The 57,671-nt window shown below is 66.7% G+C and carries 28 protein-coding genes and 3 pseudogenes (1 of these 31 running past the window's edge); 21 read left to right on the top strand and 10 right to left on the bottom strand.

From position 1 onward, the window contains the following. The 5 genes from AC07FN_RS33495 to AC07FN_RS33475 form a co-directional block, all read left to right on the top strand. A protein-coding gene (locus AC07FN_RS33495; protein WP_478399218.1) for a scabin-related ADP-ribosyltransferase crosses the window boundary here: on the top strand, positions 1–33,860 show its 3' portion. The gene continues 9,466 nt to the left of window position 1, outside the view; the window shows 33,860 of its 43,326 coding nt (coding positions 9,467–43,326); its start codon lies off the left edge, out of view; the stop codon is at positions 33,858–33,860. Between the two features lie 78 nt (positions 33,861–33,938). Then, the gene (locus AC07FN_RS33490; RefSeq protein ID WP_478399217.1) at positions 33,939–34,631 is read left to right on the top strand and encodes a type VII secretion system-associated protein; all 693 of its coding nucleotides are present in this window, start codon (positions 33,939–33,941) and stop codon (positions 34,629–34,631) included. 291 nt (positions 34,632–34,922) lie between these two features. Then, complete coding sequence (locus AC07FN_RS33485; RefSeq protein WP_478399216.1) at positions 34,923–35,420, top strand: DUF2975 domain-containing protein; 498 nt, start codon at positions 34,923–34,925, stop codon at positions 35,418–35,420. After that, positions 35,420–35,638, top strand: a complete 219-nt coding sequence (locus tag AC07FN_RS33480; protein ID WP_478399215.1) for a helix-turn-helix domain-containing protein — start codon at positions 35,420–35,422, stop codon at positions 35,636–35,638. Before AC07FN_RS33485 ends, AC07FN_RS33480 begins: the two co-directional genes overlap by 1 nt. A gap of 111 nt (positions 35,639–35,749) precedes the next feature. Further along, on the top strand, positions 35,750–35,992 hold the full coding sequence (locus tag AC07FN_RS33475) for a PLD nuclease N-terminal domain-containing protein (RefSeq protein WP_478399214.1): 243 nt from the start codon (positions 35,750–35,752) through the stop codon (positions 35,990–35,992). Positions 35,993–36,010: 18 nt separating this feature from the next. Here the strand turns inward: AC07FN_RS33475 and AC07FN_RS33470 are convergent. The 3 genes and pseudogenes from AC07FN_RS33470 to AC07FN_RS33460 all read right to left on the bottom strand — a co-directional run. Next, positions 36,011–36,139, bottom strand: a pseudogene (locus AC07FN_RS33470) (IS110 family transposase); the annotation flags it as partial. A 393-nt stretch (positions 36,140–36,532) separates the two neighbouring features. Continuing rightward, positions 36,533–37,093, bottom strand: coding sequence for a hypothetical protein (locus AC07FN_RS33465; RefSeq protein ID WP_478399213.1), 561 nt, complete (start codon positions 37,091–37,093; stop codon positions 36,533–36,535). Between the two features lie 303 nt (positions 37,094–37,396). Beyond that, positions 37,397–38,197: an aldo/keto reductase gene (locus AC07FN_RS33460; protein ID WP_478399220.1), complete on the bottom strand. Its 801-nt coding sequence runs from the start codon at positions 38,195–38,197 to the stop codon at positions 37,397–37,399. A 119-nt stretch (positions 38,198–38,316) separates the two neighbouring features. Between AC07FN_RS33460 and uppS the strand changes: the two genes are divergently transcribed. From uppS to AC07FN_RS33440, 4 genes are all read left to right on the top strand, one after another. After that, positions 38,317–39,255: a polyprenyl diphosphate synthase gene (gene uppS, locus AC07FN_RS33455; RefSeq protein WP_478399212.1), complete on the top strand. Its 939-nt coding sequence runs from the start codon at positions 38,317–38,319 to the stop codon at positions 39,253–39,255. A gap of 361 nt (positions 39,256–39,616) precedes the next feature. Beyond that, on the top strand, positions 39,617–40,294 hold the full coding sequence (locus tag AC07FN_RS33450; protein WP_478399211.1) for a terpene synthase family protein: 678 nt from the start codon (positions 39,617–39,619) through the stop codon (positions 40,292–40,294). Positions 40,295–40,439: 145 nt separating this feature from the next. After that, entirely contained in the window at positions 40,440–41,354 is a 915-nt protein-coding gene (locus tag AC07FN_RS33445; protein WP_478399210.1) for a terpene synthase family protein, read from the top strand. Between the two features lie 6 nt (positions 41,355–41,360). Then, positions 41,361–42,596: a cytochrome P450 gene (locus tag AC07FN_RS33440; protein WP_478399209.1), complete on the top strand. Its 1,236-nt coding sequence runs from the start codon at positions 41,361–41,363 to the stop codon at positions 42,594–42,596. Positions 42,597–43,134: 538 nt separating this feature from the next. On the opposite strand, the gene AC07FN_RS33435 is transcribed toward AC07FN_RS33440, so the two are convergent. The 3 genes from AC07FN_RS33435 to AC07FN_RS33425 form a co-directional block, all read right to left on the bottom strand. Further along, positions 43,135–43,380: a hypothetical protein gene (locus AC07FN_RS33435; RefSeq protein ID WP_478399208.1), complete on the bottom strand. Its 246-nt coding sequence runs from the start codon at positions 43,378–43,380 to the stop codon at positions 43,135–43,137. 141 nt (positions 43,381–43,521) lie between these two features. Beyond that, positions 43,522–43,767 carry a tyrosine-type recombinase/integrase gene (locus AC07FN_RS33430; RefSeq protein WP_478399207.1) on the bottom strand — a complete coding sequence of 82 codons (246 nt, stop codon included), beginning with the start codon at positions 43,765–43,767 and terminating at the stop codon, positions 43,522–43,524. A gap of 170 nt (positions 43,768–43,937) precedes the next feature. Then, positions 43,938–44,078: a hypothetical protein gene (locus AC07FN_RS33425; protein ID WP_358502822.1), complete on the bottom strand. Its 141-nt coding sequence runs from the start codon at positions 44,076–44,078 to the stop codon at positions 43,938–43,940. A gap of 326 nt (positions 44,079–44,404) precedes the next feature. On the opposite strand from AC07FN_RS33425, the gene AC07FN_RS33420 reads away from it, so the two are divergent. Continuing rightward, positions 44,405–45,301, top strand: a complete 897-nt coding sequence (locus tag AC07FN_RS33420; RefSeq protein WP_478399206.1) for a DUF6924 domain-containing protein — start codon at positions 44,405–44,407, stop codon at positions 45,299–45,301. An 819-nt stretch (positions 45,302–46,120) separates the two neighbouring features. Here AC07FN_RS33420 and AC07FN_RS33415 read toward each other — a convergent pair. Beyond that, a complete protein-coding gene (locus AC07FN_RS33415) occupies positions 46,121–46,261 on the bottom strand; it encodes a hypothetical protein (RefSeq protein WP_478399205.1) in 141 nt (46 codons plus the stop codon). A gap of 118 nt (positions 46,262–46,379) precedes the next feature. Between AC07FN_RS33415 and AC07FN_RS33410 the strand changes: the two are divergent. From AC07FN_RS33410 to AC07FN_RS33390, 5 genes and pseudogenes are all read left to right on the top strand, one after another. After that, positions 46,380–46,808: pseudogene (locus AC07FN_RS33410) on the top strand (carbohydrate ABC transporter permease); the annotation flags it as partial. Next, positions 46,730–47,692 carry a carbohydrate ABC transporter permease gene (locus AC07FN_RS33405; protein ID WP_478399204.1) on the top strand — a complete coding sequence of 321 codons (963 nt, stop codon included), beginning with the start codon at positions 46,730–46,732 and terminating at the stop codon, positions 47,690–47,692. The pseudogene AC07FN_RS33410 and the gene AC07FN_RS33405, both read left to right, overlap by 79 nt. A 7-nt stretch (positions 47,693–47,699) precedes the next feature. After that, positions 47,700–48,282 (top strand): annotated as a pseudogene (locus AC07FN_RS33400) (glycoside hydrolase family 1 protein); the annotation flags it as partial. Positions 48,283–49,174: 892 nt separating this feature from the next. After that, the gene (locus tag AC07FN_RS33395; protein WP_478399203.1) at positions 49,175–49,975 is read left to right on the top strand and encodes an SDR family NAD(P)-dependent oxidoreductase; all 801 of its coding nucleotides are present in this window, start codon (positions 49,175–49,177) and stop codon (positions 49,973–49,975) included. Between the two features lie 629 nt (positions 49,976–50,604). Further along, entirely contained in the window at positions 50,605–50,862 is a 258-nt protein-coding gene (locus AC07FN_RS33390; RefSeq protein WP_478399202.1) for a carbonic anhydrase, read from the top strand. Between the two features lie 1,322 nt (positions 50,863–52,184). Here the strand turns inward: AC07FN_RS33390 and AC07FN_RS33385 are convergent. Together AC07FN_RS33385 and AC07FN_RS33380 are read right to left on the bottom strand one after the other, a co-directional pair. Continuing rightward, the gene (locus tag AC07FN_RS33385; RefSeq protein WP_478399201.1) at positions 52,185–52,910 is read right to left on the bottom strand and encodes an alpha/beta hydrolase; all 726 of its coding nucleotides are present in this window, start codon (positions 52,908–52,910) and stop codon (positions 52,185–52,187) included. A 109-nt stretch (positions 52,911–53,019) separates the two neighbouring features. Continuing rightward, complete coding sequence (locus AC07FN_RS33380; RefSeq protein WP_478399200.1) at positions 53,020–53,217, bottom strand: hypothetical protein; 198 nt, start codon at positions 53,215–53,217, stop codon at positions 53,020–53,022. Positions 53,218–53,356: 139 nt separating this feature from the next. Between AC07FN_RS33380 and AC07FN_RS33375 the strand changes: the two genes are divergently transcribed. From AC07FN_RS33375 to AC07FN_RS33365, 3 genes are all read left to right on the top strand, one after another. Beyond that, positions 53,357–53,557 carry a helix-turn-helix domain-containing protein gene (locus AC07FN_RS33375; RefSeq protein ID WP_478399199.1) on the top strand — a complete coding sequence of 67 codons (201 nt, stop codon included), beginning with the start codon at positions 53,357–53,359 and terminating at the stop codon, positions 53,555–53,557. Positions 53,558–53,605: 48 nt separating this feature from the next. Then, the gene (locus tag AC07FN_RS33370; protein WP_478399198.1) at positions 53,606–53,875 is read left to right on the top strand and encodes a helix-turn-helix domain-containing protein; all 270 of its coding nucleotides are present in this window, start codon (positions 53,606–53,608) and stop codon (positions 53,873–53,875) included. 134 nt (positions 53,876–54,009) lie between these two features. Beyond that, entirely contained in the window at positions 54,010–54,435 is a 426-nt protein-coding gene (locus tag AC07FN_RS33365; RefSeq protein ID WP_478399197.1) for a transposase, read from the top strand. A gap of 174 nt (positions 54,436–54,609) precedes the next feature. On the opposite strand, the gene AC07FN_RS33360 is transcribed toward AC07FN_RS33365, so the two are convergent. Continuing rightward, positions 54,610–54,807 (bottom strand): hypothetical protein, encoded by a 198-nt coding sequence (locus tag AC07FN_RS33360; protein WP_478399196.1) that lies wholly within the window; start codon positions 54,805–54,807, stop codon positions 54,610–54,612. Positions 54,808–56,163: 1,356 nt separating this feature from the next. Here AC07FN_RS33360 and AC07FN_RS33355 point away from each other — a divergent pair. The 3 genes from AC07FN_RS33355 to AC07FN_RS33345 form a co-directional block, all read left to right on the top strand. Beyond that, positions 56,164–56,271 (top strand): carbonic anhydrase, encoded by a 108-nt coding sequence (locus AC07FN_RS33355; RefSeq protein WP_478399195.1) that lies wholly within the window; start codon positions 56,164–56,166, stop codon positions 56,269–56,271. A 358-nt stretch (positions 56,272–56,629) separates the two neighbouring features. Next, positions 56,630–57,085, top strand: a complete 456-nt coding sequence (locus AC07FN_RS33350; protein ID WP_478399194.1) for a hypothetical protein — start codon at positions 56,630–56,632, stop codon at positions 57,083–57,085. Between the two features lie 53 nt (positions 57,086–57,138). Further along, on the top strand, positions 57,139–57,671 hold a 533-nt coding region (locus AC07FN_RS33345; RefSeq protein WP_478399193.1), incomplete at its 3' end, for a WXG100-like domain-containing protein.

Genomic DNA, 57,671 nt, shown 5'->3' with positions numbered 1-57,671 from the left:
TGAACCTCAACGTCCAACGCGCGGACAAGTACAACACCGTGGAGTCCACACTGGACTCATCTGGTGGAGTTGGGCGCGGCCAGGGCTGGAAGTCCTCCGACGTCGGCGCGCACCCGAAGCAGGTCGACTACCTGATCACCGTGCTGGACAACGATGGCGTGCTCGAGCAGCGGACCGTCCGAGGCGGCCCGGCGACCACCTTCGTCGGTGGGGCACTCCCCATCGGCGACCGGCCCGCGGACGCGAACAGCGCAGGTGCCAACGCTACCGGCGAGGGCAACGCTTCCGCCTTCCACGAGGTCGAGCACGACACACCGCGTCGGCCGGAGGGCTGGAAGCCGGCCGCGCTGCCCGACTACTACGTGGTGCACGGCCTGGACCTGCCCGTCGTCAGCGGTCACGAGCTCACCAGCCGGCTGCTCGGCGACTTCGGCGACAACAACGTCATCGCCGCGCACCAGGTGCATTCCTTCGCTGGTCCGGAAGAGGTCGCCACCCACTTCGACAGCGTCACCACCGGCACCTACGAGGGCGTGGTGCACCGCTACGCAGAGGGCATGTTCCTGTCCGCTGAGGAGCGGCTCGGCGACATCAAGCAGCACACGGTGCTGAGCAACGCGCGCCTGAACGGGCCACCGCAGAATGTCGAGCTGAACTTCATCAGCAAGGTCAGCGGCGCCACCGGACACAGCACCACCAAATTCAGCGGCGGCGGCTGGACCCAGCGCGTCCGGTTCGGCGGGCAGAGCAACGGCGACGGCGCCAGGATCATGCCGATGGTCAGCCACTCGGCCCCGCAGTCGGCATCGAAGGGGCGGTCGGTCAGCCAGGAGTTCGAGCACACCACGACCACGACTTACAAGGGCCTCGCCTACCTGGTCACCTACGACAGCAGCACGCTGTACAGCGGCAGTGAGGCCGAACACGGCGCGAACCCGTTGGGCGACGCCGTCGGGAACACGCGGCACCTCGAAGCCCACAAGAAGGGCTCGGTCCAGCTCTGGGTGCCGGCTGGCGAGATCGGCCGGCTCGGGCTGGGGCCGGACGCGAAGACCACCCCGGCCACGGGCGACGGTTCGGGCTGGGAGCCGACCGCGTTCGTCGACGACGGGCACGCCTCGGCGACTGTCCGGCCCGAAGTCACCGGGCGCCTGGTCAGCGGCATCAAGGAGCTCCTCGGCAGCGTCCCGCAGCAGAACGTGCCGCGCACCGCCGGCCAGCAGTTCACCGACTACCTGACCAAGCTCGCGCTCGGAACGGCCGAGCCGCGCGCCAGCCGGGACCTGTGGAGGCAGAGCGTCCGTGACGTCGCCCCGCGCGGCTTGCAGGCGCTGTTGAAGGACTTGCGCGGACCAGGCAAGCGGTGGTCCACCACGATGTTGGGGCCGCTCGGCACGATCGATGTCACGCTGACTTTGAAGGGGCGGCAAGGCCCCGGCCGGTTCGACGGGGTCGAATCCGGGTGGAGCGAGAAGCACGAGATCAAGACGACCTCCGAGGACGCCGTCACCACGAAGAGCGGTCAACAGCGCCGGGTCCAGCCGATGCTCGGCGCACGACAGTCGGGGGATGGTTCGCGGCAACCGGTGGCGTTCATCGGGCAGGGCGCCGCCGCCCAGAAGTCGTCCGCCAAGCTCGTCGAGACCGCCAGTGAGGAAAGCACCCGGACGTACTCGTTCGAGAGCGACTTCGTGATTTTCGAACACGACCTGGACCTCGTACTTACGGTGGCCAAGACCGCGCACGCCAACCGCGCGCCGCGGACCCTGACCCTGGGCCTCGCCGACCTGGTGACCCCGGCGAGCACCAGTAGGACGCTCCCGCTGCCGGCGTTGCCCGGCGTGGTGCGTACCCGCGTACCCATCGGCGAGCTCGCTCCCACCGAGTACCAGCCGCAGCGGATCGACACGCTGCCCGAGATGAGCCACGCGAAGGCGAACTCGGACGAGATGCACAAGGTCCTCCAGCGGTTCCTCGCGCCCCCGGCCGAGCAGGCCGAAGACACCGCGCCGCCGGTGCCGCTGGGCGCGACCTGGACCCGGCACGCCATCCTGACCGGCACCACCACGAGCGCGCTCTCGGCACAGCTGCCGGACGCTATGCGTGAAGGCGGCTACCGACTCGACGGCCTCGACCACGACAGCCACGCCGCCGACCTCACGCGGAACCCGCTGGAGTCCCTGGTCTTTCATGCCTACCTGGACGATGCGCACGTCACACCGACCGCGGACTCGGCAGGACTGACGACCAAGGGCTCCACCACAACCAGCATCAAGGAGGAGCACAAGGAAGGGCCGGTCCTCAAGCCCAGCGCCCGCGTCCGGCAGGTCCCGCAGGCCACGATCGGCGGACCGGAGTACTCCTGGCAGCAGACTTCGGCTGCGAAGTCGAAGTTCAAGGACGCCAAACCGGAGCAGAAGTCCAGCGGCGAGACCTACCTGGTGAGCGCCATGGCGAATTGGACGATCGAGCCCAACTACCGGGAGGGTGCGCCTGAGGGTTGGAACAAGCCGCTCCACGTCAGGGACAAGGTCTTCGTGCATACCGACGAGGCCGGTCTGCGCAAGATGGGGCTGCGGCCGCCGCGTCCTGAGAATCTCGCCTGGCGACGTACCCCGGTACGGGAGGCGTCGTGGTTCACCCCGCTGCCGAACCCGCTGAAGCCCACCGACTGGGAGCACCTGCGGAACGCGCTCCCGGATGGCTCGGCGGACTTCGAGATCAGCGGTGCCAAGATGTCCAGCCGCCCCGACGATGTCGTGGACCGCGTCGTAATGGTCAATTACGACTGGCGGCGTTTCGAGGTCAACGGGCGCGGGGTTCAGGAGTTCACGTTCAAGGCGCACCTGAAGAAAGATGAATTCCTGGCGCCGGCGCGGAACAGCGCGGAGCGTGAGCTGCGGCTCGCTGAGGAAGCCGACGCCGATGCCGCCGTCGCCGATGCCACCGTCGCGGTCCGGCGTCTCCAACTGCAACTGGATTCGTCGCCAGACAACGCCGACGCGCTGGCCCGCGCGCAGGCCGACGTCGATGCTGCTCGGCGTCGGGCCGACGAGCAGCGGGAGAAGGCCTATGCGGCCGGCGTGGAGCTGGATCAGCGGCGGCAGCTGGTCGACGATGTCAAGCGGCGTGCCGCCGGTGCGGTGGACGAGGTGTTCAACCAGGGCTACCGGATGCCGCGTTCCGGCGACCAGTTCCACATTCGGCTCGAGTTCGTCGATGACCCGACGCAGGCGCATCAATCGATCCATCTCCACACAGATCCGGGTGCGCGTTCAGACCAGCTCAGCTGGAACCCGTACACCGCCGACGACTTCGAGTTTGCCCACGAGCTCGGACACTGGCTGGGCCTTCCCGACGAGTACCGCCAGTTGGGGGCCTACCAGCTGGGCCGGCGGCAGGCCGCAGACGGTGTGTGGCTGCCGGAGTACACAGTCCGGACGCACCTGAACACCGATTCGACCGTGGGCCAGCTGCGAGAAGAAGCACGCACCCACGAGCGGTGGGCCGCCGAAGCCGAGGCGGACGCGGCGCGCGAACCGCATGATGCGAGGCTGCAGGACGAGGCGCAGCAGTTGCGGGCGGAGGCGGATGAGTGGAAGCAGCGGCTCGCGGAGGCCGAGCGGGAGATTGATGAGCTGAAGGAACGCGCGACCGGCGCGGCCTCGGGGTTGTTCGATCCCGAGCGGATGCACCCGGATTCGGGGTTCTTCGTCAACCTGCAATTCACCGACATCTCGTCGGACTCGCATTTCCGCGTCGATCTCATGGAGAAGGCGCCCGGCAAGCCGAGAGCCTGGGATACCCGGACCGGCGCGTTCAACCTCGCCGACGCGGTTGGTCGCCACCTCGGGTTGGAACCCGAATTCCTCCAGGCGCTGCGCCAGGACCAGGCCCGCAACATCCAGGCGCGCCCGAAGGCCGACGACCGGCTGGTGTTCAACCGGGCCGACCCGCCGATGCCCACCGACACCACGACAGGCCGGCCGCATCGCCCGCAGAACTCCTACATCGACGATGACGGGCTGATGGGCACCCACCAGCGGACGTTCCTGCCACGCCACCTGTGGCGGATCGAGGAGATTGCGATCTCGCAGGGGCTGCGCCCGGACGTGGCGGTGCCGGGCCCGGAGCGCTGGGCGCGGACGCTGGATTACTTGTTGTCGCGGGATTCGGTCAACAAGGAGGCGGTGCTGAACGAGCTGGCGGCGCTGCGCGGGGACCCTGCGGCGGTCCAAGAGGTGCGGGCGGCGTTCCTGGCGAACGCCGGGGACACGCTGGACACGGTCCTGCGCATGGTGCTCGGCGAGGACGGTTATCAGGAGGCTGTGCAGCAGCTGGAGCCGCGAGACAACTCGGCTGCCGACGCGGACACCGAGAACCTCCGCGAAGTCGCGCAGGCGGATTCGCGTCCGTCCGAGCGGGTGGACGTGCCCGCGTCCGACCGGGCGGCGGCGGCCGATTCCGAGCCGAATCGGCCCGAAGAGCGGGCCGTTGCACCGCAGGACGCTTCGGCGCTCGCCTCCTCCGAGCCCCCACTCTCGCCGTCTTTAATCGCCGAGGTGGGGTTCGAACTGGAGCTGCCGGGTGTAAGGGTCCCGTTCTCCTCCCGGGGTGAGGTTCTGCTCGAGGGTGTCGGGTGGCGACTGGAAACCGACGATGTCGCGGGTTCCGATCGTTCCGATCTCGAGTTCGTGTTGTCCCCCATGTCGAGCATGCGCGAGATCGAGGATGCGATCCGGGATATCGTGGGCGTGATCGGCGCGATGCGAGAACTCGCGTTGGCCGGCCAGCCGTTCTCACTATCGCAGGTGGCGAGTGGATCTGCGCGAGAGGCGCATCTCCGCAGGGACACACCCGTCATCGTCGAGGACATCCGGTTCCAAGCCCGTATGCAGGCGACCTACGGCATCGGTCTGAAAGACCTCCACGAGGTCATCGACGAACTCTTGACGACCAGACAAGCGACGACGATTCATCAGTCTGCGGACCGGATCCGGCGGCTCTACGAGCAGAAATCCCCTGACTCACTGTCGGAGGATTCCCGTGGGTTCGTGGAGCTGCTTGCCATGTACCTCGAACGTGCCGGAGCGGAAACGTTCGGTAACGGCGATGTAAAATTCAGATTCCGGTTGAACAGCCGAAGCGACTTCGTGTCCGTCTACGAGAAGTTGCTCACCGACGCCGACCGGGAGCAGGTGCGCAGGCTGCTCCTTGCGGAGCCGGATCAGGATGTTCCGGATTTCATGGCGGCACTGGGCCGCCGGGCATCGGATCTGGTCTTCGCAAAGCCGTACGACACCGAGGAGGAGAATACGAAATCGGCCGGGCCGCGGATTGTCGACTGGCTGGGTTCGATCGTGAAAGGCCGGAACGAGGGAGCGTTCAAGAAGGACCTGCTGTCGCCTCCCTCGGGTTACCCGCTGCACAGCGGCAACCTGGACGTCGACTACGGCATGGGCGCGATGGGTGTGGACGAGGTGAACAGGTTGATCCTGTTCGAGGTCCGCGGCGCTCCTTACCGCCCGACTGACCTGCCGTTGAACGGGAGGGCGTTCCACGCCGTAGCCGAGGAGTACAGGAGGGCCGCGCAGCGCAACGGTTCCCTGGCGCCCGTTCGGACGACCAACTCGCCGGCGGCGCACGCTGTCCAAATCACTGACCGGCTCAACAACGTGTGGCAGGACCTTTCCAACGTTCACGGCAATGTCACCAGGCTGGGCGAAGGCCTGACGGACAGGGCCTGGCGGTTGTTCTCCAACTCCACCATGTCCTCGATGAAGGAGATCGACCAGATCGAGAAAGGGGCGTTGCCTGAGGGAACGGAAGGCCTCCGTCCCCGGCTCGGCGAGATGGGGAGCGTTCTTCGGGCGCTGCGGGACATTCACGACGCCGCTCAGGTCGCGTCGCACATGCCGGCCTTCGAAGTGGCCCTTCGGGAATTCGAAATGGCGCTGTGGGACGCCGAGAACCGCCTGGGACCGTACGTCGACCATGCCGACCGGCCCGACGCCGTGCAGCGGCTGGAGTGTCGCGGCAACTCGGCAAACTCGGCCGCCGACGCGGACACCGAGAACCTCCGCGAAGTTGCGCAGGCGGACTCGCACCCGACCGAGCGGGTGGACGTGCCCGCGTCCGACCGGGCAGCGGCGAACGATTCCGAGTCGGATTCGTCGGTCGGCGACAGGTCGGTTCCCGACGCGCCCGTGAACGACGGCACGCGCTGGCCGGACGGCGAGGAGCCCCTGGCGGAGAGCCGAGCCAGGCGGCGCACCGAGCTGCTAACGGCCGAACCGATGATGCGGAAGGACGAAATCGACGCGGCAGCGGACCGGGTGCTGCGGGACGTTGAGGAGTCCGTGCGCTCGGAGCGGTCCGAGCCGGCCCCGTTGCTCGGCGAGGATTACTTCGGTCTGCTGGACCCATTGGTCCGGTCGGATCTGCTGGCCGAAGTGGACCTCGCCCAGCTGGGAACCGACAAGTTGGACGCGCTGTTCGACGCGGTCGACCTCACGCACGACGCCCCTGCCGTGATCAAGCCCGAGGACCTCGCATCTGCCCCCGACAAGGTGATCACCGTCCACCGCCCCGAGGGGACGCGCTCGGAGTGGGCGCCGGGCGATGTCAAGCCGCTGGACGCCGACCTGGAAATGCCCTCGCTGCTGCACACGATCTGGTTCGGCAGCCCGGTTGTGTCCTCGGGGAAGTCAGCGGAAGTCTGGGAGAACTTCGGCGAGGCCGCGTCGAAGCACGCTGGCACTTCAGTGCTGTGGACCGACATCCCGCGCACGGAGTTCCACGCCGCCCGGGCCGCCGCTGCACCCACCGACGGTTCTCCGGATCCGCACGCCGGGGTGCGCGAGATGATCGAGTGGGCCCGCAAGAACCGAGTGCGCCTGGTCGATATCAACGAGATCTTCCACGCCGAGTTTCCCATGCGGCTGTCCCCGTATTTCCGAAGCCAGCTGCTGAAGTTGTCCGGGCCGGGATGGGCGGGTGCCAGCGACATCGCCCGGATTGAGATCCTTCGCGCGTTCGGCGGTACTTACACGGATGGGGACAATTTCGTCCGCAGCACGTCACTCGCGCAGGAGGTTGTCCGCAGGGCGGAAGCGTGGGCAATGTTGACAACGAGCGTGCGCAAGCTCGGCAATTCGGCGTACGCGATGCCGCGTAACCACCCCGTGGCGGACGTCATGCTGCAGCTCATGGGCAAGAAATTCGCCCTGCCCCAAGGGGAGCTGTTCACGCGGCTCAAAGACGTTCCCAAGGAACAGTTCGACTGGCCGATGATGCGGGCTCGCCGCAACTCGCTGATGTGGCGGACGGGACCGGACATGTTGTCCGAGGTGCTGACTGCTCTCGGATACCGAGCTTGGGGTGACCTGCCGATGGTGCCTGCGGTGGCCCCGATGTCCGCGGCCACGTGGCTGAGTGAACCGACCAGCGGTGCGGAGCTGATCAGTGATCCGGCTGCGACCGCCGAACTCACCCGGAAGGTCGTGCAGACGCTGGTGCGCGACCTCCATAACCGTGACGGGGACCTGCACCTCACGACAATTGCCCCGGCGCTCGCACGGCACGCTGACCCCGACGTCGTGCTGACGGCCGCGATTCGGTTCCTTGCCTCGCGTCCCGAGCTGGCCGGGCTGGTCCGCACGGTGACCGACACCGTCTGGCGGGACGGCGAGTACCACGAGGTGCACAAGCCCGAGCCCGTGCGCGAGCTGCTCACCGTGGCCTCCGACGGGCACCGGGAAGTGATCGCGGAGGTCGTGAAACCGGCGGAGCTGCGCACTGGGGGCGACCTCGCGACGCTTGGCGAGGGCGACCCGCCAGCCCCAGCGAAGTCCGAAGTCGACTGGTCAGCGGCGCTGACCGACTCGATGGAGATGGGTGGCGCCGCCACCCGGTCCGGCGAGCCGGTCACCGAAGCGTTCGGGCCCGCCGAGCAGACCCCCGATGAACGATTCAGCGCGTCGCGGACGGATACCACCCCCGGGGAAGCCGCCGAGCGGAGCGAGCCCGCGGCGGCGGTGCAGGACGGCGACGGAGCTGAAAGGGACGGGGACAGCGAGGAGAACAGCTCTGGCGCGGAGGTGACCGAGCACCCCGAAAACACCGACCCGGCCGGGAACGAGGCTCTCTCCCGGCGTGATCTGCCGCGCTACCTGCGCGGGAACCGCGGACTCGGTGCCGCGAGGCAGCTCACCGCCACCCAGGGCGCCGACCGGATCGTTTCCGCCGCCCAGAGCCTGCTGACCAAGACACCGTCCGCCGAGGACATTCACGACCTGCGGCACGCCGTGGCGAACGAGTTCGAGTCGTTCCTCGGCGGCGGCCGGGAGCTGAAAGTGGGGGGGAAACGCCTCCTGGTCAGGGCCGAGCTGGAGTGGGCGGAGGCCACTTCCATCGAGGCGGACCTCTCGACACCCTCCGGGGCGACCTCGCACGCGAGCGGCGACGGTGCCGCCACGTCCAGTGGTCGTACCCCGATGTCGCGGTGGTTCTTCTTCGTCCCGGCAGTTCCGGGTCTGTTCCTGTTGGGTGGAGTCAATGCGCCGACCGCCGCTGCGACGTCTCGCAGCAGCTCACGGAAGCACGTGCACAGCGAGCAGAACCGGGTCGCGCTTCCGGACAGCACCGATAGCGAGTCCGGCTACCGGGGGATGCGTGCGGTGCGCGCGCCGGCCACGTTTTTCATCTCGCGGCTTGACAGCGAGGGGAACCCGACCCTGCCGCAGGTGCAGGTCGGCCGGGCCTTGGGCGACCAGACTCCGGTCACGGTCGAACTCGGTGTGCCCGTCGGCATGGCAGGGGCGGGACGCCGGGTGCCAGTGCCCGCGCAGCTGCCCCACTGGGCACCGGAGCACGCCGAAGTCCGCACCGACGTGCAGGGCCGGTACAAGAACAAGCCGCTGCTCGTACCCAGCCGCCGCTCGCTGCCCTGGAGCAAGCGGCCGGGCGATATCCGGCGGAACACCATGTTCGACCAGGTCGCCACCTACGTCGGCAAGCTGGGCGAGGACGCCCTCGCCACCATCCGGAAGTTCGTCAGCCCCGGCAACATCAAGCAGCATCTGCCGGAGATGACGGTGACCCCGGACCAGGCCGATGCGGGCCTAGGCTGGGTGTCCGCGGACGCGTTGCTGCCGGGTGGCAACCCGATCAAGCGGATCGTGCGCAGCAGGGGCCAGCGGCTGCAGATGCGCGTCGTCATCCGACAGGTCGCCTACGACCAGACCATCGACGGCGCGAGGTTCGAGAAGACCACTTCGGACACGGCCACCGCCAGCGACGCCAACTCGACGAGCGTCAGCGGGGATGGTTCGCTCGCCGGCGGGCCCGGTTTCGATGTCGGAATGGTCTCGGCCGGTGGCGGCCCATCCGTGGGTGGTGGGTACGGGACCAGCCACGAACAGGGCTACGAGCGTGGCACCGGGACGGAGACGACCCGAACCCACACTGGCGCGGCGACGCGCTTCCACACCGTTGGTGACCTGGAGATCCGCAAGCCGGGGCATCCGCCGATCATTTTCCGCGCAGCGGTGCGCGGCTACCACCTGGCGGAGGCGGCAGAGGCTTCGCGGCACGGCATCGACGCTGCCACAGCGGCGGACGAGGCACCCACCCGAAGGGCAGTGGAGGACACTGCGGCCTGCGCGGCGATGCAGCTCAGCGAAGCGAACGGGCGGCTGGCAAGGATCATGGAAGACTCGGCGGCGAAGCTGCCCGGCCACAAGCGGTGGAAGTGGCGGGACGCCAGATTCGTCACAGAGTTCGACGATCCGCCCCTGGACAAGGGCATTTCCGCCAAGGACGAGCGGAAGCTGGCCCGGGGCGAGGAGATCCGCGGCGGGATTTCTCCCGCGGAGCTGGCCCGCCGCGCGCCGGACATGCTCACCGACCGGCCGCTGGTGCTGGACCTCGAACCGGAACCCGGGCGGGGCCACGACTACCATGCATCGTTCGAGGTGACGGCGAGCCTGGAGGGCGGCCTGGTCGACCTCGGGCCGACCGACAGCACCGTCACGGGTGAGAAGATCTCCGAGTCGGAAGGCGGCACGTTCGCCAAGAGGCGGAACTGGACGCTCAGCGGCGGCGGCGTCGCCCGCGTGTACGTGGCCCTGCGCGGCACGGGCTTGCTGACCGCATCCAGCAAGGTCACCTACAACCGGTCCGAGTCGTCCGGGATGGGGCAGGACACCAAGCTCTCCGGCGGCGGCGTGCGCGGATCGGAACTGGACGCCGATGGCAAGGTCCGGCCCGAGCCGATGCGGCGGTACCGGGCGACGATCAAGCTCACCGTGTCCGGGCACCACTGGAACCAGCACAACGAGCTGGTCCGCGGCATCAGCGTCGGTAAGCCCGGCAAGCACGCGCCAGAGCGGCCTTCGCTGGACATCGTGGACTCCGCGGCCGCCGCCGAAGGGCGCGAGCCGGGAACGGTCACCGTGGACGTGGTCCTCGAACTGCCCGCCTCGCACGGAGAGCTGCGCCCGGACGTGCAGCCGGTCAACCGCACAGAGCTGGCAGACGTCTCGATCAACCGCAGCGATGAGCTCCGCCGCGGCGCGTCCCGCGAGCTCGACTGGGCGCAAGTCGTGTCGTTCCACGGGCTGGAGCACGTGAGGGAGGCGGTGCGGCGGGTGCTGGTGCGGGCATCCGGCGATCCGATCTGGAAGTTCGAGGACGGGCAGAACTCCGGCCTGATCGACCGTGCGATCTCGCAGGAAGCGCTGACCGGTGACCCGCGTGCGTTCAACCGCCCGACCCGGATCAGCGGGCTCTTCTGGCATCGCAGGCGGGCCGACGCGCACGCCGAGGGCGCGGTGTCCTACATGCTGCGCAACCCGGAGATCCTCCAGACCGTCTGGCAGCAGCCGGAGCAGTCGATCACCGGCGGCAGCACTACCAGTACGGAGAAGGGCGGGGCCTGGACCTGGGCCAACGCCACCGAACCGGCGTACCTGCCGACCAGCACCAACGAGATCCACACTCCGGGCACGGTCACCCACGGGTTGGGGCTGCTCCTGCACGAGCTGAGCCTCTGGGTGAGCAGCTGGGGACACAAGAAGGGTCACAGCACCGCCGTTTCCAACACCGTCTCGGTGGCCCCGGAGCCCCGCAAGATGTATTTGATCTCCGCCTCGGTGGAGGCCACGGTGGCGGGGGAGACGTGGAGCCGGGGCAAGCTGGACCGCTGGAATGTGTTCAAGCCGGAGAAGGTAAACCGGGCTGCCGAGCGCTTCGAGCTGCCGCGCGCGGCGAAGGTCTTGGTCACTCCCGAGCAGCTGGACGAGATCCGGAACAGGCAGGCGGAGGAGGACGCGCGGCGCGCTGGCGAGGCCGGCAGGGAAGTACCGTCTGCCGTGCCTGAGGCGGAACTCGCGCACGATGGCGATGTGCTCAGCCCGGTGCCGGAGGGGCAGAACATCGGCGCCCCGAAGTGGGCCGACGGCGTCATCGAACCGATCGACCTCACCAACCGCCTCGCGCCGCTGCGGGAACAATTGGTGCAGCGCCTCGGCGAGGAGCAGGCCAACCGACTGCTGCCACCCTCGCCGTTGGGGACCGAGCACAGCACGCACGACAACTACCGCGAGGCGGAGCGCTACCTGTCGCAGTTCCAGGCATCGCTGGGCGACCTGGAAGGCGGCGGCACCAGCACCCCGCTGCGGTTGCAGGACCGGTTGATCGGCGAGACCTACGAACTGCGGGTCAGCGCGGAGAAGCTGGGCGAGGCGAAGCCGGAGGGCATCACGCACGCCGAGATGGCGAAGGTCTCCAGGACCACGCGGACCGCCAGCACCGCCAGCAAGTTCTCCAGGGTGGTGGCCGAGGCGTTTACCCTCCTCGCGCCGGCCGCCATGTTCCAGAACGACTCCGCCGCCGCGCACGCCGAGACGACGCCCGGCAAGCACGGCGCGCCCTACGGCAACTTCGGCTTCGGGTTGGGGCACATCTTCGAGTGGCTCAAGCAGACCCGGGAGACCACGGGCGAGCGGACGGCCGAGCACGTGCACACCGAGACGGTGAAGGGCGCGCTCGCCCAGCACCGCACCGAGATGCTCTTCGACGTGCGCATCGAGCGACACGGCGAGCGCATCGCGGCGGCGCCGGACACCCGCGAGGTCACCACGATCACCCCGATCGAGGACACCACGGCCGTCGGCACCCGGGGTGGAACCGGCGAGGGGCACACCACCAAGCGATCCGCAGAGGATGCGACTGAGCAGGTGCTTCTGAAGTGGCATGCCGCGGAGCCCACGGAGACGCTGCCGGACGACCCCGCCAAGTTCCGGGTGATCGACTTCAGGGGCGACGTCGATGCCCTGGTCGGCCAAGTGGAGCAAGGCATCAGGGACGCGGGCGGCACGGTCGACTCGCACACCAGCCGGATGCTGCGCGCCGAGCTCACTCGGAGCCGGGTGGCCGCGCTGCAGAACGCGCCCGGACCGGAGGGGGCGGCGCTGGAACTGCCGCCGGGCCTCGGGCTGAAGGTGACCGCGCACTCCAAGCTCACCGGCCACGGCGAACTCGAGGGCGTGAGCACGCGAATCGAGATGGACGGGTCGAAGACGACGACCGGCAGCAAGGCGACCGAGGTCACCTCGGGCAGCGGCAACACCCTCGCCGCGATGCCCTACATCGCCGGTGGTGTCCCGCAAAACCCCGAACACGGCCACTACCCGCAGCGGCAGCCCTTCGGCTCAGCGGGCGACTGGGCGCTACCGATGGAGCCGCTCGGTTCTCGGGAGGCCGAACACGAGCACCACGTCAGTAACGAGTTCGGTGGGCCCGAACTGCCGGGCACCACCCGGCCCGGACCCGTCGAGACGCACACGGCAGTGCCGACGCACCGGCTGCCCGCGATCACGGAGGGCGTGGACGTGGTGCCGTTGCCGGGCGGGCAGCCGGTGACGTCGGACATGGTGCGAAGCCTGGCCGATCCCGCTGCCGAGCGGATCGTGCTGCTTTCGCCGCAGGACCCGGAGACGCAGCCGGCGAGTTTCGCCGAAAGCGGCGCGAAATTGGCCTCCGACCTGGGCAAGGAAGTCGTTGCCCTGGTTGGCAACGGCCGTGGCCGCAACCAGTGGCGTGCCTTCCCGCCGGACGGGTTGCGGTCCCAGGTGGTTCCGGCGGACGGGATGGCCGACGTCCCGGCCACGTCCGTGGTGCCCGACCGCTCCGAGCGGCGCGGCGCGACCACGACGGAGAACGAGGGTTCGCCCGGACCGTCCTACGAGTCGTGGCGGCAGCAGTACGACCGGCTGTCAACGTGGGCGGAGAAGGGGAAGGTCGCTGATGTGCCCCTGCCGCTCGCCCGGGCGATCGCGCACCAGGCCGGCGTCAAGCACCTGAGCCTTGGGCCGGAGGATGCCGACGCCCGGGCGCAGTACGAGCGGGATCTCGCCATGATCGATCGGGTTCGCCGGGAGCAGGGCGATCGGGCGGCCCTGGAGTTCGCCCGCGGGTTGAAGGAGTTCACCGGTAGGTATCCGGAACCGGCGGGTGGCCTGCTGGGTGGTGTGAAGTACGACCTGCTCGTGCCCGAGGACCGGGACCGGGGAATCGTGGAGGTGCAGCCCGGTGAGGTGTTCCGCTTCCTCGACACCGAGCCGAACGTGGCGCTCGCGAACGGGCTCGTGCCCAAGGAACCCGACAAGGTCCGGCCCTTGGAGACGCACGTCGGGTCCACCGGACGCACCCAGTTCGTCTCCACGACCTACGATTCCGAACTCAACTACAAGCAACGGCCGTACCGCTACAAGATCGTGCCGTCGGAGACGGGCATCGACGTGGCCGAGACCTTCCAGCGATGGGGTGTCAACTACTCCTTCGGATGGGAGAAGGAGGTCGCCTTCACGGGAGCGATCCCGCCGGCGGACATCGTCGAGATCCGGAACAACAAGACCGGGGAAGTGGTCTGGCACCGTCCGCCCGGTCCGTCCTACGAGTCGTGGCGGCAGCAGTACGACCGGCTGTCAACGTGGGCGGAGAAGGGGAAGGTCGCTGATGTGCCCCTGCCGCTCGCCCGGGCGATCGCGCACCAGGCCGGCGTCAAGCACCTGAGCCTTGGGCCGGAGGATGCCGACGCCCGGGCGCAGTACGAGCGGGATCTCGCCATGATCGATCGGGTTCGCCGGGAGCAGGGCGATCGGGCGGCCCTGGAGTTCGCCCGCGGGTTGAAGGAGTTCACCGGTAGGTATCCGGAACCGGCGGGTGGCCTGCTGGGTGGTGTGAAGTACGACCTGCTCGTGCCCGAGGACCGGGACCGGGGAATCGTGGAGGTGCAGCCCGGTGAGGTGTTCCGCTTCCTCGACACCGAGCCGGACGTGGCGCTCGCGAACAGATACCACGTCGGCACCGACGATGCGCTGCCCCAGAACAGCGCCGCCGCACAAGAAGACGTGCAGGCGCCCACGAATCGCGGTAAGAAGTTCACGCCCCATTCCCTGGCCGTCAAGTACGACATGGGCACCGAGGAGGCAGGCCGCGTGGTCAGGGCTGCCGCACGAGCCGCTGTGGAAGCGGACAAGAAGCCCAACACGGACGGCGTCACCAGCACGTGGTCGCACGGCGCTGGGTTCCGGTTCGTCATCGAGCCGACCTCCCGAGTCGGCCTGAAGCGCACTGTCGTGACGGACGTGGACTTCAGGCCGGGAGACGGGTTCGTGGTCCGCCGTTCGGACCGGTCCGACCGGTTGCCCGAGCCGCTGATCGACGCGGCCCGTGACTTCGCCAAGCGGGATGCGGAGTGGTCGGCCGCCCGCGGCCGGCGCCGCGCCGCCGACCCGCACGGGCTGGGTGACCGCGCCGCCGACCTGGGTGGCTCGCGGATGGAGGAGGAATTCGCCTTCCGCAACGCCACCGAGGCCGAGCACGCCGCGGCATCGGCCTGGTGGCAGGCGAAGCGGGTCTACGAGCAGGAACTCGCGCACGCGCGGCAGGCCCCGGGCCTGTCAGGCGCCGAGCCCGCCGCGCGGGTGGTGTTCCCCACCGACGCCGACCGGCTCCCGTTGGCGGAGCGCAGCAAGCTGTACCCGTTCGTGCGGGAGACGCTGGCGGCGCTCGAGGCCGGTGAGTCGCCAAAGGTGCGGTACCGGGTGCACGGCGACGTTGACTCCCGTCGGGCGGGCAGCGATTTCGCTGCCACGGCCCGCGAACTCGATGTTGTGATCAGACTTCTCCAGTCGACGACGCCAGACCACCAGCGGTTCCGCAGAGACGCATTCGGCCTTGACCCCGAGAGGTCGCCCGCGCCGCACTACGTTCGCTCCGAAGGCCCGACTGAGGTGGAGATCTGGCTCGAGCCCGCCGAGCCCACCCAAGGCGACACAGCGCAGAACTCCCGAGGCCGGTCGGACAACGCAGCACCGCCGCAGCGGCGGGCACCCGAGGACCGTCGGCTCGGCGAGGACAACGAGCCGGTGGTGCGCTCCAGCACCGGAGACCGCGTGGCCGGTCGGGAACGGCAGGAAGCGCCGAGACACTCGACGGGATCCGAGGACCCCGCCCGGCAGCTGCGCAACACCACCGACGGGTCCCCGCGCTTGGACTCCGAAGCGGAGTCGACGAACACCGAGACTGGTGGGACACCGCGGTCCGAACGCCGTAACGACGATGGGGACCAACAGGATTCCACCCGGTTGTCCCCCCGCGAACCGGCCGACGCGGGCACCGTGCGGTCGGACTCGGCCGAAACGGTCCAGCCGATCCGCACCGACCAGTCCACATCGGATGCTTCGGACTCCGGCCCGCACCGGGACGGGGCCCAGCAACCTCGCGAAGACCAGGTTCTCAGCGAGCGGGAACAGTCCGAGCAGTCAAACTCCGCCGACGTGCAGCGCAACCCGGTGACGATTTCCGAGGACTTGGGCAAGTCCGACCACGTTCTGCTTCCGTCAGCGCCGTCCACATCGGGTCTTGACTCCACAGATCGGCAGAACCGGGTGCCGAAGACGACTCACGTAGGCTTGCCCGACAAGGATTTGCGGATTCCCGACGACGCGGACGAGGCGGCGGCCACCCGGCAGGAAGCCGCCCGAATCAAGGCCAACCTCAAGAGCGACTTCGGCATCGGCCTGGACTCCGCCTTCGGTGTCACCGCGATCCGCGGAAGCAACCCAGGAGTCGACCCCAAGATTTTGGACAAGGTCGGGAAGCGCCCGTGGAACATCCAAGAGCTGCAGGGCATCGAATCCGCGCTGGAGCACTATCGCCCAATCCTCGGGGAGAACCGGGTGAACTCCAGCCGCGCCCACGCGGCGCAGGAGGTCACGAGCATCGGCGCGGTGAAGTTCGGCCTGGAGAACAAGAGGTTCAACTACACCATGGGCGGCGAGTACATCGCCTCTCACCGGACGCTCATTGTCTACGGCCCGGCATTGCTGGCCAAGGATTTCGGTGGCTCGCGCGAGATTGAGGGCCTTGTGGTGCACGAAATCGCCCACGGCGTCCTCAAGTACGCGCTGCCCGAGTTCACGGAGAAGTTCGGCACCTGGAATGCCGACGGCAAGCCGAAGCTCGCCGACGGTGCTGAGCCGCCCAACGCCGGTGCCAAGACCGCGACGGAAGACTTCGAGTCCTCCATCAAGTCCTACCTGCTCAGCAAGGACGCCTTCGCGCAACGGTCGCCAAAACACGCCGCCGCCATCGACAATCTCGCCGAACAACACCCCGACCACTTCGTCAAGCGGGAAGGCGAACTGTCCGGCAAGGCGGCTAAACGCATCGCCAAGGAACTCAAGGACGAACTACCTGCTTTCAACGAAGCCACCAGTACGTGGACGGCGGACAACTTCCCCAACTTCGCCGGCGAGTGGCCCATCACCCGCTACGGCGCGACCAACCCCAGCGAGGACCTCGCCGAGACTGCCAAGTACTACTTCCTCGACAATGCCAAACTCCGTGAACGGGCACCGCAACGTGCAGCGTTCTTCGATGAGCTCATCAGTGCATGGACAGCGCACGAGAAGAAGGGGAAAACGGAACGTAAGGACGAGCTCACGGCCGGGCAGGTCGGAGACGACCTGCCCGCCTACCCGCGGGACCAGCTGGCGCTGGACCCGGAGCACCCCCGCGGACGAGGCGATCCAGCGGCAATCGTCGAGGATTCGACCGCAGCCGATACGGCGCCCCGCGTTCTGCTTCCATCGGAGTTGTTGCGGGGCGGGGTGATCTCGCAGGCGTCCCGGTTGTTGCCCAGTGAAGGTGTGTGGGCGGGCGCCGACATCGGCGTCGACGAGAGCCTGATCAGCAACATCGTCGACAAGATGCCGCTGAACGATGGGCAGCGCGACGAGCTGCGGCAGCAGCTGACCGACTATGCGAGCCTGCGTGGTGAGGCTGGCCTGCTGCAGACGCTTTCCGGTGGCAGGACGTTCCGGGTCACGATCGATGATGAACCCAAGGCCGTGTTCCTGCGGCTGGACCGGCACGTGATCCGGCCGGTGAACCTGACCGCGGAGGCGTTCCAGGCCCTGCCGGTGCAGCGAAGCAAGCAGGAGACGGCTCCGAAGCTGAGTGCCAGCAGCACGATTTCCCGTCGGCTCAAGACCACACCTGTGGTGGGGTTCTTCGACGCGGCGGTCGATGCGGTGTCGACGACGGTGAACCTGCGGGTCCTGCCGTTTGTCAGCTGGGGTGGGGATCGCTCGCGCACGACGTCGGGGAAGCAGTGGACGGTGCGGGAGCGCACGGCGAAGCTGGGGGCATTCCGCAGGATCTTCGACGTGAACTTCAACTTGCACTGGGAGATCGACGGACAGTCGCCGGGAGGCGACCGCTTCGACCCGACGGTTCGGCTGGTGTACCCGGACTCGATGCTGGAGAATTCACCGGCCACATTGGACCTGGTTTCGCTCTCCTCCCGGGACGCGGTGGAGTCGGCGGCGAATGCCGCGCCGCGGAATGCGGTCGCGATGCCGTTGGAAGTGCAGCAGTTGATCGCGCACATTGATACCTATGCCAACATCGGCGGTCTGCACCGCAACGTCATGGCCGGGCTGCCGGACTGGGTGCGCCGGGATGCCACGCTGAACAACAACGTTTCCGCGAGCCTCGATTCCGCGCTGCTGGTGGAGGAAACCGCCGAGGGCCTGGTGCATGGCGTGGACATCGCCCACCGCACGGTCTACCCGAAGGCGCTGTCGCGGCCATCCCGGGACTGGTCGAAGCATCCCGAGGTCACCGTGCAGATCGAGCCGAAGCTGGTGGGCTTCGAGCGGATCGGCGGGATCCGCAAGGACGTCGGCAGTGGCGAGACCTGGCGGCGCACGAAGGACGGCCAGCTGGCCAAGAGCGTGCGCTCCACCGGCGAGGGCGGGCTGCGGCTGCGTATTCTTCCGCAGCTGGGCAAGGTCGAGGTGGATGGGCACAAGAGCCCGTTGCGGATCGGACCGCTGGCGCAGATGTCGGTGTCGTCCACGCGCCAGGAGTCCTACACGGGTAGGTCGGGCGGCAAGTCCAAGGACAAGTCCATCGAGCGGGACGGCATGCAGCGGTACCGCATCGACCTGTCCCTCGGTGGGCAGTTCACGGCGCGCCCGGGTGGAAAGGGCACGCCTGCGCCGACGACGGTCGACGACAGCCCCGGTTCCGTGTACGTGTGGGTCCGCGCGGACGACGTGGCCGAGTTCGAGGATGTGCTCAACCACGCGCTGAACCCGCACGCCGAGGGACCGGTTCCGGGTGGGTCGAGGGACACCGGCCTATCCGACCTGGTGGAGCGTGAGCGGGTCCGCGCTGTTCTCGACGGCGACGGCATGTTCAAGGACCCGGTCACGTTGCGCGACGGCGGGCGGCTCCGTGAGGAGGCCATGCAGCACATACAGCAACGCTTGGCCGCTGACGGGGTCGAGCTGAGCGATGCGCAGTGGGCGGGCGTGTCTAAGCAGCTGAGCGGGCTCGGCCCGCACAAGCTGCTGGCCAAGTTCGACGGCATCACCGGTGAGGGCGCCCACCCGCACCGCAGCGAGGTCACCGCTGGCGACCGGAAGTTCACCTTCTACATCACGGGCGATCTCGGCGAGGTCACCGGCCGTCGTGGACTGGCAGAGGATGCGAACTTCAGCGCGACCCGTTCGCGGGGCTCGGGCTGGCAGACCAAGGTGAAGGGCTCATTCGGCTGGGGCGCGTCCGTCAGCTTCTGGGCTCGCGCGACGGCCCGGCCCGACGGCTACGGTGCTTCCACCTACCTGGGCGGGGTCATCGGCGCGGGGGGCAAGGGAGACCGGGGAGTCGGCGGCGGGCACGGCAGCAGCGCCGAATCGGAACTGCGGGTGAAGTACACCGGCAAGGCCGACCGGGTGTCCCGCGCGGTCGACCTCCGCATGAGTGTCCACGAAACCCGGCAGCGGGCCCGGGGACTGGGGAGCACGCTGGAGGGCAGCGCACAGACGCACTTCGTGGTTCCGGCGGAGGTGGACTACCGGGTCGCCCGGTTCCTGTTGGACGCCGACCGGAGCCGCACCGCTGCAGACCAGGTGGGTGAGCTCACGGAAGCCACCCGGGCTGACATGCGCGACGCGGCGGTCGTGTTGGTCGACGACCTCTACAACAGGGCCAACCAGGCGTTCCGGGACGTGCAGATCGCGGCGGCGCGGGCGGCGAAGGACGGCAAGTACGAGCGGGCGCGGTTGCGGCTGGCGGAATCGTGGGACACGGCTGGCGCGGTGGTCGCCGACTTCTACGACCGCGCCGGTGACAAGGTCCAGGAGAAGTGGCGGGAGGCCACGGGCCGGGAGAACGAGCCGGCATCGCCCCGGCAGCGGGAAACGCGCGACCACGGCCCGCAGTACGTGATGGACCTCGACCGGGACTGGTGGCAGACCCGGCTGGCGGGAATGTTCCACGGCACACAGGTGCGCGATGAGGGTGGCCGTCGGGGACTGTTGTTCGACCGGATGCAGCGCGGTGGCGTTGAGCTGCAGGTGCACAACGAGCGTTCGCTCGGGCCGGTGGAGGGCGGCGCGCAGTGGGAGAACGTCACCAGGTCCGAGCTGTCGGTCTCGCAAGAGCACAGCAAGGGCGTTGCCGCCGAGACATCGGCGCAGTTCATCTGGGGTGTCGGTGACGCGACGGCCGGCTTCGGGATGCGCGTCTCCGGGGGCCACGAGGACTCCCTGACCGGCACGGCGAAGACGAGTTCGGCCCGCAAGACACGGTTGGAGCTGTTCACCGGGGACCTGGTGCTGAAGGTCCAGGCGGATGCCTGGCAGGAGCTGTCGGGCCAGCCCAACCGGAAATGGGATCCAATCAGCCCTTTCCCCACCGGTGCGAGCACCGAGACCGTGGATGTGGTCATCCCGGGCGGGCTGCTGTACGTCAAGCCTGAATCCGTGAAGGGCGGCCCGGCCGGGGAAACGCCGGCGGGCGTGCCGTTGCCCGATGACCTGCCGTTGCTGCGCGACCTGGGCAAGGGCCTCGACAAGAGCGTCACGGTCACCAGATTCACCGTAGATCAGGACCGGACGCCGGGCCCGGAGAAGCTGTCGGAGCGGGCGATCCGGGCGTTCGCACACGCCGCCCCAGAGTTGTTCCCCAAGTGGGATCCCGATTCGGGCGCGCCGGCACCACTGTTCGATGCGACGCAGGCGCTGCGACAGCTCGACGAGGAGGCGGGCGTTCGCCAGCTGCTCAACGGCAAGTGGGAGCGGACCCTGTTCCGCTCCCAGTGGTTCGGCACGAACTACTACACGTTCACCGCACGTGCCAAGCAGGTGCGGGGCGGCGCCGAGCGTGTTTTCCAGGGCGACGGGGAGACTTCCGGTTACTCGGAGGTCAAGGGCACGCGGGGGCTCGGCGAGAACAGTTCCCGTGGTGCCAGCGGGGGAGTGGGCTTCGGTCTGAGCGTGGAGATACCGGGCGAGCTCACGGCTCTGCCGGACACCACCACGCTGCTGCCCAGCGCGCCGCTGGGCACGTCCACCGAGAGCGGCAGCGACCAGTCCACCGGCGTCGACGGCTTCCGGCAGGACCGCGTGGGGACCGGCGATCAGGCGGCAGTGCGGGCGCCAGTGGAGGTGGAGTTCACAGTCCACAAGTTCAAGGCACCGCCGCTGCTGCTATCGACCATCACCGAGGGCAAGGCGGGCCCGTCCAGCTACAAGCACGAGAAGCGGCGGGAAGTCTCCTTGCCGCGCGAGCTGAAGACGGTGCGGGGCACCGTGGACCTGGCCGCGCCGGAATTCCTCTTGCGCGAACGCCAAGGCGCCGGGACCGGCGGAGTACAGAGCGACATCACCGAAGAAGCGCGCCGCGCGTCGTCGTTCCAGCTCGCCAAGGCGATCGAGGATGACCAACTCGCGGAGAAGGTGGTGGAGCGCATGGCCAATTCCTCGGGCCATCCTGACCTCATCCGCCGCTGGTTCGGCCCCGGCACTCCACACCGGGCCAAGCTCGACGCGCTGTTCTCCCCGTCGATGGTGGTCCCGAACCTCGGCAACGAGAAACAGTTCCTTGCCGAGGATGGCTACAGCACCGAGTTCCGGATCCAGGACAAGGCCGTGGCGGAGTCCTGGCAGATCCAGTTGCGTCCGCGGCTTATCGACCCGGGCTTCAAGTACGAGTGGGTAGAGACGGAGCACAGGACCAAGCACGGCGAGGCCCATTCCGAAAGCAACGCCGACACTCATGACAGAAGCGGCAACGCCGGGATGGGCTTTGCGGTGTTTGGCAGCACCGCCGCCACGTACGGAGGCCTCGAACTCGGAAGCGGGCGCAGCCATTCCAGCTCCGAGGGCATGTCCAACGCCACCCAGCTGGAACACATCGCCAGGTCCAGGAACCTCACGTGGCGCCGCTACGACGCGGTTCCGATGTACGACGTCGTCATCCGTTCCAAGCGGCACTTCGCATCGAACTGGACCGAACGCGGCCACCTGAAGGGCGACGAAGCACTGGTCGGAGGGAAGGTCGACTTCGACGTCACGAAGTCCGAAGCCGCCCCCTTCGATCACGCCACTGTGCCGCAGGGCACCGACGGAACGCGGCAGACGCTGCCGACGACCCCGGGAGAACCGGAGAGTTCAGTCAGGCCGCGGGAGCCCGAGACTCAGATCACCCGTGAGGTCGCCGCGGTGTCGTTGGCGAACGACCGTGGCGAGCAGGTCGGTGCGGCCTGGCTGCTGGCCGCCGGCGAGCAGTCGGCCGAGCCCACCGCTGTCGAGCAGGCGCCGGATGTTCCTGGTCCGTTGGCGGATGCTGCCGACGCCGCGTCGGCAGCGCCGTCTGATGTGGATGTTCCGTTCGTGCGCGGTTCGGTTCGGGTGGGTGCAGGTTTTCCCGGCAGGGGTAGGGCCAGGACGACGGATCCGGTGTTGATGAATCGGCTCGGCGGTGCCGGTGAACTGATGCGAATCAGAGGTTTCTGGGACCGTGTGCGGGGTTCGGTTCAGCGGGCCGAGCCACGGGTGGATGACAATGCCCGGTTGCCGGATGATGGTTCGATCACGACGGCCGACCCCGGCTCGCGGTCTGGTTCCGCGGTGTCCGGTCCGGACAGTCCCACATCTCTCGCTGATGCGAACAGGTCCGGTACCTGGCCTGGGCGCGTCGACCCTCGTGATCTCAAATCGTCCACAGTGGATATCGATCGGAACGAGCCGGCAGGTGCTGGCGTGTTCGGGGCGCCGCAACCGTCTGTGGCGGATCGGTCGTTTGCGAGCTACGACCAGGTCGCGCACGGGCTGCCCGAGCTGGAGCTGTCTGAGGCGGCGGTGCGGGCGAAGGTGGCGCAGTATGCCGCGCTGGCCTCTGGTGGCACGCTTGAACACCGGGCACTCCCAGCGGCTACGCGCACGCAGTTCGAGGCGTTGAACGACGTGCTTGCCGAGCGCTATGACCAGGCCATCAAGCAGCGAGTGCGCGCGTTCGCCAACGAGGCGTTGCTGGCCGCGAGCCTGGTGCCGACGCGAGAGGAGTCCAGGCGCTCGAAGCGTTCCGGCCATGGCGTCGAGGTGGATCGCCGGGCGATCCAGCCGATCTCGCCGGCCCGGCTCACCCAATTGCTCGACGAGATACGCAGCATCGTCGCTGTTGGCGGTGATCCATTTACGCTGTCCTCTTCGCCGTTGCACGGTCTGGCGATCCCGGCGGGCGCGGCGTTGCCGGTGCGCTTGGCCATGCTCGGACTCGTGAATCTCGGCACCGAGAGCAGAGCGGCTGTGCTCGCCGGGCCGCTGTTCACCGCGCTGCTGGCGAACCCGGCGGTGCTCACCGAGTCACTCTTCGCGGCCACCGGCCATGAGGAGCAGTACTTCCTGAACACCTGCGTGGCCGCGGCCGTCGATGTGAGTGTTCGCAACCGAGTGCCGACCATCGCGGCGTTGCTTGACCTCGGCCGTTCGGTGGCGGACATGACCAACGACGAGTTGCTCAGTACGCCGCCGGACGTCCGGGCCCAGGCTGACCGGCTCTTCGGTCGATCGCTAGACGACATGGTCCGCACGCGGGTTGCGAACGCGAGAAGCGAGTTCGCCGCCATCGAACGACGCGCCATGGAACTAGTCGGCTCGGACCAGACCGCGCCGTCGGTGCGCACGGAATGGCGTGACCTCAGCGAGCGCTGGGGCCGGTCTATGCAGAAGCTCGCGGGTGCCAGCCGCGAGAGCGATACGGTGCCGGTACTCACCCGCAAGGTGCTCAAAGACCACTGGCGCGCGAGTGCGGTGCTGATGTCGCCACTCGCCCTGGACCGCGGCAGCCGCAGGCTCCTCGGCGTCGACGGGCCGGCCTATGTCGCCAAGTTCCAAGAGAGGCTGGCACCCGATCCAGACGGGAACCCGTTCGGAGGCAACGGCATTTTCGCTGAATGGGGCCGCTTCGGTGTCGCGCTGGCACCGAGACTGGCGTCATCTGTGCAGCGCGCGAACTTCTGGCAACGGCTCGCACATCGCGGCGGAGTCGCGGTCGCCACCCCGGGTCACATGGTCTACCTAAACGCGGCCACTGTGGACGAGCGTCCTGTGTTCGTGATGAACGATGCGATGAAGTCGTACCCGACGATGCTGACGCCCGAACAGTTCGCCGCCTGGGCGACGAAGATGGGCGCCAACCTGAGCTCGGCATCCTTGCCCGTGCTCGCTGACGACAAGCATGCCAATGCCGGGCAGCCGCGACTCAACGCGCAAGACCGGCTCGTGCGGATGCCCCTCCAGTACGGGTCCGGTCAGTACGCCGGGACGTCCTTCCCGACGGAGGCGAGTCGGCAGGAGCGGCGTCCGAGCGGCATGTCTTCAGACGGTGTGTCGTCGGTGTTCGATTCGGTGCTGGGCGGAGGGCCGCGTGAGTCGGACACGACGGTCGGGACCGATCCCGACCCTGCTGCGGACATTGCGGGCCGGACCACCAGCAGCCTTAACAGGTTCGGTGTCGATCCGGGTGAACTGGACGCCGTGGCACTCGTCGAGGTCGACGTGGATAAGGTCGACATCTTCGGCCCGGCTTGGCGGACGTCGCGCGAGCCGCTGTACCGGTACGACGATCGCCACCCGAAACAGTTGTTCGCCGAGGGTTTCCGGCCGCTCGACCTGCGCAACTACGACCTGATGAGCAGGATCGTCGCAGACGCGCCCAGCATGTACGTGTCCTCGACTAGCGATCCGAAGCTGCACGTCAATCCGTTGAGCGGCGGATCGTACGCAGGCCGGTTCCGCTACGTGATCGACGCACCTGGCGGCATCGTCGTCAACGACACCATGCTCGCGTACTCGGAGCTCTGCGAGCACGAGAAAGAGGTCGCGTTCGCGGGCGGCATCAAGCCCCGGTTCATCAAGGGAGCGCACGCGGTCAACGCCGACGGCAGCCTCGGCGCCTACTACCCCAACCCCGCTTTCCGGCCTGAAACCGACGTCGAGGCGGGATCGAACCCAGAGTGGGCACCGGTGAGGACCAAGTCGGCGCCCGCGCGGGCCATCTCCACCGCGCGTGATGGTGGTCGCCCGGCGCAGCGGCGCCCTCGCCGTGACGACGACAGCCCGGGACCAGAGCGCCCGGCGCGGAGGCGGCGTCTCGCGCCGTACGGAGAGTCGGCCGAGTCCTCCTCGCACTCGTCCGGAGGCGTCCTCGTCTCCTCCGACGACGCACAGCTGAGCCGATGGAACACAGTGCACGACGCCATGCCGTCGCGGGCCACCGAGGGCGAACCCGAGCCGTTCTACGTGTTCGTCACAGCCCGAGATGGCGGCTTCGACAACGACGGCGATCTGCTCACCGGCGCGGCGCTCGCCCGGTCGCTCGCCCTCCACGACCACTACCGGGCCGCGCTGGCCGCGGAGCCGCACGTACCGGTGACGGTGGTCATCGACGATCCGACCCGCTCCATCGACTCATCCTCGGCGCTGAGAGAGTTCGCGGACACGTTGCGCGGCAACGGTTCCTACCGCGAGGTGACCGTCGCGGATCGACTCGTGGCCGACCTGCCGCACGAGGGCGGGTTCCACCGCGTTTCTCGCCTCCGCCCGGACGACGTCGACTGGCTACCACTGGTCGATGCGCGGAACAAGACCTACGGCGTCGGGTTCCCCGCAACCGTAGGTTCCAGGCAGGCCCTCGAATACTTCGAGCAGTACTCCACCGCCGCGGCCAGGAGGCTCCTGGCAGAGAAGGAGGTCGTCGACGAAGACGCGGCCGCATCCTTGCACAGTGTCGGCAGCCTTGGCACCACCGATACCGGAGACAGTGATAACGAGGGCTATGGACACGAGGTCATCGCGCCTTGGTCGGGGTCACTCGAGCAGGGTCGGGTTGAACCGCTGCGGTTGATGCTCGAGGCCAAGGCGGGTAGGTACGTCGTCATGCTCACGCAGGGCGAGCGGCAGGTCAGGGTCGACGGCGTGGAAGTCATCGCGCTGGCCCTCGCGACGGACGTGTTCAGACAAGCTCTCCAGAACCGGGTGCGGCCGTCGGTCGTCATCGCGACCGAGGAGCTTACGAAGGGCGACGGCCTGAACTCGAACACGGCAATCGCGGCGCTGAACCGCCTCGCCGGCCCCTGGCACGGGTTCTCCTACGCCGGCTCGGTGGCGATGGACGGGCTGGGGCACCTGCGGGTGCCGCCGGGGGAGCGGTTCACCGAGTCGCCGTTGGCCCTCGCCGACGTCGCGCACGTTGCCACCGGCTCGGTCTTCGGCTTCCCCTCGGACGCCGACCACGCCGGCCGGCTCGAGCGGTTCGCGGCAGCGTTCGACCAAGGAACTGCGTCCGTCGACGGTCCGTGGGGCGAGCAAAGACCGATTTTCGTCTCGCTCGACGGCGCCGAGCGTCATGCCGACGTGCGGCTGACCAACGGACAGATCGCCGAAGCCGAGGGCACACAGGTCGGTCGACTGTTGCTGGAGCACCCCGGTTTCCGCGCCCTGCTGGAGAATGAGCGGGACCGGCCGGTTGTGCTCGTGTCCGCTCATGGCGGGGCGCGCAGGAATTTCGGCGGGCTCGGCTTCGACATCGCGGGCACGTGGCGCGAAGCGGGTTTCTTCCCGACGGTCTACGCCCTCACCGGTGGCGGCGTGATCGAACCAGGTGGCATCGCGCTCGCCGACGGCTCCGCGTTCACGGAGGTCTCGAATTGGCGCGCAGGCGATCTGAAGATCACCACGATGTCCGACGCCAAGTCCGAGATCAAGTTCTACGTCTTGCACTCGCCCGACGACGACGGCTTCGTCCCCCGGCTTCAGAACTGGCTCGACAGCGCCGGTGACGCCACCGTCAGCTCCTACGTCGACTCGTTGGGGGAGCGCCACGACACGCCGTGGGATCCGGAAGTACCACCGGGTTTCGTCGTGGCGCAGTCCTCGGGGAACGGCTTCCGCGCGCTTCGACGAGACGGTAAGGCCGTCACACTGTCCGTCACCGAGGGGGCCCAGGCCCTGCGCGACGACGATAAGCTTCGGTGGGTGCTGGGCGAGACGGGCGAGGTCCCGCTGGTGCTGGCCGTCGTCGGCCCACCGGTCGATCTCGACGCCTTCGCGGTGGGCATGGTTCCCGGTGGTTTCTCGCGCGAGATGTTCGAACCGATCGAGATCTCGTTCGACTTGCCCGGCACGCTGCGTGTCGATGACGGTTTCCAGACCGTCTCAGCGATAACACCCGACCCCGGCGACCTCGTCAGCTACCCGCACATGCGGCTGGACGGCATCGTGCACGGCCAGTACTTTCCGACCGGCGATCTCGACGCGCCGATGGACGAGCTCAACGGCCTGCGTTACGTCGGTGACGCCCAGCGGACCTACATCAGGCAGGTACCCGCATCGGAGAGTCTCGTGGGAACGGGTTTCTCTCGCCGGAGATCGCCGTGGGCAGGAAAGGACCCGTGGATCGTCGACGGACACGGTACTGCGGACGACGGATTGTCCTTCGCAATGGCCACCGGACGGCCACACGTTCGCGGTGACGTCCTGGAGCTCATCGGGCCGGACGCGGCGCGGGCGATCTATGGCAGCGAGATCTTCCGGCAGGCAGGCGGCAGCGACCGGGTCCTGTTGGGGCACTGCGAGACCAACAAGGTCAGCGTCGTCCTGCCCGGCGGCGTCACGCAGGCCCAATTGGTCAAGCAGGCGTGGGAACAGGACTTTGGCGCGGTCACCATGTTCGGTGCTACCGAGGAGACCCAGCTCAGCGCTGCGGGAACGCGGACCGTGTTGAACGGTGGCTACTACTTGGAGGTCGGCCTCCCCGGTGCGTCGGTGCAAGAGGAGTCGGCGACGTCGCCCGTGGGCAGGCGCGAGGCCCTGTCCTCGGGCGACCCGTCGTTGCGGATGGGCGGTGCCACCTCCCGTGCGGTGGCCGCAGGTGTGCCGTACACATCCAGCAAGGAGCTGCTGGCGAAGCCCGATGAGATGTCGGTGCCGGATGACAACACTGGAAATGGGATCGCCCGTCGGCAAGGTGAGATCACGAAGGCTGCCGCTGTCGATGCCGCGGTGGAGCTAAGAGGCCGCGACCGGCCCGCACCCGCTGTTCCCGCAGCTGTCCAGGTGGTGCAGCGGTACGGGCTGCTGCACTTTCCGGCGGGCACCGCCTCGCCCATAGCCGAGGGTCTCGGCGATGTCGACGACGCGCTCAACGCCTACGTGCGGGTCGACGACCAAGGCCAGGTCACCTCATCGCAGCTGCCCGTGCCGCACTACTCGCCGGACTCGGTCGTCCTTGTCATCGACGATGCGAACCCCGGCACCCTGCGCGACGTGATCGGCTCCGAGTTGATGCGCGGACTCGCGGCGCGTGACCAGCAGGCACCGGTTGTGCTAGTCGGGTTGGCAGCGTCCGACAACATCGCGGCGCAGGTCGCCGAGCTGCTTCAGCAGGCGGGACACGCGCGCATGCTCGTGTTCGCGAACGGCCCCTCCGGGGTGCGGACCGAGGACGGGAAGTACTGGGTCCGCGCGGACACCGAGTTCGCGACCTTGCGCACGGAGTTCGGAGAGATCGACGTCAACGCCACGCTCGACATCGCCTCGCCTTTCCCGGACCAGCTGGAGATCACGTTCCCCGGCGGGGTGCGCGCGGAGTACGTGACGGGGTTCCAGCACCTCGACGGCGACAGCCCGCAGGGGGAGGTGCTGCCGATGCTGGCGGAGCCCGTCACCGTGTCGGTTCTGGGGGCGCCGACCGACCAACCTGCGCCCGATCGCAGGCGCGCACGCGCCGACGCGGACGAGCCGGACGTCGGGGAGCCGGTGGCGAAGCGACCTCGGACGTCGGGTGTGGACGGTGATCCGCTGAGGCAGCTCGCTGACGAGCTTGCGCTTATCCACCGGCACCTCGCAGCGTTGCCGGACGGGTTCCGCCCCGACCTGCGGACTCAGGCGGCGCTGTTCGACGACCAGGCGCGAGCGAACCTGACCGAGACCCCCGGCCGGCTGGCGGCCGTTCGCGAGCTGGTCGCTCAACTGCGGGAGGCCCGGCTTGAGCAGATGACGCAGATCCACGACATCGCGCTGAGTGAGTCCACCGGCGGTGGCAATCCGCTGACCTTCTTCGAGGACGGTGTGCCCGGCGGCGTCACGAGCAAACCGGATGCTTGGTTCGGCTTCGAGATCGAGTTCCAGATGTTCGGCCAGGAGTATCCCGAGGTGGTCAAGACACTGGGTCGACGGCTTGGGGCCAAGGGCTACGTCGACTTCGATTTTCTCCTCACCGAACTCAATCGCAGTGAGGGCGAGGAAGGCCAGGACGTTCCGGCGGTCAGCGGCATGGACGGGCGGAGCTGGTACTACCCGACGCGCGGAGAGAGCATGCGCGACGCGGTCGCAGTGGCGGGGAGGATGCCGCGCTACGACGGCGCGGAGATCGTCGCCGCCACGCTGACGCCCAACGCGGACACCGTCGAGGTGTGGCTCGGCGACCCCGTTCCGTTCGCCCATTTCGCGAAGGCGTTGAGGAAGCGCCAGGTGACGGCGGACGCGGAGGAAACCGTCGAGCTGGACGAGACTCCCCGACTGGTGCTCGCGGTGTCCGGTGGCACGCGCGGACTCGACCTCGACGAGGTCGACGAGGACAGCGAGCACGACGACGAGGTCGACGAGGACAGCGAGCACGACGACGAGGACGACGCGGACGGCGAGCTCAGCGAGGAAGACCTCCAGCTGCCCTTCGGTAAGTCGGTGCTCACCTACCTCGATAGCCCAGTGCTGGTGACCGGGGGACAGGTGTGGCTCACCGATGACAACCGCATCGAGTCGGACTCCGAATGGATCGAGCTGCGTCCTGGGGCGCTACCGTTCCGGACGGGGGCTACCGAGGTCGAGGAAGCGTTGCGCCGCGCTCGTGCCGAGGCGTTCGCGGGTCCGAACGAGCGGTCATCGTCGGACAAGTGGCTGATGGTCGTGGAAAAGGCGCACAAGTGGGGCGTCGAGGTGGTTTCACCGGTCATGCCCGGCGACCCCGCGACGTGGGCGGAACTGAAGAGGGTGCTCAAGGCGATCCGGGCGCACCGCGCCGCCAACGGCGAGCGGCCCGACGCGTCCACCACTGGTGGGCACGTGAATTTCAGTTTCACGGACCAGCTCGAGTTCTCCCACTACGGCTGGCTGGCGCGGTTGAACAAGGCATTCGAGACGGTGCTCTACCGGCTGGGCAACCACTACGGCGCGGGCGCGCCGCACCGAAACCTGTGGGCGGTCGGCCCAAACCCGTTGCCGCTCCACCCAGCCGAGATCGACTCGGTCGACGACGTGCGCGAGTTGAACGAAAGCAGGAACGAAGCCATCAACTTCCTGCACGTCGAGGGCGAGGCCGATGACAGGGTGGAGTTCCGGTTCTGGGCGGGCAGCTTGGATCCGGCGGTGTGGCAGGTGCATGCCGAGCTGTCGGCCGCAATGGCGCTCGCAGCCAAAGATCCGTCGATCCATCGACGGCTGGACGCGCTCATGGCTGAACCCAGGCTGCTGGGGCCGGTGCCGTCGCCCGCCGATCGGGACGGCGCGCTGAATGAGTTGCTGGACTTCCTTGAACTACTGCCCCTCAGTCCGGCCGCGCATGAGCAGGCCGTCCGGCTCTTCGCCTGGACCGGCTGGTGGTCGCCGCAGCGAAACGATATGCACCTGCGCACACAGATGCTCAGCGGCCCCGGTGGGCGAAACTGGTATTACCCGACGCTCGGAGAGGGTGTGCCCGACGCGATCGCGACGGTCGGGAGAATGCCCCGGTACGACGGCGTGGAAGTCGTCGCCGCCACGCTGACCGCCGGTGTGGATACAGTCGAGATGTGGTACGGAGAAGCTGTCGCGTTCACCGCGTTCGCGACGATGTTGGACGAGCGCGGCGTCATGGTGAACGCGAGCCGCGACCTCGCGGAACCCGCCGGGGACACGTATCTAGTGCTCGCGGTTTCTGAAGGCACTCGCGGACTCGACCTCAACGCAGTCGTCGAGGTGAGGGACGAGGAGAGCGCCGAGGCTCGGCACGGCGAGGCAGGTCAGCAGGGGACGGACGCACCGGCCACATTCGTGAAGCTGGTGCTCGAGGCGGTCGACAGCCCGGTGCTGGCGACCGGGGGACAGGTGCGGATCACCGACAACGGCCGCATCGAGTCGGATTCCGAGTGGATCGAGCTGCGGCCGGGAGCGGCACCGTTTCGCACCGGGGCGACCGAGGTCGGCGAGGCGCTGGGGCGGGCCCAAGCCGCCAGTCCGGTCGACCACGAGGATCATGAGGCGGACGAGGTCGCCGAGCAGCCGGCTCTGCCGGAGCTGTACTACCTCCCATCGACAGTCATGCACGGTCAAGTAGGCCAGACGGACCGGGCAGTCTGGCCCGCTCCGGTGCAGGCGCCCGCACATCAGGCGACCGCGGACGCCATCAACTGGTTGCTGCCCGCTAACGTGTACGGCAACCAGAACGTGCTGACCGTGGCACACAGCCCGTCCGATGCCGTGAAGAGGGCTGATGTCTTCAGCTCGTACAGCGACCACTCCGAACGGGTGCACGCGCGGAGCACCAAGATGGGTGACGGCACGGTCAAGGTCGTCGAAACTCCCGCGCCTTGGGCCGATGACACGAGAGTCGTGCACATCGTGCTACCGCTGTACGGGAACCTGTTCCGCGTGCCGCTGCTGGACGGCCGCTTCGCACTGCTCACGCCCTGGCAGATGGCGGAGGGCGTCGCCGCTTCTGGGTTATTCGAACACCTGATGGCGGGGGAGCTGCGGCCGACGGTGGCCCTGCACAGCGAGATGGCCTACGGGCAGCCGGGTGACGACCAGGCCAGCATGGCTTTCCTGGAGGAGCTGTTTGAGTTGAGAGGGCCGTTTAAGTCCTTTCACTTCGTCGGCCCGCTCCGTCACCCCCATCTAGGCGTCCGGGAGATCGATCGCCCGTTCGTTCCTGGCCCTGCGCTCACGCTTAAGGACGTCCGACACGACGCGCGCGGCGAAGTCATCACCTTCGACCCGGGGCGTCCCGCAGACGAGAGCGTCGCCACTTCGGAGGAGACGCTCGTTGTGCGGCTGACCGGTGGGGAGCGCGCCGCGAGGGTCGTGCTGTCCAACGGTGTGCACGCCGATCTCGGGGGTGCCGAGTTGGGGGCGCTGGTGCTGAGCCATCCCCTCTTCCGGGCGTTGCTCGACAACAAGTGGCGGGTGCTGCTCGACACGGATGCGACCGAGGTGCGGGTCAATTACGGCGGCGTGGGTTTTGACTTCGCGGGTGCGTTGCGCGAGGCGAAGTTCTTCAACGACGTGCGTCTTCGTGCCGCCAATGGCGAGGAGACGACCGTGTCGGTCCCGCGGGCCGAGGACCTTAGCACGGAGGCGATCTACGACAAGAATCGCGAGACTTTCGGACTGTTCCCGCGCTACCCCGGTGACACGTCGACGCTGAATCGGGTGCGGCGCTGGGGGCGCGAAACCATTCCTGCGTTCCACAGCTACCTGTCGGGTGACGGGTCGTGGGCGGACGTGCCGTGGAGCCCGGAAGACCGCCCTTGGATGATCTTCGCTCGGCTCGATCCCGACGATGGCGCGGGCTACGTCGTAGAGCTGGCCGACCATACAAAGCATCACTTGAGCCCGTACGATTTCGGCCGGTATCTGTGCGACCTTCCCGAACTCCGTGACGTGATGGTCAAGGGAAAGTCGTTCCTCGTGCTGGCCATCGGCGGTGCTGTCGTCGGGCTCAAGGAAATCGCCGCCGGTGCCCTTTCCGCGGGGTTCTCGCGAACATGGTACGGCTCGAAGGGCAGGACGACCTTCAAGCCGGACGGCATCCTCTCAGTGGCCGCGGCGGGCTTCGAGCGGATCGACCCGATCACGCCCGGTCCCGAGCACTTGGCGAGTTACGAGCTGGCGAGCGCCAGACTGGGCGTGCGAGGCCGGTTCTTCCCGTCCAACCTCTTCGACCGCGCGCAGGCACCTTGGATCGCCGACAGGTCCCGGTGGCTGAACAACCGGATCCACTTCAGCGTCCTGACCGACCTGATCGAGGGTCAGCCGACTGACCCGACCGTGATATACCGCTCCGTCCCGTACCTCACTCCCGGCCGGGCGGACCCCCTCCGCGCGTTGCTTGTCGGAATGCACGGTGACGTGAACAGCGGGTTTAAGTTCCAGATGACCACCAACCGCCCCCACCACCTTGGAGACACCGTAGTGCTGTCGGGGGCCCCGAGCGCAAACGCGATCACTGCCAGCCAGTTGTTCCGGCTCGCGGCGCCGGCCCAGGTGGAGGAGCTGATCCTGATCAGCTGCAGCGCGGACGCCGTATCCAAGGAGGACGGGATCAGCTCGGTGTCCCGGATGCTGGCGGGCTGGGACCGCGGGCTGCAACTACCGAGAGTGATCGCAGCGAACGGCACAGTGGCCGTGGGGCAACTCAACGGTGTCAGGTTGGTGTACAACGGTAACTTCCGTGAGGTGCTCCCCCCGGGTGTGGTCCAGTCCGAGGATATTCCGCTGAGCGACCTCGCGACCGACCAGATCCCCGGAGCGTGGTTGATCGGCAACGACGACACCGACCTGCGCCGCCTCGCCCGCCGGGTCGCGCGGTCCACGGCGTGGCGGCTATGCAACAGAGCGCCGCTGCCCGAGGTAACGATCCACGGCTACGGCGTCGACCCTGCGGCAGGGCAGGCACAGGCAGAGCGGGCAGCCACGGTCTACTACAGCGAGCTATGGAACGAGTTCAAGCGGCTAGACGGTATGGACCTGCCGGTGACGTCCGAGGTCCCGCTGCGGACGTTCACGTGGACCCACGCCGAACTGCTGGCCAGCGGGCCCCTGCCCGACGCAAAGGTGATTGTTGACCTGGTCGCCTGTGAGCTGGGTGGGTCGGCACTGACCCGGGGCTTTGGCGGCTACGAAGAGATCATGCGCGCATTTGCCTGGCTCGACCCTCGACAGCGTCCCCGGCGCCCCTAGCACCACACATGCACGCCCCATCACGGCGGAGACATCCCCAACCAGACGAAGAAGCGATCAGCCGAGTGAGGAACCATCATGGATTTTGTGACTGAAACGGGCGAAGAGACCCAGGCCGAAGGGCGGCTGGAGAACTGGTTGCTGCTGATGGACCCGTCCTGGGCTCCGGCGTCCGAGAACGACGCTCCGCCGATTGAAGCCGTGGTCGGGCTGTGGCCGGTGGAGGAGGGGGACAGGTTGGGCAAATTCCGGCCGAACCCGGAGTACGCCCCGAGCGATGAGAACTCGCCGTCGGATCCGTTGGACGCGGTGCTGCGGCTGGTGTTGCAGGGGCGTGCGGAGGTCGAGCACATCCAGCTGATGTTGCGGGACTCGCTGTTCGATATCGCGATGAACGGTGATGGGCGTCCGCTGGTCACGAAGTCGCCGGATGAGGTGCCGTGTGTGGTGGTGGCGACCGGTGAGCCGCACCGGCGGCGGATCAGCTCGCCCGACTGGCGGCGGATCGACCTCGACGAGCTGGTCGTGCTGCTCGCGGACGGGGTGGATGTGTTGTTCAATCCCGCGGGGCCGGCGTCGGTGCGGCTCACTGGAGATTTCATGCGTGAGACGTTGATGCTGGACGACGAGCAGGTGGCCGAGCTGTACGCGAACCACCAGGACGTGAGCGGGCTGCGGGTGGTGCCGTGGACGCCCAGGGAAAGCACGTCCGATGAGAGGGAGTCCAGCGAGAAACCCGGGGCGGACGAGGACGTCGAGACCGCGCGGTGAAGCAGGACACTTCGTCCGCCGATTCATCCATAATGGACTAACGCGGGTGGGCACCTAGGTGCTTCACTCGGGCGAACCTCGTCCGGGTGCGGTAGAAGGGACGCGGTCTTCATCGTTGACACCGCAGCAGAAGTAGCCGGATGCGCTCGAACCGGTCAGGTTCTTGTCCTGTCGCGGCGCCGTGGAAGCGGTGGGCAGCTGGCGTTCGGGCCCTGACTTCGCCGACGGCCGAGAGTCGAGGGTCGGTTCCTATCGATTGACGATCGATAGGAATCGATCGATAATCAATGCATGCCTCGTTCGATTGTCATCGTTATCCAGGTCCTCGTCGCCGGAGCGTTCACTGCTGGGTTGTTCGCCCAGTTTGTCGTGATCCCGGCGACCGCTGCCGGCGAAGTCGCCCTGTTTCCTCCCTACGAGTCCGTGCGGGTACCCCTGGTTACGGCAGCGATCGTCTTCATCGCGTGTTTCCAGGTCGCGCTGGTAGGGGTGTGGGCATTGCTGCACCGGGCGGGCAAGGGGGCCGTTTTCGAGCACGGCGCGCTTGCCTGGGCGAATGTGACGATCGGCGCCCTCTTCGCCGCTGCTGTCGTGCTCGCTGGCCTGTTCGTGTATGTGACCTTCGCGGACATCCCCTCTCCTTCGGATGGGATGGAGCTCATCGGTTTGTGGCTGGGCTCTGCGGTGGGCACGATCGCCGCGATCGGGGCAGTCCTGCTGCTGTTCGTGGGGCGGCACCTGCTGAGCAAGGCGATCGTGCTGCGCAGTGAGATGGACGAGGTCGTCTGATGGCGATCGTCGTCGACCTCGATGTCCAGCTCGCCAGGCGGAAGATGACAGTGGGTGAGTTCGTTGAGGCCGTGGGCATCAGCGCGGCGAACGTGGCTGTGCTGAAGAACGGCCGGGCGAAAGCCGTCCGCTTCACCACGCTCGACGCGATCTGCCGAGTGCTCGAATGTCAGCCAGGTGACCTGCTGCGCTGGGTTCCCGACGAGCCCATCGCGTGAAGACGCGGGATCGGCTTCATCAACAGCTATGTACACAATGGAATTGATGGAAGGAAGCACCCCGATGATGCTCACGGCGGCCGCCCATGCTGCTCAAGGATCCGGATCGTTTTGGGGCGGCGTCAGTGTGCTGCTGATCGGATCGATCGTGCTCGTGTATCTGCTGTTCGTCGGTGGGCGCTGTTCGATGTTTTCCGCAGCGACAAGGGTTTGGGGGCGAAGCTCGCGTGGTTCTTGCTCGTCGCCTGCGTGCCGTTGTTCGGTCCGCTGTTGTGGTTCCTGGTGGGGTGGAAGCCGCGGCTCGGCCACCACGCTGCCAGGGCTGGGCTCCCCGCGGGTGTGGAATCTCAATGACCGTGTCAAGTCGCAGTGCTAGCGGGATTGAGGCGAGGTGGAGGTGAACAGCCGTCCGTCGCGCAGCAGGGCCCAGAGCACGTCGACCAGGCGGCGGGCCAGGACGAACAAGGCCCGGGTGTGGATCAGCCGTTCGCCGCGTTCTTGGGGCTCTTCTGCCGTATCCGTGGGGTGAGGTTAGGGCAGGGGGCATGGGTCATTGCGCCGGGCGATCGGGGGTGATGCCGGATGCCGCCGCGGCAACAATAGTGATACCAGACGGGCACCACCGAGCCCGTCCTGCACCGAACCGGGATTACGATCGCGCGACTGATCGGCATTGCGGTGGTGGCTTCGCCGGCAGTCGTACGGTCTGGGCTGTGTGAGCACCGAATTCCTTGTCCACAATGGATGGCGAGCTGTCTGCGCTCGCCCGTCGCGGACTTTCCTCACTGGCTTTCGGTCTTCGAGATGTCCTACTCTGCCTTGAGCTGGTGCGGGCGGTGCCGGGGCAGAGCAGGTTCCGGTTCCCGGCCTGTTGCGGATCTTCGCGTTGGAGCGCTAGAAGGCGGGGCAGACAGCGCGTCGGTGTCCGCGGCCGCTCGCGCGCCGATGATCGGAGCTCACCCGATGAGCAGGCTGCGTCGATCGGCGGTCATCCGGTGGTTGTGCGCCCTTGAACGGTGGCGGGGTTGCGGCGTTGACCGCGGCGAGCACGGCACCGGCCGGGAAGAGCCACCGGCGGGCGGGATTCGGTGCGCAGAACCATCTTCTGCTTTGCGCGGCCGTCACGTGCAACAGCGGCAGATCGATCTGGCAGGGCGCCGCCAGGTACCGCACGTCGCCGGGCATCTGAAACTGGCCCAACACGACACCATCGGCCTCCGCGAGGAACACCGCGCGGACCAGGCGGGCACCGACCAACAGCGCCGGAGTGCAGAAACCGTTGTGCTCCAGTCGGTTCCGCACCCTGAAAGCCCAGTCGGCGGGCACATCGAACGCCACCATGCCGCGTCCGAGTGTCAGCACAACGGAGTTATCAGTCCTGTCGACGGCCCAGGCCATCTGGTCGCGATACCACATCGCAGTGGCGTGGACCGCACCGGACTTCGTCAGTGTCACCTCAGCCTCCTCACTTGCCTGGCCGAACCGGTCTCTCGGTGATCGACGGGGTCTTGTCCGGCCGCACATCGTGGTTAAGAAGGGGGCGACGCCTTGCAGGCCCCGTCACCACCCCCAGTCCCCAACCAGAGCAGAACTGAGACCAGCTCCACCGTGGTAGTCAGGCCCCTGCACGCGCCGGCGCTAACCTGCTGACCGTGTGCTGTCAGCAGGATGATCGATACATCCGCGTGAGCTGGCGAGCAGCCGACGTCGGGCGCGAGGAAACGCCGGCCACGGTCTTCCCAGCCCTAGTGCAGCGGTTCAGCCGCGTCTTGCCGGCAACGAGACGTCCATGTTCTCGGCCAGGTGATCGAGCGATGTGGTGCTGGGTATCGGCAGCACCACGGGCGACAGGGACAGCAGCCAGGCCAGCGTCCGTTGCGCGGTCGTGAACCGGTGCCGTCCCTCGCCAGGTACGTCCGGCAGTTTCCCCTGATCAAACGGGGAATACGGCACGAACGCGGTGCCCGTGTCCGTGCAGTAGTCCAGCACCTGACGGTCTCCGTCGTTGGCGTTGAACCGGTTTTGAATCGCGGCGATCGGCGTCTCGGCCACGATCTGCTCGATCTGGCTACACGTCACCTTGGACAGGCCGATGAATCGGATCTTGCCCTCGTTTCGCATATCGCTCAGAGCTCCGATCTGGTCGGCAACCGGGACCTGCGGGTCGATGCGGTGCAGGTAGTACAGATCGATCCGGTCGAGGGCCAGTCGGCGCAAGCTCATTTCGACACACTGACGCAGATATTCCGGTCGGCCGACTCGCGCCGCCCGGTTCGGTCCCTGCCGGGTCACCCCGCCCTTGGTGGCGATCACAAGGTCGTCGGGGTATGGGTGCAGGGCCTTGCGGATCAGGTGCTCGCTGGTCTCGGGGCCGTAGGCGTCGGCGGTGTCGATGTGGTTGACGCCGAGGTCGACAGCGCGCCGCAGCACCGCCAACGCGGCATCCGTATCCGTCGGGTAGTACCAGTAGCCCGGACCGGTCAGCCCCATGGCCCCGTAACCGATCCTGCGGACCGGTAGCTGACCACCTATGGAGAAGGTCTCAGCGCAAGATTCCATTGCCTTCATCGCCTCTCGGGTTTTGCGGTACTCGCCGATAGCCGAGCGGGTAGGTCTCGCCAGGCTTCTGGCCTGGTGCTTATCACACGAACTTGGCCCCACTAAACGAGAAGGCGTCCATGTGGGTGCATGTGGGTCTGTTTTTCGGCCTGTTCGTACAGGTTTCCGTTCGCAGTGGTGTGATCCCGGCGCTCCCGAACCTACGGTCAGCCCCGAAAGAGACCGGGGAGGCGAGGCTGATGACCACAGAAGACGCTGATGGCGTCTCACCAGGTGGTTCAGCGGATCAAGACATCGGGATTCGTGGGCCGGGAACGGTGGCTCTGCCGGATCGGGCGTTCAACGCGCGTCAGCGTGGATCCGTCTCTCCCTCCCGCCTTCCACGGCATGTGGGGATCGTGCTGGACGGCAATCGACGCTGGGCGCGCGCAAACGGTAAGTCAGCGGTGTACGAGGGGCACCGGGCCGGCTTCGGCAAGATACCGATGGTGCTGGGCTGGTGCGAGGAGTTCGGCATCGAGGTCGTGACACTGTGGATGTTGTCCGACGACAACATCCGGACGCGCTCGCAGCGCGAACTGGTTGATCTCTATGCGATCGACGCGGATGTAGTCGACAGGCTGGTAGCGGCGCGGCGCTGGCGCCTGCGCGTGATCGGCTCGCTGGAGCTGTTGCCGACGGCACTGGCCGACAGACTGCGTCGTGCCGAGCGGCAGACCGCCGACGTCGGAGGAATGCTGGTCAACCTGGCCATCGCCTACGGGGGGCGCCAGGACGTGGTCGGTGCGGTGCGTGCACTGGTCGCCGACGTGGAGTCCGGGAAGCCCGTCAAAGTCACCGAGGAGGTACTGGCCAGCTATCTGTCCACAGCCGGCTGGCCGGACCCCGATCTGGTGATTCGACCGTCCGGGGAGATCCGCACATCCGGATTCATGATGTGGCAGGCGGCTTACGCGGAGCTGTACTTCTGCGCGTCGCTGTGGCCTGACTTCGCCCATTCCGACCTGGAAGCCGCCTTGCGTGCCTACAGCAACCGCCACCGGCGGTTCGGAGCTTGAACAGCCGTCCGCTACACGTCATCGGAGTCGCTCGTGTCCCTGTCTCACCGGCTTCCTCTCCGCGTTGCCAACCGATTCCCCGCACAGGTCAGCCCGCATCATCCTGAACTGCGCGGGCATTCCCAGCGGCGGGGGGATTGGTTCTACGGTGACGTGCCCGAATCCGTCCGGAACAAGTTCCGGCGCGAGATGTTCGACAGCCTGACCGCCTATACGTATCCCTGGGCCGGCCTGGCCACCCTGGAGATCATCCACGACTTCTACTGGTCCGTAGTCGTCATCGACGACTATCTCGACCGGCCTGCCTGCCTGCCAGGAGAATATGCGGCGTACCCGGTCGGCGCTGGCTCATTACGCCGACGTGCTCGCCTATCCGGACACGCGCGGCACACCAGTCGCGCCGCAGGATCCCAATGCGGTGCTCGTGGAGACGTGGTGGCACGCTCTGGTGCCCCGCACGGAACCGGCCTGGCGGCGGCGCTTCGTCGGGCACATGAATGCCTGGTTCGACGCCTGTCGCTGGGAAGCGGACCAGCTGGGACACAACCGCCCGCTCGAGGAGACGGAGTTCTGGAATCACCGGCTTCATCTCTTCGGATCCCAGACCTACATGGACATGATCCATCTGGACTTGCCACAGGCTATTCCGGACCACGTCCACGACAGTCCTCTCTACCAGCGCTACCTGAACACAGCCGTCGAGTGCCTGTGCTACTTCAACGACCTGATCTCCTACCGGGTGGAGGAATCCGCCGGCAGCGCCCAGTCCAACCTCATCAGCATCCTGAAGACCCAGTACGGATGCGGCCTGGAAGCCGCTGCCAGCCATGTCGCCGACCTCTACGCCCTGCACACCCAACAGCTCGTCGATCTGGAACCGCAGATCCAGATCGTCTTTCCCGAACACAAGGAGGCGTTGCACCAGGTCTTCGACCGGGTGGGCAGGTGGCAGGCGGGCTTCATCCGATGGCACGAAGAGAGCGGTCGCTACAGCGACCCGAAGGAGGAGGGCATCAGTGTCCCGCAACCTACTTCCTGACGCGCACACCACAAATCCCAGTGCCACAGTGGTCGTTCCGCCGCTGGTCAGCCCATGTCCCTTCCGTAAAAACCCGGGCCTGGACGCGCTCGACGACCATAACGTCCGACGCGGTCTGCAGCTGTATCACTCGACGAGTGATCCGGTGTTCCAGAAGTACGAGGGCGAGGCATACGCCAAGCTGGCAGCCTACTTGTACCCAACCGCCGGGCTGGAAGAGCTGACAGTCGCACACGACATCAGACTGCTGCTCGGCTGCGCCGACGACTTCTTCGGGCACCCCTCGCTGATCGCCGACCGGGCTCTGATGTCCAAGAGCATCGACCAGCTCCTTGGTGTGCTGGCCGATCCCGATATCGCGCCCACTCCGCCTTCGCAGGGTGCCCTCGCCCAGCTCACGGCCATGGTGTGGCGGGGCCTGCTGCCCGTGACCGCGCCAAGCTGGCGGGCCCGGTTGGCGGCACACCTGGAGGAGTGGTTCGAGTCCTTCCTCTGGGAAGCCGACAATCTTCGGAACGGGATCGCGCTGTCCGAGGAGACCTACAAGGAGGGTCGCAGGCGCACAGTCGCAATGGACATCTCCCTGGATCTCGTCGACCTGGCCGAGCACACCTCGCTGCCGGCGGCCGTGACGGGGAGCCGGATCTACCGTGCGTACCGGGACGCGGTCACCGAGAGCACGATCGCCAGCGCAGACCTGGGTTCTCTCCGCAAGGAGCTGGAGACGTCCGACCCGCACAACCTCGTGCTCGTCGTGCAAAACGAGTACCGCATCACGCTGCAACAGGCCGTGGACTACGTATGGGCCCACCTCACATCGCAACTGCGCTGCGCCCAGGAACGCCAGCGGATGCTGCTGGACTTCTTCCCCCAGCACGCCGAGCCCCTGCGACGCAGCTGCGAGGCCACCGGATCGTTCCTGAGCGGCTGGATCCACTGGCACGCGGAGTGGAGCCGCTCCCCGGACCTGCGGCCGATCTGCCTCGTCCCCCGCCTGGACCCGCAGGAGGAAGAGGCACACCCCCACAGCCCCGTCGTACGCCCACTCGCCGAGGAGTAGGTTCGAATGGCCGAGATTATCGAAGTCAACCTGGCCAGCTCTGAGTTCAAGTGTGATCCTGAACGGATCCTTGGACCGCTGCGGGCCGACCACCCCGTCGCCAGGATCGCCGTGCCCAACGGCGAGACGGCCTGGCTCATCACACGATGGAAAGACGCCAACGCGGTCTTCAAGGACCCACGTTTCCGCAAGGACGAGCGCTCCGTACTCTCCGCCGAGGAGATCGCGCGAACCTGCTCCTCCCCCGAGGAGGAACTGATGATGCGGCACCTGTCCAAGACCGACCCGCCCGAGCACACCCGCCTGCGCGCCTGCTTCGCCCCGCTCTTCGCGCCTCACCGGGTCGAAGGATGGCGTGAGGACGTCCAAGCCATCGTCAACGACACCATCGCGCAATTTCCGCGGTCCGGACCGGTAGACCTGGTCCCTTCCTTCGCCTCTCATATCCCTTCGCTCGCCGTGTGCCGTCTCCTCCTCAGGTCCTCGCACTACCAGCCACTCGTGATCGAGTACGCGAACCACATCACGGCAAGGGACATCGGCCCGGTGACCGACGACGTCAAACAGTCGATAAAGGACCGCTTGGTCCTGGTCAAGGAGCTGATCCAGGAAATCCGGGCACGTCCTGAGGAAGGGCTCCTCGGTGACTGGCTCTCCACCGAAGACTCCGAAGGCCCGCTCACCACAGAGGAGATCTTGGCGATGGTCTCCATCATCATCCGCGCCGGCGTCGCGGCGACCGAGGGCCTGCTGGCCAACGGCGCCCTCCTCCTTCTCCAGCACCCCGATCAGATGGACCTGCTGCGCGAAGAGCCGGACCTGGCCGACTCCGCTATCGACGAGATGCTCCGATACCGCCCGCCCAGCACCCTCACCACTCCCCGCTGGGTGCATGAAGACCTGAGGATGTACGGGCACACCCTGCGGCGCGGAGACATGGTGCTGGTCTCGGTTGTTGCTGCCAACCACGATCCGGTCGTCTTCCCGCACCCTGAACGGTTCGATATCCGCCGCCGCGACAACCACCATCTCGGATTCGGCAAAGGCATCCACTACTGCCTGGGAGCGTCCCTCGGCCGGTTGGAGGGGAAGACGGCCTTTCCCGCTCTCCTCAACAGCTTTCCGCGTATGCGGCTTGCGTGCCCCCTGGAGCAGGTTCCCTGGACCCCAGGCATGAAGATTGCCGTACCGCAGAGCCTGCCCGTGGAGCTCGACCGTCCCGTCGCTTGCTCACCCACATGAGGACCTTGCGGACTGGTGCGCTTGCGTAATCAACTGTCGTGAGTTCGCTGTGTGGGTGGGCTTGCTGGTGACCACGTGTGGTCGCCGGGGGTATCGGTGCCACGGTCTTCTGGATTGGGCGGCGAGCCGGGAGGTGACGTTGTGGTAGCCGAGGGCGTCGACGACCACGGGGACGGGCATCTCCAGGACGTGCTGGCGGATCGCGGCGGCTCGGCCGGCGATGGTCGGGATGCCGAGGTCCAGGACGAGGGCCGAAAGCCTTTAAATGGTGCTCACTGTCGTGCAGTTGCCGACTGGTAAGGCTGTGACCGGCCGGGCGGCGACCATCGCGAAGAACCCGCCGTTGACCTCCGCCGCCCGGGTGCTGGCGCCGTCGAGTCCAGGCTCGGGTAGCCGGGCAGTTCGCAACGCTGCCGAACCAGTTCCTCCAGCGTGACTTGATCAGGGCGGAGGGGCTGTCTTTGGTCTGCACCGCAGCGCGAATGGCCTGCTCGGCGACCTCGCGCACCCGCACCGCCTCGTACTTCACGCCCAGCCGCTAGCGCACGAACCGCCGGTGCCGCTTGGCCGTGCGATCCGCATCCGTCTTCGCGACCACCGTCTCCGGCAGCTCCAGCACGCCACGTACGTGGTCGACGACCGCGGCCGAGACGTCGGCGAGCTTGGCGAAATAGCCTAGCCGCTGATAGCACTTCAGCTCAGGGCTGAGAGCCCTTACGCCAGGCCGGTTGACTGCGTGGTGCCGGCGGTGATGGTCCTGTGCGTTGATGTCATGCCTGAGCACCTCGGGGCTTCGAGCCCTCCTGCAAGACCGGCAGGCGCGGTGTGGCGGGCCACCGCGATCTTGTGAGGCCCGGTTGTGCTCTTGGTTTGAGCCCGCCCGCACGGGGTGCTGGTAAGGATCGTGTCACCAGGTACACACGAGCTACTGCTCGAAGATGTGCTCGACGATGGCGGCTTTCTCGGCGGCTCCGGCTCGGAAGTACCGCGACGAGGTGTCCAGCGAAGCGTGACCGAGCAATGCCTGAACCTGGGCGGGATCCGCGCCGCCCTGGCGAAGTCGAGTGGCGTAGGTGTGGCGCAGCCGGTGAGCGAGGAACGGTGTTGCGCCGGATCGCGCAGCTGGCCCCAGTGAAGTCGGTGTCAGCGAGGGAAGGCGCCGATGCGACACGGTCGCGGCGGTCGGCCGGTGGTGTCCCGCCAGTTGCAGTGGTCGTCTTCGCGTTCGTCCCAATCGCTTCCGTCGCAGTTGTGGCAGGTCGTGGTGCCGAACCGCGCTGGCTGACGCATCCCCTGTGTTTGTGTTCGTGTGGGGAAGAATCACGAGAAAGAGCTGATCATTCAGCGTGTTGTCGAGGAGACCGGCCGGGCGGTGAGGGGCTGCGCCAGCCAGCAGGGCAGCTCGGCGATGCGGGCGTCGGTGTCGATGCGGTAGCGGCGGCTGACTTTGACGGGTTGAAGTGACGTTCCACCACCGGTCACGCCCGGCGTGCTCTGTGCACTCGCGAGTTCAGCGTCGCGGACGCGTCGCCGATGCGGATGGCGCTGGTATAGGAGGGCACTGACGGTTCCCTGTAAGGGCGGTGTTTTTCGGGCCTCGCGTCGGTGCGGCAGCAGCAATGGCGCAGCTGCCTGCGTGAATACAGCGGACTGCAGTTGCGCACCGGAAGCGACACCGACGAGGGTTGTCGTCGCCTGGTGCTAGGACTACGGGGATTCGTCCCCGATTCGATGAGGTGTTGCTGATGCGTCCTCCGCTTCCTTTACCCCCCGACGACGGTGAGTCCCGTGTGCCCGGGATCCTGCTGGTGCGCACCGACAGCGACGACGACGTCTGGGAAGACGTGCTCTGGCGCATGGGCGAGCTCCCCGGCATGTACCGGTCCGGTCAAGCGGACGCGGCCGATGCGGTGGCACGGGAGTCGATTCTCCGGCGCCTGATCGTGGCGGAGGATCCCGCGTGGCGGGGCGCCACCTCCGAGGATGTCTCCGCGGCCCTGGAGCGGCCCGGGATCTGGGTGCCCGACCTGGTCGTGCTGACCGACGACCGCACCGTGCGCAATGCGGATTGGCGCCCGCTGCTGGCCTTCTGCGGCAGCGACGGCTATGCCTTCTGGATCACTCCGCGTCAGGCGGCCATGACCTACCTGGTGCTGCACCGTCCGAACCTGGACTCCACCATCAACCACTTCACGGACACGGCTCCCGCCGAGGTGGAGTGGCTCCTTACGGAGGACAAGGAGCGTGACGAGGAGGACCTCTGCCTTGACCCCGTGGGAGTTGAACTGGAGTCGCTGAAGACCCCACCCCGCTGCACTCGGCCGGCCCGCGAGCTGCCTCAGCTCATCCAAGAGAACGATCTGCTCGTGCGCACCGACTTCACCGACGACGCGGCCTGGACCTCCCTGGTCGAGCGCGTGTGCCGCCCGGGCCGGGGCCACAACGACGTGATCGACGACTTCAGCGACTACGTCGACTTCGTGGACGATCCGGCCTTTGCCGGCGCCACGCCGGAGCAGGTGATGGCGGAGGTCCGTGACAGCGACACGGAAGAGGAAGAGATGGTCTCCGACGTGGTGCTGATCGCCGACGCCACCACGATGCGCGAGCCCGGCCAGCGCGTCCTCGTGGTCCCTCTGGCGGACCAGCCCGGGTTCGCCTTCCGGGTGGACCCCAGGTCGTGGGGACCATGGTGGCCAACCTAGCGATAGGAAACCAGGACATCGGCGACTGGCGGAACGACGAAGCGTAGGCCGCCGAAGGAGAGCCGTGCCACCGGGACGTCGGTTGGTGAGTGGTGAGACCGCCTCTTCGGGACGGGGCGCGGCGGGTGTGAATGTCCGAAGGCGCGTGCACGGCTGAGCTGGCCGTTTGCCGTGACGTGCAGAGGAGTTCGGGTCTCCGCGCTGTGCTGAAGTCGCCTGCACTACGGTCACTTCGACCATGATCGTGTGCAGGCGCAGCGGATAACGTGGTCTCGGCGGCATCGGAAGCCGGACCGAAACTCCAGCGGATAAGAAGGAGCGAGCCATGCATGGGGATTCCTGCCGGTTGGCCAACGTGTGCGCGCCGTCTGCTCATGCGGGGAACAGAGCACCCCACATGACGGTAGACGTTGCTGCGCTCCTTCGGGAAGGAGCTTCCGCACGGAGGGGCAGTTCCCTTACCTAGCGTTGACTTGACCACCCTAAGCAACTGTAGTGTGCCATTGCCAGATCGGCAGAAAAGTACCTTTTAAAAAAGGATGGGTATGCTCAAGAAGCTTGCAATCTTCGGCGCGTTTGCTATTGCCTCCATGACTGCTGTCACGCCGCTCGCGTCAGCTGCCACCTCGTACTACGCTGGATCATACTCCAGCACCAGTGCCGCTATTAAGGCCTGCAATGACGGTAAGGCCCAAGGGCGTTGGCACGGTTGCAGCTACAAGCGGGTTGTCAACGGTGGCGGAGTCCAGCTGTGGGTCTACGTCCGCTGAGGCGAGCGTGACATCCCCGGTAGGTTTCTTCGGGGTGGCGGAGCTAGCCTCATAACGGGCGGTTCCAGACGTAGACCTGGGACCGCTCGCGCGGTTCCTCGTCGAGGATCGCGCGCACCAAGTCGCGGATTTCCTCGGCGGTACGGGCGTATCGCCATTCGCGGTCGAGGATGCCGGTTACCACGATCATGGTCTCGCTTCTCCTTGGATCACCGTCGGTTTGGGAGCGCCAGGCTCCCAGACCACCAGCGTGTATCCGCAAGGCAGGGGAGCGCGAACCGCGTTGGCGCAGCCCTGCCCGCCGGGGTCAGCGCTGGTCCTCCCATTTGGCCATCGCGGTCATGGTGATGTGGCGTTGGGCCGGCTACAACGCCCTGCTTTACCTGTCGGCAATGCGCAACGTCCCGAGGGAGCTCTACGAAGCCGCAGCACTGGACGGAGCATCGCGGTGGCGGTCGTTCTGGTCGATCACCGTCCCGGGAATCCGACCGACCATCGTCTTCACCGTGGTGGTGTCGACGATCGGCGGCCTGCAGCTGTTCGACTCGGCGGGGACCGCGGGCGTTGGTGGCAACGACCGCCAGTTCCAGACGTTGACCATGTACCTGTACGAGAAGGGATTCGGCCTGTTCGACGCTGGGTATGCGGCAGCGATCGCATGGGTTCTGTTCGCCGTGCGCCTGTTGTCCGCGTTGGGGAACTTCGCCCTGGTTCGCCTAATCAGGGGAGGTGGTTGAGCGGTGGGGAGAGTGTTGTTGGCCGGTCGTCGCAGGTTCGCGGATCTGCGGGCAGGCGTCGGCTGGTCCGCCGGCCCGGCGGTCTGGTCTACGGTTTTCTCTTCGCGGTGGTCGCGACTTCGGTTTTCCCGCTGTACTGGTCCTTCGTGGTGGCTTCGAGTGATGGATCGGCGATCGGCGAGGCGAGTCCTCCGCTGATCCCAGGCGGCTACTTCCTGGACAACGTCCGACGTGTCTTTGACACCGTGGATTTCTGGTTGGCGATACAGAACTCGCTGATCGTCTCGGGGACGGTCATGGCGTCGACCGTCGTGCTGTCCAGCTTCGCCGGATTCGCTTTTGCTCGACTGCGCTTCCGGGGGAGGAACACCCTGTTCCTGGTCGTGCTCGGTACGGTAATGGTGCCCGCCCAGCTCGGCGTGATCCCGTTGTACATGGTGGTCGGGAACTTCGGGTGGTACGGCCGTTTGGAAGCGGTGATCGTGCAGGGATTGATCAACGCGTTCAGCGTCTTCTGGATGCGCCAAGCGTGCGAGGAGGCGGTGCACGTCGAGCTGGTCGATGCGGCACGAGTCGACGGCTGTTCGCTGTGGGGAACGTTCTGGCACGTCGCGGTCCCTGCGATCCGCCCGCAAGCGGCGGTGTTGGGCATGGTGACGTTCATGGCCGCGTGGAACGATTTCTTCTGGCCACTGATCGTGCTGGACCCGAACGAGAGCCCCACCGTTCAGGTCGCCATGTCGAGGCTGGCGAGCGGGTATTTCCTGGACTACTCGTTGATGCTGACCGGTGCGACGCTCGGCGTTTTGCCCGTGATCGTCGTATTCATCTTGCTGGCACGTCAGATCGTGAACGGAATCACCCGAGCTTCAGTCAGCGGATGAGGTGGTTATGACCAACGGGCAGGAACTAGCATTCTCACCGGGCTTTGCCTGGGGGTTGCCACGGCCTCGTACCAGATCGAAGGTGGTGCGAAGGAAGATGGTCGTGGACCGTCGATCTGGGACACGTTCACCGGCCGGGAGGGCAAGGTCGTCAACGGTGACACGGGGGAGACGGCCTGCGATCACTTTCACCGCTACCCCGAAGACGTCGCCATGATCGCGGAACTCGGCTTCCCGACGTACCGCTTCTCGGTGTCCTGGCCCCGAGTCATGCCGGACGGCCGGACGCTGCAACCAGCGGGAATCGCGTTCTACGACCGACTTGTGGACAACCTGCTCAGCCAGGGCGTTGATCCGATGGTCACGCTCTACCACTGGGATTTGCCGCAGGCACTTGAAGACACACAGGGGGATGGCGCGCCCGCGACACCGCTGCACGGTTCGCCGATTACGCGGCGACGGTGTACAGCGCTCTTGGCGATCGAGTACAGGACTGGACGACGCTCAACGAGCCGTTCTGCTCGGCCTTCCTCGGCTACGGCAACGGGGTGCACGCGCGAGGAATTGCCGAGCCCGGCACAGCGCTAGTAGTACTTCGTTAAGTTTGTTCGTTTGGGGAGTTTTCTTTGGCATGTGGGGCAAACGCCGGTCCAGCAACGAAGTACGGCATTGGCCGGCTCGATGTAGGGAGCTCTGACGAGTCGCTCCTTGAGTTAACGTCGGGTCTTCGCTGAAGAAGTGGGTAGTCTCGGGCCACAGTCCGACTCACGCCTTTCCTGCGGGGGCGTGGTCGTTTCCGACACCGGGTACCAACGGCGTGGTGACCGCGTCCAGACTGCTCAGGGCTGTCGTTGCGGGTCCGCGAGGTAGGCCGCGCGACGTCACTCGACCTGACCTCGGCACGCGGTGGCAGCAGGGTGCCGAGGCGGCGTGCGTGTTCGACCTCGATCAGCAGAGCTTGATTGTAGAGGACCCATGATGAGGATGGTGCGGTGCCACCGCGACGTGTCGCGCGCCAACGCAAGAGGAGCGGGACTACGAGCCCGGTCGTGCCCATGATGTTCAGCCACTCCGCGCGGTAGCAAGCCGCTGCTACGACATCGTCCCCTCGGCGTCCCGCGCGGGCGCCTCCCGTGCCGCTGAGGCTCGCGATGGTCGACTGGTAGTCGGCCAGCCTATGCCCTGCGGCCGTGCCTGGGCTCGACCTGTCGGCTGGGCATGCCGAGCAGTGAGGACTCGCGAACACCGAAGTCGTACCCGCCCTGCCGCCGCTCTGGAAACGGGGCGGTCAGCCGGACCGGTGGCCAAATCTTGCGACGCCGGTCGGAGGCACTTGTGGTCGCTGCCACATACCTTACTCCGCTCGGGCCTATATAAAGCGTTTGTTATTATAACGCGTTTGCAAATAGTATTTCGGGGATCCCCGCAGGAGCGCACGAGCAACGCACGGGGCGTCCCGGGGCCGTAGATGAAGGAGCAATCATGCAGATCGACCTGTCCAGCCGCACCGCCGTCGTCACGGGCTCCACCGCAGGTATCGGGCGGGCCATCGCGGTGGCGGCGGCCCGCGCCGGCTCCACTGTGGTGGTCAACGGCAGGGACGAATCGCGCACGGTCGAAGCCGCCCGCCAAGTGGCTGAGGAAGCCGGAGCCGCGGCGGAATCCGTGCGGTCCGTGGCTGCGGACGTGTCCACCGCTGAGGGCGCGCGGAAGCTCATCGACGCCGTGCCCGACTGCGATGTCCTGGTCAACAACGCCGGCATCTTCGCAGCCACCCCGGTCTTCGAGATCACCGACGACGAATGGCGGCGTTTCTTCGACGTCAACGTCCTCAGCGGCGTGCGCCTGGCACGTCACTACGCACCGCGCATGGCCAAGCGCGGCTGGGGGCGAGTGCTGTTCGTCAGCAGCGAGTCGGCGGTGATGACGCCGACGGAGATGGTGCACTACGGCATGACCAAGACCGCGCAGCTGGCGGTCTCCCGCGGAATGGCCCAGGAGCTCAAGGGGTCCGGCGTGACGGTCAACTCGATCCTGCCCGGCCCGACCCTGACGCCCGGCGTGGAGGAATTCATCGCCGACCGCGTCGGTCCGGGCGGCTCCTTCGAAGAGGCGGAGGCCGCGTTCATTCGGCAGGAGCGGTCCACCTCGCTGCTCGGCCGCCTCATCCGGCCCCACGAGGTAGCCGCCCTCGCCGTCTATGTCGCCTCCGAGCATGCGTCAGCCACGACAGGTGCGGCCCTGCGGGTCGACGGCGGCGTTGCTCCCACTCTCATTCCTTGATCTCGCTCCGGGGTCGTGGGTGACCGCCACCCCGGAAGTACGACACCTGCTTCGAACATCGCCTGAACAATCGGATTCCCGTACCACAGCTGGGCTTCGGTGTCTGCTCGACAACCGCGCGTCCGTCCGCGCATTTCGCCGAACTGCACGTTGGAGCTGCGGTCGGTGACTTCACGGTAGGCAAGGTCAGGTGCCTCGGCTGGTGAGGGCGGGTTCGGGAGTGGTGGTGTTCGTGTGCCAGCTCCTGGAGCACCTCGTCGACCGGGCGATCTCCGGGGTGGAGGCGCTGCCGGGGTGTTGGACGCCTGCCTTTGGGGACCAGCTCGCGCAGAGAGTCGGATAGGAGGTCTGCTTTGGCTGAGGGGGCAGCTGCACGGACACTGTATCCACTTGCTCGAAATGCGTGATTTGTCTCGTTATTCCGTTCTTATTGGCACAATGGTGCGATCAACACTGACCGCTCGGCCAGATTTCGTGGTCAGGGATGAAAACCCCTTCGTCCGTAGAGTATTCAGGGTTCCGTGCAGCTGAGCAGATCATCGTTCTCCCGCCGGAACCTGTTGCGCCTGAGTGGTGCATCCACGGTCGCCGCGGTCGGGATGTCGGCTTGTGCGCCAAGGCAGGTGCAGGTGACGTCGACCGCGCCGGTCGAGTTGCCGGGTGCCGAAACCGCGTGGCGGCAGCTGCTGGATGGCAACGCGCGCTTCGACGAGGGGAGGGCGACTCATCCGCACCAGACGGCCGAAGGGCGGCAGTCTCTGGTAGCGGAGCAGCATCCGTTCGCGTGTGTCATCGCGTGCGCCGACTCGTGTGTTGGGCCCGAGGTGGTCTCCGACGAGGGACTTGGCGACCTTTTCGTGATCCGCAGCGCGGGCGCGTGCCGCTGATCGTGGTGCTGGGGCACGCCGGGTGTGGTGCGGTCGAGGAGGCGAAACCCTCAAGAAGCACAACCTCAGGCAATCGGCCGGCAGAACCGGGATCTGCTTCGACAATGCCCAAGCGGAATCGTTTTTCGCAGCACTCAAAGTGGAGCGCATCCACCGAACCAAGTACCCAAAAACGAGCACACGCACGGGCCGACATCGTCCGCTATATCGAAATCCACAACAATACGAAACGTCTCCACTCGGGATTCGACTACCGGACACCACGCGAGGTCCACGACGAGTCCCTGAAACGGGGACACATTCTTTCGGCGGAAATGAGTCGGCCTTGGTTGATCAGTGTGCAAAAGATCGACGTCAGGGTGCTGTCTCCGGTGTCGTCCTCTTGCTGGGCACACGCGCTCGTGTGTATCGGACAGGAAGATGCCTGGCGCCGCGCACCATATCGATGTCGGTGTGCTTCATGATTCCTCACGCTGCTGGCCACCCGTACTGCTCCACGCGGAAGACTGGGTACTCACTGCGCAGTCACCTGATGCCAGGCCTCATCATCGGCGTAGGCCACGTCGTTGGTGAAGATCGCGGCAGGATCGGTCGGTGAGCCGAGGTGGTGGTCACGGGTTCGTCCGTCCGGCTTTGGGTGCTTCCTTGGGGTGGCGGAGTGTGCGGTGAGTGCTGCAAGTAGGTCGCCGGTGCGATGCGCGTCGATGCAGGCTTGCGCGGCCGAGCCCGTTCAGGCGTTCGTGGTGTCGGGCGAGTTCGAGCCGGGAGGTTGGAGGGGAGCGAACTTGGTGGGCGGAGGCTCCTGTGGCGTCACGGGCATGAACTTGGTGGTACACGCGTCTGCGGCAGTCAACTCGCCTTGGGCGGGGGCCGAGTTGGGGGAGGCCTTCCTTCCGGATGTTCGCGTCCGGTGAGTCGATCGCGTCTCTTGATGTACCCGTGCGCGGACGGAACTCTGCCCCGATCGACGTGAACTTGGCCGTGGGTGTCGGATCCGCGGCGCGCGCATCAATCAGGCCGACCTGCTTGGGGTCGCAATCGTGTATTCCATGCACTCGTCGCAGAGTCTGGCGGTCTTCCTGCGAGATCGAAAGATTTCTCGCCACGGCGATCGAGACCAGCGCTCTCGCTGCCGCCACCCCTCTTTCGGCGTCCAGGTCCTCCGCGATTTGGGCGAGCATGCCATCGTCGATCTCGGCAGCCATGTGGAAGAACAGCTGATCTTGATCAGCGAGTTGGCGCGTTCGCCCAGAGAGCTCAAGAAACCGGGCGGAAACCATTTGAAGATTCCTGCCATCGGCGTGGCTCGCGGCCCCTTGACGTTACAGACGCGGAGGCGCCACGCGCACCTTCGTGGTCGTTCCCGGCAGTGGGCGCTGGCCAGTCAGTACGAGCAATCCGTTCTGATCGCCGTACAGTTCGTAGCGGTAGAAGGCGACCACGTAGGCGGTGAGCGCGTCGCGCTGCTGGGCTGGAGCCAGTTCCTGGGCGGGGCAGGTACTATCGTCCTCGCCGAATTTGAACGGCGGTGTCCAGTTCGTGTTGTAGTAGTTGTGGTTCGCGTTGAGCAGCGAAACCGAGTAGTCCGTCACGGTGTTGCGCCCTGCGAGGTCGTCCAAGTACTGCTGGCCCGCTTCGCCGACCGCGCCATCACAACCGCTGGTGACCACCGTGAACGGCAGTGTGGTGACGAGCGTGTCGCTGTGATCGCCTTCCGGGTGGTCGAACTTGACCGGCGCGAGTCCCAGGACCGCGCCGATTCGTACACCGGCCGGCCATTCGCCACGGTGCTTTTCCGATGCCTGCCACATGACGCCTTTGCCGCCGCGTGAATGTCCCAGGGTGCCGACGCGAGTCATGTCGACGTGGCCGGTGAACTCCGGCGTTACCGGCTGTCCGGTGTCCGGGGCGACGAGCCGTCCGGCCAGCGGCCCAGCCCCGCTGGTTGTCAACTGCCGCCACATCCGCAGGTGCTCGTTGACCAGTCGGGCTCTGTCGCCGTAATCAAAAGAGGTCTGGTTGATGCCGTCGACGCTGATCGACACCACGACGAATCCGGCGGAGGCCAGAGCGGCACCCAGGTAGTCATAGCCTCGATAACTTGGGAATGGGCGCGAGCCCGGCCGGGCAGGGCCAAGTGTCCGCATCCTGGGTGTCTCAAGCCCACCACGATCCGTGCGCCATGACGATCAGCGGGGACTGACCGGTGAGCTGTCGCGGGTAGTGCACTACTGCACGCAGTTCGCTGACCGTGCCGGTCTGGGGATCGGTGAAAGCCGTGTCACCGAAATCATACTCGGCGATCGCGACCGGGTTACCACCATCCCGAGCCGAGGCAGGTACCTGCGCAGTCATCACCAGCGAGCTAGCTATCAGCGACAGTACAGCCGCGGCTATGAGCGTGACCCGAACTCGATTTCTCATACTAAAGATCTTTCGGTAATAGGGTGAGTCGCTACGGGTGATTCCTTCTGCCTGGTAGGACAATCGTGGCGTGCCAGAAACTTCGCGATCAGCAGGCGGAAACCGCAAATCCCGCGGCGGCAAGAAAGTAGCTGCCCGCCGCGATTTTGAGGCGTTGCGGGAGCGCCGGATGCGGGCAGCGGCGATGTTCGACCGTGGCAAGCGACAGGTCGATGTGGTGGTGGAATTGGGAGTCTCGGCGCAGACCGCTTCCCGGTGGCACCAGGCTTGATCGGCAGGTGGCCGGCAGGCATTGGCCGGGGCTGGTCGCGCCGGGCGGATGCCCAAGCTGTCCGACGACCAGGTGGCCGAGGTGACGGACGCGCTCACCCAGGGACCGCAGGCAAGCGGGTTCAACACCGGCATGTGGACGCTGGCACGGGTCGCCGACGTGATCGAAAGGGTCAGCGGGGTGCGGTACTCGACCACCCAGACCTGGACGATCCTGCGCGAGCGGCTGGGCTGGAGCAGGCAGCGCCCGGCCCGGCGCTCGATCGAACGCGACGATGAGGCCATCAACAGGTGGGTGAAAACGAGTGGCCGCGCATAAAAAAAGATCCCGGCGCCGGGGAGCCGTAATCTGCTTTCAGGACGAGAGCGGGTTCTCGCTGCTGCCAGTGGTGAGGGCTACCTGGGCACCGCGTGGCCAGACCCCGGTGTTGACACCGATTTTCCTGGAAGCGGATGTCTATGGCCGGTGTGCTGGCCTATCAGCCTGACCGCAGCCAGGCCACGTTCGTGTTCCAGACCAGGCACGGTGCCTACAACACTGCCTCGCTGATCGAGTTCCTCACCGACCTACGGGAGCATCTGGACGATCAACCCGTCACGTTGATCTGGGACGGGCTGCCCGCACATCGATCGGCGGAAATGACGGCATGGCTGGCCACCCAGCGGCGGTGGTTGCGCGTCGAGCCGCTGCCCGGTTACGCCCATGATCTCAACCCGATGGAAATGGTGTGGGGCAACGTGAAAGCGGTCGAGTTGGCCAACCTGTGCCCGGACACTCTGGACGAGGCCCAGGCTGCCGCGCTGACCGGCCTGGAGCGGGTGGGCAGCAGCTACGAGCTGTGCTTCGCTTTCCTTGATCATACCGGCCTTTCTCTCTAACCAAGATCACCCAAATACCGAAAGATCTTTAATCAAGACGCGCTGCGCGGGCAGACCATTACCTCGAATCCCACACATTGCCCCATTGGCCCTGAATGCCAGCCCTTTCAGCACAGCGGAAGCGTCCAGCCTGGGGGCGCTCGACGAGACCAACTCATGCGACTAACGCCGCCGCTAGCTTTCCAGGTGCGTCTTGAAGAAGTCGGTCAGTTTCGCGACCGTGGGCGTGACGTACTCGTTTTTGTCATAGAGGTCGTTGTGCACTGCCTTCTCGATTCCAAGCAGTTCCTTCGGGCCCGTGACCTTCTGGAATGCTTCGATGCTCATCCAGGAGGTCGCCGCGTTGCGTCCGAGGACGTTCGGTCCGCCCACGCGGGCCTCTTCCTTGGTTGTCTGGGAGAGTCTTGAAGGCATAGACACCGTCGCCGCGCGCCTCGGTGGTGCGCGCCGCAGCGGCCGCGTCGAGCATGCCCTGTAGAACGGCGGGACTCTGCGTGCCGTCGGCGCCGATGCGGTGGTCGGTCGTAATGGCGGCGACGCCGTACCCGCCGGAGGCGCAGATGCCGAGCGTCCCAATGCGGTCGGGAACAACCTCGGACTGGGTGGTGAGGGACGAGACTGCGGCCTTGATGTCCTCGACTCGCTGGGCCGGGTTCTCCAGGCCGTGCGGCTCGCCTTTGTTCTCGCCCTGGTAGGCCGCGTCGAATGCCAGGGTGATGAAGTCCTGCTCGGCCAGGCGGCGCGCATACAGGCCGGACGTCTGCTCCTTCGCGCTGCTGCCGGGGTGGCCAACGATTATCGCCGGGCGCGGGCCGGCGGCGTCCTCGGAGTGTAGAGGTGTCCGGCGATCTACAGGTCGGCGCTGAGGAAGATGACGTCTGTCCTCATGGTGGTGTTCTCCAGTCGCTCGAAGCGGGTGTCCAACGACTTCCACTGTCACGCCGACCGCCGGGGCGTACCAGAGAGACATCCGCGTGTGCAGGTCAGTGCCAGGAAGACGACTGAGCGCGACACTGGTTGGCAGTTCGTCCAGGAGCGCGGGCTGCGTGGCAGGTCATCCTGAAGCCTCAACAAGGTTGCGAAGAAGCTGGCGGTGCCATGCCCCGGCATCACGTCGATCATTCTCGCGAATCCTGTCTCGGGAAGTTCGTCGAAACCTTGGTGCTTCCACACTCGTCATCCCCGTTGAGCTGCGCTCGCTGCGCTCACGCCCGCCACTTCAATCGATATCGAGGTGGTGTCACCCTATGAATTCCTCGGTGGATCCGCACAAATCGATGTTGCGAGGTGGTTCGTCCTCACGCCCTGGGCGCCGGCTGCGACGCTGCAAAATCGGCTACCAGCGCTGCTGGGAGGTTCGACACGCCTGCCTTTAGGGACAAGATCGAGTCGAGGATCGGACAGGAGGTCTGCTCAGCGGGTGGGGCCGCTGCGTGGACAGACGACGTCGCACAGTAGGCACTGTTTCCACTTGCACGAAATGCGTGATTCGTCACGTTGATCCGTTCTCGTTGGCACCATGGTGCGGTCAACACTGACCGCTCGGCCACATTTCGTGGTCGGAGATGGAAACCCCTTCGTCCGTGGAGTATTCAGGATTCCGTGCAGCTGACCAGATCATCGTTCTCCCGCCGGAACCTGTTGCGCCTGTCCGGTGCGTCGACGACCGCCGTGTCTTCTTCGACGAGGGACTTGGCGCCCCTTTCGTGATTCGTAGCGCACGCGCAGGTGCTCGACGACACCATCGTCGGCAGCGTCGAGTACGCCGTCGAGCACCTGCGCGTGCCGCTAGTCGTGGTAGTGGGGCACGCCACCGGTCGGCTGCGCGAGATCTAGCTCTGAGCACCTGCCTTGGGGCCGACGGCTTATCTGAGCAACGCGCACCGCGGCGTCACAGCGGGCACAGGCTCCGTCCGAGTGAGCTCGCGGATCTCCCAGGGAACCGTTCAACACATCGCAGAGTACGACTACCAGGAAATTTACGCGAGGCCAAAATGGTTCGAAACCACAACCTCAGGCCGCGCGTGTGCGCTGACCAACACTCAGCTGGCAATCATGACCCGAGTACGGATCAATCCTTTGGTACACGGGAGAATAGGGGTTTCCCTACGCTTACGGGGCTTGCATCCTTTCTCCCGGTCGTCGCCGGGGTGATGCTGTCATGATGTCTGAATTCGTACGTAGGGTCACCGGGTTGGGCAGGTTGCTGCCCTGCTGGTTACGCGCGCCCAGCCGGGGCACCGCCGAGTACCGGTACGAGCTCGAACGAAAGCTGCACGATGGCCCGGCGGCGGGTCTGTCGGCGCTTGCCATCGAGCTGGCCCTGATCTCCGCTACGGCAGGTGACCGGCAGCTCGCGGTCCGGATCGCCGAGATGGGTGGCAACGTCTGCCAGCTCGTCGACCGCCTGCGCCTGCTCGGCGCCGCCATCTACCCGCCGACGCTTCACGCTGGCCTCGAACCGTCGTGGACGTCCGTCGCCGAGCACTGCGACCTGCGGCTACGACTGGGCCTGTCGAGCCACGACCTGGACGCGCATGCATCCGCCCGGGTAGGTCTCCTTGTCGCCGATCACCTGCGTACCTTCGAGCCCTGCACCACTGTGCAGGTACGAGTGCGGGGCAGGAGTTTCGTGCAAGTGTGTCCGTGATCGCGTTGTTGTGTGGTTGTGGGTGGGGTCGAGTGTGGGATCGGGGCTGACTGGTGGATATCGAGTTTGATCCGTCGTTGGATGGGTTGTGGATTCTGCTGGTGGGGCAGAAGGCTCCGCGGGTTGATGTGTCGGCGGTGCGTGCGTTGGCGGAGGACTGGCGTGAGAGTGCTGTGACGTTGGAGGGGATGGGGCATTCTCTGGGGTCGTTGGGGGTGGTGGCGGAGCGGAGTATTGGTGGTGGTGCTGGTCGTGCGTTCCGTAATCGTGTTGATGAGCTGGTTGCTGCGGCGTTGCAGTTGGTGGGTCTGGCCGGGCAGTTGTCGGGTGCTTTGGTTGATCTTGCGTTGGACGTGGAGCTGACTGTTTATGCGATGCTGATCGAGATCATATCTTTCAGTTCGTCGATCGCCTGGGCGTTGGCCAGTCCGTTCACGGCGCCGTTGGTTCCCTCGATTTTCACCTCTTTCCGTATCGCCGCGTCCCGCATCCTGGGGAAGCTGCATTGGTCGCTGCGGCTGCTCAACGACGCGGTCATGGAGGGTGTCCAGGAAGTCATGCAGGGCGCGGTGGCGCAGATCATCCA

Source organism: Saccharopolyspora sp. NPDC045941 (assembly GCF_056431445.1).
The sequence above is the reverse complement of the archived record's forward strand: the minus strand, read 5'-3'. Positions and strand labels throughout refer to the sequence as shown.

Coding starts and splice junctions, on each gene's coding strand:
- AC07FN_RS33460 (WP_478399220.1), bottom strand. CDS start 38,197: ATGGAATCTTGCGCTGAGACCTTCTCCATAGGTGGTCAGCTACCGGTC.
- AC07FN_RS33415 (WP_478399205.1), bottom strand. CDS start 46,261: ATGATCGTGGTAACCGGCATCCTCGACCGCGAATGGCGATACGCCCGT.
- AC07FN_RS33370 (WP_478399198.1), top strand. CDS start 53,606: ATGCCCAAGCTGTCCGACGACCAGGTGGCCGAGGTGACGGACGCGCTC.
- AC07FN_RS33405 (WP_478399204.1), top strand. CDS start 46,730: ATGGGTTCTGTTCGCCGTGCGCCTGTTGTCCGCGTTGGGGAACTTCGC.
- uppS (WP_478399212.1), top strand. CDS start 38,317: ATGTGGGTGCATGTGGGTCTGTTTTTCGGCCTGTTCGTACAGGTTTCC.
- AC07FN_RS33365 (WP_478399197.1), top strand. CDS start 54,010: ATGTCTATGGCCGGTGTGCTGGCCTATCAGCCTGACCGCAGCCAGGCC.
- AC07FN_RS33440 (WP_478399209.1), top strand. CDS start 41,361: ATGGCCGAGATTATCGAAGTCAACCTGGCCAGCTCTGAGTTCAAGTGT.
- AC07FN_RS33480 (WP_478399215.1), top strand. CDS start 35,420: ATGGCGATCGTCGTCGACCTCGATGTCCAGCTCGCCAGGCGGAAGATG.
- AC07FN_RS33490 (WP_478399217.1), top strand. CDS start 33,939: ATGGATTTTGTGACTGAAACGGGCGAAGAGACCCAGGCCGAAGGGCGG.
- AC07FN_RS33395 (WP_478399203.1), top strand. CDS start 49,175: ATGCAGATCGACCTGTCCAGCCGCACCGCCGTCGTCACGGGCTCCACC.
- AC07FN_RS33380 (WP_478399200.1), bottom strand. CDS start 53,217: ATGACTGCGCAGGTACCTGCCTCGGCTCGGGATGGTGGTAACCCGGTC.
- AC07FN_RS33485 (WP_478399216.1), top strand. CDS start 34,923: ATGCCTCGTTCGATTGTCATCGTTATCCAGGTCCTCGTCGCCGGAGCG.